Here is a 55,860-nt window from a genome sequence, read left to right as displayed (position 1 = left end):
ATGCGGTGCAGCCTGGTCGCGACCAGCAGGCGCTGCATCTGGGCCGGTACCCCGCGCAGCACGAGCCTGCGGCCCGCCCGCCCGGCGCGCCGGTGGGCGCCCATGATGACGCCCAGGCCGGTGGCGTCCCAGGAGTCCAGCTCGGTCAGGTCCAGCACCAGATCGCCGACTCCGTCGTCGACGGCCGAGTGCAGGGCCGTACGGGCGTCCGCCGCGCTGCGGACGTCGAGGCGGCCCCCGACGACCAGCTCGACGTGATCGCCCCTGATATGCATATGTGCTCCCCGGGAGTACGTCAGTTTCTCCGTGACTTGGTGTCCTGCTCTTCCTTGCACCCAACTGACTGCCGTACGGGTAAGGAAGTTGCCGTCCGTAAGCGAACCGATACCGAATTCACTCCTGGGAGTGACCCAGGAGCCGACATGACGTCAGTGCTTGTAGAAGCCCTGCCCGCTCTTGCGCCCGATGTCACCGGCATCAACCATCCGGCGCATCAGCTCCGGCGGCGCGAACTTCTCGTCCTGCGACTCCGTGTAGATGTTGCCGGTCGCGTGCAACAGGATGTCGACACCGGTCAGATCGGCGGTGGCGAGCGGTCCCATGGCGTGGCCGAAGCCCAGCTTGCAGGCGGTGTCGATGTCCTCGGCCGACGCGACACCCGACTCGTAGAGCTTGGCGGCCTCGACGACGAGGGCCGAGATGAGGCGGGTGGTGACAAATCCTGCCACATCGCGGTTGACGACGATGCAGGTCTTGCCGACGGACTCGGCGAACTCGCGTGTGCGGGCGAGTGTTTCGTCGCTGGTCTTGTAGCCCCGTACGAGTTCGCAGAGCTGCATCATCGGCACGGGCGAGAAGAAGTGCGCGCCGACGACCCGCTCCGGACGCTCCGTCACCGCCGCGATCTTGGTGATCGGAATGGCGGAGGTGTTGGAGGCGAGGACCGCGTCGTCGCGCACGAGCTTGTCGAGCGTACGGAAGATCTCGTGCTTGACCTCGAGCTTCTCGAAGACGGCTTCGACGACGATGTCGGCGTCGGCGACCGCGTCGAGGTCGGTGGTCGTGGTGATGCGGCCGAGCGCCACGTCGGCGTCCGCGGCCTCCAGCTTCCCCTTGGACACGAACTTGTCGTACGAGGCCCTGATGCCGTCACGGCCCCGGGTCAGCGCGGCGTCGGTGACATCGCGCAGGACGACGTCCCAGCCCGCCTGCGCCGAGACCTGCGCGATACCGGACCCCATGAGTCCGGCTCCGATGACGGCGAGCTTCCTGGCCACGGCACACCCCTTTGATTCCTTCGGCCTTAACACCTGTTCACTTCAGGCTCTCCGGCGGAGATTAGCGCCCGTGAGCGGCCGAGTGGCGGTGAAGAGATGCGCGTCACGTCCCACATGGCGGACATCACACCGGCACTCCTCACTCGGCGGCCCGTACCGCGTAGTTGAGCACCTTCTCGCCCGGCAGCTCCTCCCTCCCGTCGAGGAGGACGAGTGCCTCGCGGAAGACTGCGGCGGCCTCGGCGCCGGTCTCCTGCCCGAGGGCGCGCCCCAGGAAGAGCCCGGTCGCCGGCGCGGTGAGCATGCCGTCGTTGCCGCTCTCCGGCCTGACGCTGCCGACGGCCCTCGCGCCGGGCCTGCTGGACGCGGTGCGGGCGGCGTACGTGGGCGGCCACGCGGGTACGGCGGTGCTGTACGGCGCCTTGACGTCGGCCGCGCCGGTGCTGGTCTCCGTGACGGTGGGCACACGTGTCCTCCGGGGGGCGGGGGCGTGGCTAGGCTCGGCCCCATGGTCAATCTGACGCGCATCTACACCCGTACCGGCGACCAGGGCACCACCGCCCTGGGCGACATGAGCCGCACCGCCAAGACCGATCTGCGGATCTCGGCGTACGCCGACGCCAATGAGGCCAATGCCGCCATCGGGACGGCGATCGCCCTGGGGCAGCTCGGCGAAGAGGTCGTGAAGGTCCTGGTCCGGATCCAGAACGACCTCTTCGACGTGGGCGCGGACCTGTCGACTCCGGTGGTCGAGGACCCGAAGTACCCGCCGCTCCGTGTCGAGCAGGCGTACATCGACAAGCTGGAGGCGGACTGCGACCGCTTCCTGGAGGAGCTGGAGAAGCTGCGCAGCTTCATCCTGCCGGGCGGCACCCCGGGCGCGGCGCTGCTGCACCAGGCGTGCACGGTCGTACGGCGCGCGGAGCGGTCCACGTGGGCGGCGTTCGAGGTGCACGGCGAGGTCATGAACCCGCTGACCGCGACGTATCTCAACCGGCTCTCGGACCTCCTGTTCATCCTGGCCAGGGTGGCGAACAAGGAGGTCGGGGACGTGCTGTGGGTGCCGGGCGGCGAGCGCTAGCCGACGACCGCCCGCGACGGGGCTTTCCCCGGTCGTCAACGCGCCGGGGTCCGGGGGGGAGCGCCTCCCACCCCGGCTACCCGACCGGCTCCCGCTTCGGGAAGACCGTGTACCCCGCCGCGATGACCACGTTGATGCCGATCACGAAGAGCATCTTCTCCTGCCACATCCGCAGCGACCCGATGTCACCGTCGCCCCCGACGTACCAGATCGCCGCCTGGAGCAGCCCGATCGCGACCACCGCCGCCAGGATCCAGTGGGCCGCGGTCTTCCACTCGTACACGGCGCGAGCCGTCCCGTACCTCGGTGGCGGCACCGGCGCCGGTCCGCCCACGAAGCGGTGGGCGACCCGGGCGTCGACCCACTTGATGGTGCGATGGCCCAGCCCCACCGTAAAGCCGATGTAGACGGCGGCGAGTCCGTGCTTCCAGTCCGGCTCGGCGCCGTTCTTCAGGTCGACGGCCGTGACGGTCAGCAGCACGACCTCCAGCAGCGGCTCCATGAGCAGCACGGCCGCCCCGGCGCGCGGCATCCTCGCCAGGTAGCGCAGGGCGAGGCCCCCGGCCAGCAGCACCCAGAAGCCGACCTCGCAGATGATGATCAACGTGACGATCACGGAACTCTCCTCTCCGTTGCGCTCCCACCCTCCCGTCCGCGGAGCCGTGAATCGTCGTCGCCAGTGACGAACCCCCACTGCATCCTTCGATGTAGCCGCGGCTCACCCCGCGCGGGGAGGACGAGCCGGTCCGTACCGTGTTGGATGGTGGCGTGACCCGGTTCCCCCGCCCTCACCGCGACGACGTCCTCATCGCGGTGACCGGCCTGCTCGGCGGGGTCCTGCTGTGGGGCCTCGGGCTGCACATCACGCCCGGCCGCGACGTCCTGCCGTCCTGGGTGACACTCGTGCCGCTCGCCGTGACGGCCTTCCAGGAGTTGCTGCGCAGGACGTGCCCCCGTGCGGCCCTGCTCGTCGGCACGCTCGCGGTGATCGCGGACCAGTTCACCCACGGCAACCTGGCCACCGTCCTCATGTTCACCGACCTGATGTACGCCGCCGTGGTGTACGGGACCCCCGCGTCCGCCCGCCGGATCCCGGTCGTCAGCGGGCTGGTCACCGTCGCCGTCACGATCGGCGCCCTGGCCTGGTACCGCCGGCCGGAAGCGCTGCTCCTCGGTGTCGTCACCGGTCTGGTCTCCTTCGCGCCCGCCGCCACCGGCGCCACCCTGCGCAACCACCGCCAGGCGGCCGAGGCGGCGCGGCTGCGCGCCGAACAGACCGCGCTGCTGGCCGAGATCGACCGCGGTCAGGCCATCGTGGCCGAGCGGTCCCGGATGGCGCGCGAGCTGCACGACATGGTCGCCAACCACCTCTCCGCCATCGCGATCCACTCCACGGCCGCGCTGTCCATAGGAGAGCCGAAGGCGTCGGCGGACGCGCTGGCCGTCATCCGTGAGAACAGTGTCCAGGGCCTGGCCGAGATGCGCCGGCTCATCGGACTGCTCCGGGACACCGGCGGAGCGGGCCGGGAGCCCGCCGTCGCCCCCTCGCTCGACGGACTCGACGCCCTCCTCGGCCAGGTGCGTACGGTCGGCGCCGACAGCGGTCTCGCCTTCGTCCTCGACGACGGACGCGAGGCGGGCGGCCGGCTCCCGGCGCCGGTCGAGATGGCCGCGTACCGGATCGTCCAGGAGTCCCTGACCAATGCCCTCAAGCACGCCTCCCCCGGCACGGTCAGCGTCTCGCTCGCCCACACCGGCCGGCGGCTGACAGTGCGGGTGACCAGCCCGTACGGAGAGCGGCCCGGCCCGCGCGCGCCCGGTTCCGGAGCCGGCCTGGTGGGGATGCACGAGCGGGTGACGCTGCTCGACGGGACGCTGGAGGCGGGCCCGGTCACCGCGGCGGACGGCACGAAGATCTGGCAGGTACGGGCGCAGCTGCCCGCAGAGGACGATACGGAGCTCTCCGCATGACGATTCGGGTGCTGGTCGCGGAAGACCAGTCGGCGGTACGGGCGGGCCTGGTGCTCATCCTGAACAGCGCTCCGGACATCGAGGTGGCCGGGGAGGCCGGGGACGGCGAGGCGGCGGTCAGGATGGCCCGCGAGCTGCGCCCGGACCTGGTGCTGATGGACGTGCAGATGCCACGCCTGGACGGGGTGTCGGCGACCCGGCAGGTGGTGGCGGAGCGGCTCGCCGACGTCCTGGTGCTGACCACCTTCGATCTGGACGAATACGTCTTCGGGGCGCTGCGCGCGGGGGCCTCGGGCTTCCTGCTGAAGAACACCGACGCGAAGGACCTGATCGAGGCGGTACGCACGGTGGCGCGCGGCGAGGGTCTGATCGCGCCCGCCGTCACCCGCCGGCTGATCGCGGAGTTCGCGTCGCCCGGGCCCGTACGGTCCGCGGACGCACCGGATCCGGCGGTGCTCGATTCGCTCACCCGGCGTGAGCGCGAGGTGCTGTCGTGCCTGGGCGAAGGGATGTCGAACGCGGAGGTCGCCCTGCGCCTGGCCATGGCCGAGGCGACGGTGAAGACGCACGTGAGCCGCCTGCTGGGGAAGCTGGAGCTGCGCAGCCGGGTGCAAGCCGCGGTACTCGCTCAGGAGTTGGGCATCTGACCGCCCGGTGACCCCGGGGTGGCCCCCGACTGGATTCCGGTGGTCCAGACCTCTTGACGATTGGTCCAGACCTTCCTACGCTCGCCGCACCGCAGTGGTGAGCGTGTCATGTCAATCGGTGTGCTCGCCGAGCGGCGCAGGTCCCATCCCCGTTCACCACCGGACCTCTCTCTCGGGAGCACCCTTGAGTACATCGACCCCCCTACGCACCCGCTTCAGAACCCGGGCGGCAGCCGGTCTGACCGCGCTGATCGTGCCCCTCGCCGCCATGGTCGGCCTCGCCTCCCCCGCACAGGCCGCCGAGTCGGCGACCGCCTCGTACACCAAGAGCTCCGACTGGGGCACCGGCTTCGAGGGGAAGTGGACGGTGAAGAACACCGGCACCTCCGCCCTCAGCGGGTGGACCGTCGAGTGGGACTTCCCGGCCGGTACGTCCGTCACCTCCGCCTGGGACGCCGACGTCACCAACTCGGGCAACCACTGGACCGCCAAGAACAAGAGCTGGGCCGGCAGCCTGGCCCCCGGCGCCAGCGTGTCCTTCGGCTTCAACGGAACCGGCACCGGCTCCCCCAGCGGCTGCAAGCTCAACGGCGGCTCCTGCGACGGCGGCTCCGTGCCCGGCGACACCCCGCCGACCGCGCCCGGCACCCCCTCGGCGAGCACCATCACCGACACGTCGGTGAAGCTCTCCTGGACCGCGTCCACCGACGACAAGGGCGTCAAGAACTACGACGTGCTGCGCGACGGCGCCAAGGTCGCGACGGTCACCACCCCGTCGTACACGGACAGCGGCCTCACCGCGGGCACCGACTACTCGTACTCCGTCCAGGCCCGTGACACCGCCGACCAGACGGGCCCGGTCAGCGGCGCCCGCGCGGTCAGGACCACCGGCGGCTCCACCGACCCGGGCCCCGGCCCCGGTGACCAGGTCAAGCTGGGCTACTTCACCGAGTGGGGCATCTACGGACGCAACTACCACGTGAAGAACCTGGACACCTCCGGCTCCGCCGGCAAGATCACGCACATCAACTACTCGTTCGGCAACGTCCAGGGTGGCAAGTGCACCATGGGCGACAGCTTCGCGGCGACCGACAAGGCGTACACCGCCGACCAGAGCGTCGACGGCAAGGCCGACACCTGGGACCAGCCGCTGCGCGGCAACTTCAACCAGCTGCGCAAGCTCAAGGCGAAGCACCCGAACCTCAAGGTGCTGTGGTCCTTCGGCGGCTGGACCTGGTCCGGCGGCTTCACCGACGCCGTCAAGAACCCGGCCGCGTTCGCCGACTCCTGTTACAAGCTGGTGGAGGACCCGCGCTGGGCCGACGTCTTCGACGGCATCGACCTGGACTGGGAGTACCCGAACGCCTGCGGTCTGTCCTGCGACACCAGCGGCCCGGCCGCGTTCAAGAACATGATGCAGGCCATGCGCGCCAAGTTCGGCACGAACAACCTGGTCACCGCCGCCATCACGGCGGACGCCACGGCCGGCGGCAAGATCGACGCCGCCGACTACGCCGGAGCGGCCGCGTACTCCGACTGGTACAACGTGATGACGTACGACTTCTTCGGCGCCTGGGCGAAGAACGGCCCGACCGCCCCGCACTCCCCGCTGACCTCGTACACCGGCATCCCGCAGGCCGGCTACACCTCGGCCGACGCCATCGCCAAGCTCAAGGCGAAGGGTGTACCGGCGAAGAAGCTGCTGCTCGGCATCGGCTTCTACGGGCGCGGCTGGACCGGCGTCACGCAGAAGGAGCCGGGCGGCACGGCGACCGGCCCCGCCGCCGGCACGTACGAGTCGGGCATCGAGGACTACAAGGTCCTCAAGACCAAGTGCCCGGCGAACGGCACCGTCGCGGGCACGGCGTACGCCCACTGCGGCACCGACTGGTGGAGCTACGACACCCCCGCGACCATCGCCTCGAAGATGAGCTGGGCGAAGGGGCAGGGCCTGGGAGGCGCGTTCTTCTGGGAGTTCAGCGGCGACACCGCGAATGGCGAGCTGGTGACCGCGATCAACAACGGTCTGAAGTAGTAAAGATCCGCAGCACAAAGGCTTGAAACAGTCGGGGGGACGGGTCAGTGACCCGTCCCCCCGACTGCTTTCTGTGCCGTCTGTGCCCTCTGTGCCGTCTGAACCGTCTACGCCACGTTGACGCGCTGGCCGGGAGGCGCGGCCTCCAGCCAGGCGAGGAAACCGGTGAGAGCATCCTCGCTCATCGCCAGCTCCAGCCGCGTACCGCGGTGCGCGCAGCCGAGGATGCAGGCGTCGGACAGCAGCGCCAGCTCTTCCTCGCCCTCGGGGGCGCGGCGCGAGAGCACCTCGATCGCCGAGCGCTCCAGGACGCGGCGCGGGCGGGGGGCGTACGAGAAGACGCGGAACCAGTCGATGCGGTCGCCGCTGTAGCGGGCGACGCCGTAGACCCATCCCTTGCCGGAGCGGTCGGGCTCCTCGGGGACGTTCCAGCGCAGACTGCAGTCGAAGGTACCGCCGGAGCGCTGGATCAGCCGCCGGCGCAGCCCGAAGACGAACAGTCCCACCAGTACCAGCGCGACTACCGAGCCGCTCACGAGCAGAGCGAGGAACATCTCCACCGACCTCCTCGCATCATCTCAGTACCAGTAAGAGAACAGAATTACCAGCTGTATCGCCTCAGCCGCGACCCGCTCTGGAGTATCCAGTACGGGCCGCGGCTGAAGTCAGAACGTGTCGGTGCGGGACTCAGTGTCCCGCGACCGCGCGCAGTCGGACGTCGGCGCGGCGCTCGGCGGCGGCGTCGGCCTCCGTCTTCGCCCGCTCCAGCGCCCGCTCGGCGCGCGCGGGGTCGATCTCGTCCGCCAGCTCGGCGATCTCCGCGAGCAGAGACAGCTTGTTGTCGGCGAAGGAGATGAACCCGCCGTGCACAGCGGCGACGACGGTGCCGCCGTCACTCGTACGGATCGTCACCGGGCCCGACTCCAGCACACCCAGCAGCGGCTGGTGACCGGGCATGACGCCGATGTCGCCGGACGTGGTGCGCGCGACGACCAGGGAGGCCTCGCCGGACCAGACGTTACGGTCCGCCGCGACCAGCTCGACGTGCAGCTCAGCAGCCAAGGTGGCTCCTCGGGTCACCACCCGGCGGTTGTGCCGGGTGTTGGGTCAATTCTAGGGGGCGTACGGAGAGGGGCGGGACGGACCCGCCCCTCTCCCATGAGTCGCGTGAGTCACGCGGCTCGGGTAATTCAGGAGACGCCGAGCTCCTTGGCGTTGGCCTTGAGGTCCTCAATGCCACCGCACATGAAGAACGCCTGCTCGGGGAAGTGGTCGTAGTCGCCGTCGCAGATCGCGTTGAACGCGGTGATCGACTCGTCGAGCGGTACGTCCGAACCGTCCACGCCGGTGAACTGCTTGGCGACGTGGGTGTTCTGCGACAGGAAGCGCTCGACGCGACGGGCGCGGTGGACGACGAGCTTGTCCTCTTCGCCCAGCTCGTCGATACCGAGGATCGCGATGATGTCCTGGAGGTCCTTGTACTTCTGGAGGATCCCCTTGACGCGCATGGCAGCCGCGTAGTGGTCCGCCGCGATGTAGCGCGGGTCCAGGATGCGGGACGTCGAGTCCAGCGGGTCGACCGCCGGGTAGATGCCCTTCTCCGAGATCGGACGCGACAGAACGGTCGTCGCGTCCAGGTGGGCGAAGGTGGTCGCCGGCGCCGGGTCGGTCAGGTCGTCCGCGGGGACGTAGATCGCCTGCATCGAGGTGATCGAGTGACCGCGGGTCGACGTGATGCGCTCCTGCAGCAGACCCATCTCGTCAGCCAGGTTCGGCTGGTAACCCACCGCGGACGGCATGCGGCCGAGCAGCGTGGAGACCTCGGAGCCGGCCTGGGTGTAACGGAAGATGTTGTCGATGAAGAAGAGCACGTCCTGCTTCTGCACATCGCGGAAGTACTCCGCCATGGTCAGACCGGCGAGGGCGACGCGCAGACGGGTGCCCGGGGGCTCGTCCATCTGGCCGAAGACAAGCGCCGTCTTGTCGATGACGCCGGACTCGGCCATCTCCTCGATGAGGTCGTTGCCCTCACGGGTACGCTCACCGACGCCCGCGAACACCGACACACCGTCGTGGTTGTTGGCGACGCGGTAGATCATTTCCTGGATCAGAACGGTCTTGCCGACACCGGCACCACCGAACAGACCGATCTTTCCACCCTTGACGTACGGGGTGAGAAGGTCGATGACCTTGACGCCGGTCTCGAACATCTCGGTCTTCGACTCGAGCTGGTCGAACGAGGGGGCCTTGCGGTGGATGGGCCACCGCTCGGTCACCTCGGCGTTGGCCTCCGGCTTGTTCAGGATCTCGCCAAGGGTGTTGAACACCTTGCCCTTGGTCATCTCGCCGACGGGGACGGTGATGCCCTCGCCCGTGTTGGTCACCGGGGCCTGGCGGACCAGACCGTCGGTGGGCTGCATCGAGATGGTGCGGACCACGCCTTCGCCCAGGTGCTGGGCGACTTCGAGGGTCAGCGTCTTGATCTTGCCGTCCTCGGCCGGGTCTGCGACCTGGACCTTGAGGGCGTTGTAGATCTCCGGCATCGCGTCGACGGGGAACTCCACGTCGACGACCGGGCCGATGACCCGGGCGACGCGGCCCGTGGCGGCGGCCGTCTCAACAGTGGTCGTCATTACTTGTCACTCCCCGCGGTCGCGTCGGCCAGGGCGCTGGCGCCACCGACGATCTCGCTGATTTCCTGGGTGATTTCGGCCTGGCGGGCCGCGTTGGCAAGCCGGGAAAGACTCTTGATGAGGTCCCCGGCGTTGTCGGTCGCCGACTTCATCGCGCGGCGGCGGGCAGCGTGCTCGGAAGCGGCGGCCTGCAGCAGTGCGTTGTAGATACGGCTCTCGACGTAGCGCGGCAGCAGAGCGTCGAGGACGTCCTCCGCCGACGGCTCGAAGTCGAACAGCGGAAGGATTTCGCCCTGCGCAGCGGACTCCTCCGCGCCCTGGTCGAGGCTGAGCGGCAGCATCCGGTTCTCCACCGGGTTCTGCGTCATCATCGACACGAACTCGGTGAAGATGATGTGGAGTTCGTCCACACCGCCCTCGGCCGTTTCCGTCTCGATGGCCTCGATCAGCGGCGCGGCGACGCTCTTGGCGTCCGCGTACGTCGGGCTGTCGGTGAAGCCCGTCCACGACTCCGCGACCTTGCGCTCGCGGAAGTTGTAGTAGGCGACACCCTTGCGGCCGACGATGTACGTGTCGACGTCCTTGCCCTCACCGCGAAGCCGCTCCGTCAGCCGCTCCGCCGCCTTGATGGCGTTCGAGGAGTAGCCGCCGGCCAGACCGCGGTCGCTCGTGATGAGCAGGACAGCGGCCCGGGTCGGCGTCTCGACCTCGGTGGTCAGGGCGTGCTTGGTGGTGGAGCCGGTGGCCACCGCGGTCACCGCACGGGTGAGCTCGGTCGCGTACGGCATCGATGCCGCCACCTTGCGCTGCGCCTTGACGATGCGCGAGGCGGCGATCATCTCCATCGCCTTGGTGATCTTCTTGGTCGCGGTGACGGATCGGATGCGACGCTTGTAGACCCGGAGCTGGGCTCCCATGAGTCAGGTCCCTTCCGTCGTCACTTGGAGACGTTGACGGCCGGCGCGTCCTCGCCCAGGAGCCTGCCGTCCGAGGTCTCGAACTGCCGCTTGAAGGCGGCGATGGCGTCCGCGACCGACGTCAGGGTGTCGTCCGACATCTTGCCGCCCTCGGCGATGCTGGTCAGCAGCTCCTTGCGCTCGCGGCGCAGGTGCTCCAGCAGCTCGCTCTCGAAGCGGCGGATGTCCTCGACCGGGACGTCGTCCATCTTGCCGGTGGTGCCGGCCCAGACGGAGACGACCTGCTCCTCGACGGGGTACGGGTTGTACTGCGGCTGCTTCAGCAGCTCGACCATGCGCTTGCCACGCTCCAGCGACGCCTTCGAGGCCGCGTCCAGGTCGGAACCGAAGGCGGCGAACGCCTCCAGCTCGCGGTACTGGGCGAGGTCCACGCGCAGTCGGCCGGAAACCTGCTTCATGGCCTTGTGCTGGGCGGAGCCACCGACGCGGGAGACCGAGATACCGACGTTCAGCGCCGGGCGCTGGCCCGCGTTGAACAGGTCGGACTCCAGGAAGCACTGGCCGTCGGTGATGGAGATGACGTTGGTCGGGATGAACGCCGACACGTCGTTCGCCTTGGTCTCGACGATCGGCAGACCCGTCATCGAACCGGCGCCCATGTCGTCGGAGAGCTTGGCGCAGCGCTCCAGCAGACGCGAGTGCAGGTAGAAGACGTCGCCCGGGTAGGCCTCGCGGCCCGGCGGACGGCGCAGCAGCAGCGACACGGCGCGGTAGGCGTCGGCCTGCTTCGACAGGTCGTCGAAGATGATCAGGACGTGCTTGCCCTGGTACATCCAGTGCTGCCCGATGGCAGAACCGGTGTACGGCGCCAGGTACTTGAAGCCGGCCGGGTCGGAGGCCGGGGCGGCGACGATCGTCGTGTACTCGAGCGCGCCCGCCTCCTCCAGCGCACCGCGAACGGACGCGATGGTGGAGCCCTTCTGGCCGATGGCGACGTAGATGCAGCGCACCTGCTTGTTCACGTCGCCCGAGCGCCAGTTGTCGCGCTGGTTGATGATCGTGTCGACGGCCAGAGCGGTCTTGCCGGTCTGACGGTCACCAATGATCAGCTGACGCTGGCCACGGCCGATCGGCACCATCGCGTCGACGGCCTTGTAGCCGGTCTGCATCGGCTCGTGGACCGACTTGCGGACCATGACACCGGGGGCCTGCAGCTCGAGGGCGCGGCGGCTGTCGGTCGCGATCTCGCCGAGACCGTCGATCGGGTTGCCGAGCGGGTCGACGACGCGGCCGAGGTAACCCTCGCCGACGCCGACGGAGAGCACCTCACCGGTGCGCTGCACCGGCTGGCCCTCCTCGATGCCGCTGAACTCGCCGAGGACGATCGCACCGATCTCCCGCTCCTCGAGGTTGAGGGCGAGACCGAGGGTGCCGTCCTCGAACTTCAGCAGCTCGTTCGCCATGGCCGAGGGAAGTCCCTCGACCTTCGCGATGCCGTCGCCGGCAACGCTTACCGTTCCGACCTCCTCGCGCGAGGCCGCGTCCGGCTGGTACGACTGGACAAAGTTCTCCAGCGCGTCCCGGATCTCCTCCGGCCGGATCGTGAGCTCCGCCATCTGGGTTCCCTGCTCTCCTTGTTGGGCCCGAAGTTCTTGGGGGTCTGGGGGCCGACCCCCAGGAATCTTCTGCAATCTCTGCACGGCCCAACCGGGCCGCTAGCGATACGTGTTCAGTTGGTGCTGGTCAGCCGGCCATGCGGCGGGTCGCCTCTTCGAGACGGTCCGCGATGGTGCCGTTGATGACCTCGTCGCCGACCTGTACCTGGATGCCGCCGAGGACCTCGGGGTCCACGTCGAGATTCAGGTGCATCTGTCGTCCGTACAGCTTCGCCAGTGCGGCGCCGAGGCGCTGCCTCTGCTGGTCGGTGAGCGGCACCGCCGAGGTGACGACGGCGACCGTGCGGTCCCGGCGCGCCGCGGCGAGCTTGGACAGGGATTCGAGTCCCGCCTCCAGGCTACGTCCACGCGGCTGAACCACGAGACGTACCACAAGACGCTCGGTGACCGGGTTGGCCTTGCCGCCGAGCAGGCTGCGCAGCAGCTGGCTCTTGGCGGAGGCCGTCGCCGACCTGTCGGTCAGCGCGGACCGCAGCCCGGTGTCGGACGCGACGATCCGGCCGAACCGGAACACCTCGTCCTCCACGTCGTCGAGCGCGCCGGCCTGCTGCGCCGCGGTGAGGTCGGCGGTGGCCGCCAGCTCCTCGATCGCGTCGACCAGGTCACGCGACCGCGACCAGCGGGAGCGGACCATGCCGGAGACCAGGTCGGCGGCGTCGCCGCCCACCTGACCGCTGAGCAGTCGCGCGGCCAGCTGGGCCTTGGCCTCGCCGGCCTGCGCCGGGTCGGTCAGGACCCGACGCAGCGACACCTCGCGGTCGAGCAGCGCGGTGACGGCGGACAGCTCACCGGCGAGCCTCGCCGCGTCGACCGACGTGTTGTCGGTCAGCGCGTCGAGACGCTCGCGGGCGGCAGCCAGTGCCTCGCGGCTCGCTCCGTTCATCGGGCGGCCTCGGCCTTCTCCTCGAGCTCGCTGAGGAAACGGTCGATCGTGCGGCTCTGCCGGGCGTGGTCCTCGAGGGACTCGCCGACGAGCTTGCCGGCCAGGTCGGTGGCGAGCTTGCCCACGTCCTGGCGCAGCGACAGTGCGGCCTGCTTGCGGTCCGCCTCGATCTGGGCGTGGCCGGCGGCGATGATCTCCTCGCGCTGGCGCTGACCCTCTGCGCGAAGTTCTTCCTTCAGCACAGTGCCCTGTTCCAGCGCCTCCTGGCGCAGGCGGGCAGCCTCGTGGCGGGCCTCGGCGAGCTGGGCCTTGTACTGCTCCAGCACGCTCTGGGCCTCGGTCTGGGCCTCGTCCGCCTTCTCCATACCGCCCTCGATCGCCTCGCGGCGCTCCTCCAGAACCTTGTTGATGTTCGGGAGGAGCTTCTTGGCGAGGAAGCCGAAGACGATGACGAAGGCGATCAGACCGATGACCAGCTCGTCGAGATGCGGGACGAGAGGATTTTGAGGCTCCTCCGCCGCAAGGAACAGAGCGTTCACATCAGTGCCTTCCGTGAAAGGGGTTGGGCTGTCGGTCCGGCTTACTGGTAGACGAAGCCCATGACGATGCCGATAAGGGCGAGTGCCTCACAGAAGGCGAAACCCATGATCTGGTTGGTGCGGATCAGGCCGGCAGCCTCGGGCTGACGAGCAAGGGCCTGGGTGCCGTTACCGAAGATGATGCCGACGCCGACGCCGGGACCGATCGCCGCGAGGCCGTAGCCGATCGCGGAGACGTTGCCGGAGACAGTGTCCTTGGCGGCGAGGTTGACCATTTCGAGAGCAGCGGACATGCCGTTACTTCCTTCTCTTTCACGGACCGATGGGGGTTGGCCACCGGACGTCTGTTGGTTCTGGGGTGAGGTACTGGCTCAGTGGCCCTTGGCGAGCGCGCCCTGGATGTAGCTGGAGGCCAGGAGCACGAAGACGTACGCCTGCACGGCCTGGATGAACAACTCGAAGATGGTCATCACGACGACCATGAGGAACGAGACGCTGCCGTAGGCGATGCCGATGCCGTTCATCAGGTACCAGGCGGCCAGCGAGAACATCACGATCAGCAGGTGTCCGGCGAACATGTTCGCGAACAGTCGGACCGCGTGGGTGAAGGGCCGGATCAGCAGGTTCGAGAAGAACTCGATCACCACGACCAGCGGCATCACCCAGCCGAGCGACTTGTCGTAGCCGGTGATGTTCTTCCAGCCGCCGACGAACCCGTGCTTCTTGAAGGTCAGGCTGACCCACAGGACGTACACGATCAGTGCCAGACCGGCCGGGAAGGCGATCAGTGAAGTGACCGGGAACTGGGCGAGCGGAATGATCGACCAGAGATTGAGAATCCACACGAAGAAGAACAGCGACACCATCAGCGGGACGTACTTCTCGCCGTCCTTCTTGCCGATGATCTCGTACACGATGCCCCGGCGTACGAAGTCGTAGCCGGCTTCGCCGATCATCTGGACCTTGCCCGGGACCAGCTTCGGCTTGTTGAAGGCCGCCCAGAAGAAGGCGACGATCAGGACCGAGCCCAGCAGCGCGAGCAGCATCGGCTTCGTGAACTCAAAACCCGCCACCGTGAAGATGGGCTTGTACACGAAGGTGTGGAGACCCGGAGCCGGGAACCCGCATCCGGTGAAAATGTGGCAGCTCGCATCAAAGGCAAGCGTTGTGTCAGCACTCACCGCGGGCTCCTTCAGCGTGGCGCATAGGTACGGCAACCTCGTTGTGTCGGCGCGGCACGGAGCCGCGGGTCGGCACTGGACTGGTGGTCTTACGGACGTGGGCGGGGCGGTTCGGCAACGAGCCTCGCGCTGGGACAGGCGTCAGCTCGAATGCCCGCGCCCGCAGTGCCGCAGTTGGCACCGGACGATAGCAGCATCTCGAACGGCCATTTATCCCGGCCCTACCCTTCACGACGAACGCCCCGTCTTGCCGGACTTCTCAGCCTCGGACGAACTGGGGTCTACGTAAAGGATCTTGGCCTTCATGTAGGAGCGCGCCTGCGCCGCGATCCAGACGACAGTTGTCGCGAGAAGCGTGAAGGCGAACGCCTTGAAGTCGAACAGGTCGGATTCCTTGAACAGCGCCAGGAAACCGAAAAGCAGCAGCAACTGAGTCACATAGAGCAACAGACCCATGGCCTGGAACAGGTGCGGCAGCCGCTTCGCCGTCCGCTGGAGCGCCAACAGCCCGATCCCCATGAAAGCGATGACCACTGCCGTGCCGACGACCGCTCCGAGCGCTCCCCTGCCACCGACGACCACTGCGCAGACAACGACGGCAACAGCGCCGACGACAGCGGTGGGTACGGCGGTTTGAAGGAACATGCGGGCGTCGTTGGACGGCATGGCGGCAGCTCCGCTTGCTGGTGGGGGCAGTAGGTGTCGTCATGGACGAGCGTAAGCCGGACCGAGGGGGTCACCTCTGTCCGAAGGACCGTCGCACTACGGCCCCTCGGCATGTCGCCGGGTCTCGTGAACGGTATCACAAACTATTTGATGAGGTCTTTACCAAGATGGTGTGCTGGCTGTCACACATGAGAGTGACAGCGCCCGTCTGCGCAGGGCACCCTCACCCTTTGTCTGGTAATGAGACCTGATGCGCCAAATCGTCAGCGGGACGTTCCGGCTTTCCGCCGCTCGGGGAGGCGCGAACGGGGCCCGATGGCGGTCGCCCCGTTGACGCCCGTGGGAAGCGGCGTGCGTTCTTCGGGCTCGTCGGTCCCGGGACCCCCGGCTGTCTCGTCCGGCTCGGCCGCCTCTCCTCCCTCGTGCGCCGCGTCCGCGAACGCCGCCGCGCGGCTCCTGCGGTAGCGGGGCGGAATGAAGGACTCCGCCCAGCGCGGAGCGCGCGGTGTGAAGCGCGGGAGGAGCAGGAGTCCCAGGCCGACCGCGCTGAGCGCGACGATGCCGAGCACGATCCACATGCTGGCCGAGTGCACCGAGTACGCGACGGCGCCGAAGGCGATCAGGGCCGACCAGAAGTACATGATCAGCACCGCCCTGCTGTGCGAGTGGCCGATCTCCAGCAACCGGTGGTGCAGGTGCCCGCGGTCCGCCGCGAACGGCGACTTGCCCTGCCAGGTACGCCGCACGATCGCCAGCAGCAGGTCCGCGACCGGGATCGCGATGATCGTCAGCGGCAGCAGCAGCGGGATGAAGACCGGCAGCATGGCGTGGGTGACCTCGCGCGTGCTGCCGCCCGGGAGGAAGAGCTTCATCGCGTCCGGGTCGACCTGTCCCGTGACCGAGATCGCTCCGGCCGCCAGGACCAGGCCGATCAGCATCGATCCCGAGTCGCCCATGAAGATCCTGGCCGGATGCATGTTGTGGGGCAGGAAGCCCATGCACATGCCCATCAGGATCGCGGCGAAGAGGGTGGCGGGCGCGGCCTCCTCGATGCCGTAGCCGTACCAGATCCGGTACGCGTACATGAAGAACGCCGTGGAGGCGATGCAGACCATGCCGGCGGCGAGGCCGTCGAGGCCGTCCACGAAGTTCACCGCGTTGATGGTGATCACGACGAGCGCGACGGTGAGCAGGTTGCCCTGCCAGGCGGTCACCGAGACCGGGCCGACGCCGGGCACCGGGAGCCACAGGATCGTCAGACCCTGCATGACCATCACACCGGCGGCGATGAACTGGCCGCCCAGCTTGATGAGGGCGTCGATCTCGAACTTGTCGTCCAGTACGCCGATGAGCCAGATGACCGCGGCGCCCGACAGCAGCGCGCGCGGCTCGTTCGACAGCTCGAAGACGCTGTTGAGGTTCTGCAGATGGTCCGCGACCAGCAGACCGGCGCACAGACCGCCGAACATCGCGATGCCGCCGAGCCGGGGAGTCGGCTCCCGGTGTACGTCGCGGGCACGGATCTCCGGCATCGCGCCGGTCGCGATGGCGAACTTCCGCACCGGTCCGGTCAGCAGGTATGTCACCGCCGCCGTAACGCAGAGCGTCAGCAGGTATTCACGCACGGGCAGCCCCACAGGTATCGCCGGCCATCTCAGCCCCACACCCTAGCTTTGTGACCACATGCTCCAGGACATACGGGTACCTGTTGATGGTTGCACGGCTCATTTCCGGACCGGATACGGAGGGAAGTTCCCGGCCAGATCGCGTACCCGGGCCGCGGTCTTCGGGCCCTCGCCCCGCAGCGCCGCCGAGAAGAGCGCCGCGATGCGCGCCATCTCGGCCTCGCCCATCCCCTGGGTGGTGACGGCCGCGGTGCCCAGCCGGAGGCCGCGCTCGTCGCCGTACGGCAGGGCGCAGCAGTCGACCACCAGGCCGGCCGCCGACAGCCGGCCGCGGGCCGTGCGGCCCTCCACGCCCAGCGGGGCCGGGTCCGCGGTGATCAGGTGCGTGTCCGTGCCGCCGGTGGTGACGGCGAAGCCCTCCGCCGCCAGGGCCTCGGCCAGTGTGCGCGCGTTGACGACGACCCGATGGGCGTACGCCGCGAAGGCGGGGGTCGCCGCCTCGCCGAAAGCGACCGCCTTGGCGGCCACCGAGTGCATCTGGGCGCCGCCCTGGGTGAAGGGGAAGACGGCGCGGTCGATGCGCTCGGCCAGCTCGGCGCCGCACAGCAGCATGCCGCCGCGCGGGCCGCGCAGCACCTTGTGCGTGGTGGCGCAGACGACGTCGGCGTACGGGACCGGGCTCGGCGCCGCTCCCCCGGCGATCAGGCCGATGGGGTGCGCGGCGTCCGCGACCAGGTAGGCGCCGACCTCGTCGGCGATGTCGCGGAAGTGCGCGTAGTCGGGGTGCCTCGGGTAGGCGATGGAGCCGACGACGATGGCTCTGGGGCGGTGCGTACGGGCGAGGAGGCGTACCTGGTCGTAGTCGATCAGACCGGATTCGTGGTCGACGCCGTAGCCGACGAAGTCGAACCAGCGGCCGGAGAAATTGGCCGGGGAGCCGTGGGTGAGGTGTCCCCCGTACGGGAGGCCCATGGCCAGGACCGTGTCGCCGGGGCGCAGCAGCGCGGCGTACGCGGCGAGGACGGCGGCGGAGCCGGAGTGCGGCTGGACGTTGGCGTGCTCGGCGCCGAAGAGGGCCCGCGCGCGGTCGACGGCGATGCGCTCGGCGACGTCGACCAGCTCGCAGCCGCCGTGGTGGCGGGCGCCGGGGTACCCCTCGGCGTACTTGTTGGCGAGCGGGGAGCCGAGGGCGGCGAGGACCGCGGGGGAGGTGAAGTTCTCGGCCGCGATGAGCTGGAGGCCGGTGGCTTCGCGGTGCAGTTCGCCGAGGACGACGTCGGCGATCTCCGGGTCCTGGCGGCGGAGCTCGTCGAAGCCCGCGCCGAGGACGGTGTGCTCCTGCTGAACGGGTGCTGCGGTGACCGGCATGGCTGGCTCCGGGCCTGGCGAAGGGGTGCGGCCCCTCCAATGTAGGACGGGCCCGGCCGCCCTGCTCGCCGTACGACGCGTTGTTCCTTCCCCGCCCCGCCCCCTCCCGAACCGGGGCAGGCCCCCGGCCCAGGACGCCCTTCGGGCTTCCCCTCGAACGCCGGAGGGGCCGGATTTCCCCCTCGGCGGGCGCATTCGGCCTCTTGGGGTCCCCGGGCGGAGTCCGGGGGAGGGTTCGAGGAGCACGGTCCGGGGCGGAGCCCGGCACACGGCGGAGCCGCGGAAGGTCACAGCGGGAAGGGGCGGGCGGGAAGAGGAAGCCCGTCAGGGGGTGCGGGCCGGTGTTCCCGTGAGCGCCGTGACGACCGGGTCCAGTGCCGTGTTGATCTCGTCTCCGACGGAGCGGAAGAAGGTGATGGGGGCGCCGTACGGGTCGTACACCTCGTCGGCCTCCACGCTCGGGGCCAGCAGCCAGCCGCGCAGGGCCGCCGCGGCCCGTACGAGGGAGCGTGCGCGCTCCACCACGCCGTCCTGGAGGGGATCGGGCAGGGTGGCCGGGTCGATGGCCCGTACGAGCCGGGTGAACTCCTTGAGCGTGAACGTGCGCAGGCCCGCCGAGTGGCCCATGGAGATGACCTGGGCGCGGTGGTCGCGGGTCGCGGTCAGGACCAGGTCGGCGCGGATGACGTGCTCGTCGAGCAGCTCGCGCCCGGTGAAGCCCGCCGCGTCGGCGCCGAAGTCGGCGAGGACGGCGGCGGCGTTGGCCTCCATGGGGGCGCCTTCGTGCCCCCAGGTGCCCGCGCTCTCCACGAGGAGCCCGCGGGTGAGCGGGTCGCCCAGGCGGTCGGTGAGGGCATGGCGGGTCAGCCGCTCGGTGATCGGCGAGCGGCAGACGTTGCCGGTGGAGACGTGGAGGATACGGAAGGTGTCGCTGGTGCTGCCTCCGGCTATGCCACGCCCGTCAAGGGCGGTCAACTGGCCACCTCGAGGTCGGGTACGACCTTGCGCAGTTCCTCGGCGTCGAGGGCGCCGGCCCGCAGCAGGACCGGGACCTTGCCCGTGACGTCGACGATCGACGACGGGACGATGCCGGGGGTCGGGCCGCCGTCGAGGTACACCGAGACGGAGTCGCCGAGCATCGCCTGGGCGGCGTCGCAGTCCTCCGGAGCGGGGTGTCCCGTGAGGTTGGCGCTGGAGACGGCCATCGGGCCGAACTCGGTGAGCAGTTCGATGGCGACGGGGTGCAGCGGCATGCGGACGGCGACGGTGCCGTGCGTCTCGCCCAGGTCCCACTGGAGGGACGGCTGGTGGCGGGCGACCAGGGTCAGGGCGCCGGGCCAGAAGGCGTCGACGAGCTCCCACGCCTGCTCGGAGAAGTCGGTGACCAGGCCGTGCAGGGTGTTCGGGGAGCCGATGAGGACGGGCGTGGGCATGTTGCGGCCGCGGCCCTTGGCCTCCAGGAGGTCGCCGACGGCCTCGGCGCTGAAGGCGTCGGCCCCGATGCCGTAGACGGTGTCGGTCGGCAGGACGACCAGCTCGCCACGGCGGACGGCGGCCGCGGCTTCGCGCAGACCGGTCTTGCGGTCGGTCGCGTCGTTGCAGTCGTATCGCCGTGCCATTTAAGGGGCCTCCTCGTGCGGGAACTGGTTGCTGCGGCCGGCGGTCACGGCATGGCCTTGCGGGCGGTCGCGAAGCGGGGCCGGTTGTTGAGGTCGGGGTGGTCGGCCGCGTCGGCCCAGCCACGCTCCTCGGTGAAGATCCACGGCACCTGGCCGCCCTGGGTGTCGGCGTGCTCGATGACGACGACGCCGCCGGGCCGCAGCAGGCGGTGGGCGGTGCGCTCGATGTGGCGGATCAGGTCGAGGCCGTCCTCGCCGGAGAAGAGGGCCATCTCCGGGTCGTGGTCGCGGGCCTCGGGGGCGACGTACTCCCACTCGGTGAGCGGGATGTACGGCGGGTTGGAGACGACCAGGTCGACCTGGCCGTCGAGCTCGGGGAGCGCGTCCCGGGCATCGCCCCGGTGGACGGTGACGCGCGAGCCCTCGGCGTTCTTGCGGGTCCACTTGATGGCGTCGTCGGACAGCTCCACGCCGTGCACGCGCGAGCGCGGGACCTCCTGCGCCATGGCGAGCGCGATGGCGCCGGAGCCGGTGCACAGGTCGACGATGAGCGGCTCGACGACGTCCATGGCCCGTACGGCGTCTATCGCCCAGCCGACGACCGATTCGGTCTCGGGGCGCGGTACGAAGACGCCGGGGCCCACCTGGAGCTCCAGGAAGCGGAAGAAGGCGCGTCCGGTGATGTGCTGCAGCGGTTCGCGGGCCTCGCGGCGCGCGATCGTCTCCCAGTAGCGGGCGTCGAAGTCGGCGTCCTTGACGTTGTGCAGCTCACCCCGCTTGACACCGTGCACGAACGCGGCGAGCTCCTCCGCGTCGAACCGCGGTGAGGGCACGCCGGCGTCGGCCAGCCGCTGGGTGGCCTGGGCCACCTCGGCGAGCAGCAGATTCATCCCGGTCCTCCGACTTGCAGGGGGCTTTGCTGGCTTACGGACGGGCTTACTGGCTTTCCTGGGCCGCCGCGAGCTTGGCGGCGGAGTCGGCGTCGACGCAGGCCTGGATCACGGCGTCCAGCTCCCCGTCGAGCACCTGGTCCAAGTTGTACGCCTTGAAGCCGACGCGGTGGTCCGAGATCCGGTTTTCCGGGAAGTTGTACGTACGGATCTTCTCCGAGCGGTCAACCGTGCGGACCTGGCTGCGCCGTACGTCGGAGGCTTCCTGCTCGGCGGCCTCCTGGGCGGCGGCGAGCAGCCGCGAGCGCAGGATGCGCATGGCCTGCTCCTTGTTCTGGAGCTGGCTCTTCTCGTTCTGGCAGGAGGCGACGACGCCGGTCGGCAGGTGCGTGATGCGCACGGCCGAGTCGGTGGTGTTGACGGACTGGCCGCCGGGGCCCGACGAGCGGTAGACGTCGATACGGAGATCGTTGGCGTGGATCTCGACGTCGACCTCTTCGGCCTCGGGGGTGACCAGCACACCGGCCGCGGAGGTGTGGATGCGGCCCTGGGACTCGGTGGAGGGCACGCGCTGCACGCGGTGCACGCCGCCCTCATACTTCAGCCGCGCCCAGACGCCCTGGCCGGGCTCGGTCGCGCCGTTGCCGCCCTTGGTCTTCACCGCGACCTGGACGTCCTTGTAGCCGCCCAGCTCGGACTCGGTGGCGTCGATGATCTCGGTCTTCCAGCCGACGCGCTCCGCGTACCGCAGGTACATGCGCAGCAGGTCGCCGGCGAACAGGGCCGACTCGTCGCCGCCCGCGCCCGCCTTGACCTCGAGGATGACGTCCTTGTCGTCGCTGGGGTCGCGCGGGACGAGGAGCAGCCGGAGCTTCTCGGTCAGCTCGCTCTGCTGCTTCTCCAGCAGCTTGAGCTCGGCTGCGAAGTCCGGGTCGTCGTGGGCGTACTCGCGCGCCGTGACGATGTCCTCGCCGGTCTGCTTCCAGGCCCGGTACGTCCCGATGATCGGGGTCAGTTCGGCGTAGCGCTTGTTCAGCTTGCGCGCGTTCGCCTGGTCGGCGTGGACCGAGGGATCGGCCAGCTTCTTCTCGAGATCGGCGTGCTCGCCGATCAGATCCTCGACCGCCTCGAACATCTTCGGGCTCCTGGGTTGCAAAAAACGAAAGGGGACTGCGACCTGTGCGTCACGACAAAGCGCCGGTCCTCCCCGCCCCTGTCCGGAGCGGCCGAGGACCGGCGCAGTGGCTCGCTACTTCGCGGCGGCAGCCTTGCCGAAGCGGGCCTCGAAGCGGGCCACGCGGCCACCGGTGTCGAGGATCTTCTGCTTGCCCGTGTAGAACGGGTGGCACTCGGAGCAGACCTCGGCGCGGACATTGCCGCTGGAGATCGTGGAACGGGTGGTGAACGTCGCGCCACAGGTGCAGCTGACCTGGGTCTCGACGTACTCGGGGTGGATTTCGCGCTTCAAGGTGTCTCCTAGTTTCGGGAGGGCGCCGGGTCGCTCACGCGGATTGCGTGGACGTGAACCGGGGCCGACGTACCAGTCTGCCAGCACTGGCCGCATCTCCCAAAACCGGGGACGGGCCGGAACTATTCCCCGGCTTCCGCTCGTCCGCGGCGGCTACCCGCCCGCGACGATCTCGCCCGCGTCACCCTTGTCGCCCGCCGAGTCCTTGGTCGCGGCGGCCGGTACGGGCCGGTCCTGGCGCAGCGCCTCCCAGACCTGCCGGGACTGGCGCTGGAGCGGGAGGACGCGGTTGAGGTCGGCCGGGTCGTACCGCACGGGCAGCGTCACCATCTTCATGTCGTCCGCGCCGATGCCCTTGAGGCCGCTCGCGAAGCCCGCCAGCTCCTTGACCGAGGCGAGGTCGGAATCGGTGGTGACGGTCCTGGTGGCGCTGTCGGCGAGGTCGTACAGCTTCTTGGGGCTGGTCAGGACGCCGACGTCCTTGACCTGGTCGATCAGCGCCTTCATGAAGGCCTGCTGGAGCTGGATGCGGCCGAGGTCGCTGCCGTCGCCGACGCTCTTGCGGGTCCGTACGAGGCCGAGCGACTTCTCGCCGTCGAGGGTGTGCGCGCCGGGCTTCAGGTGGAGGCGGCTCTTGTCGTCGTCGATGGGCCGGCTGGTGGTGATCTCCACGCCGCCCAGATCGTCGATGAGCTTCTTGAAGCCGGTGAAGTCGACCTCGATGTAGTGGTCCATGCGGATGCCGGACATCTTCTCGACGGTCTTGACCGCGCAGGCCGGGCCGCCCACCTCGTACGCCGTGTTGAACATCTGGTGCCGGCCGCCGGGGACGGCCGGGCCGCCGCTGTCCGAGGCGCACGCGGGGCGCTCGATCAGGGTGTCGCGCGGGATCGAGACGACACTGGCCTTCCTGTGGCCCTCGTACACGTGCAGGACCATCGCGGTGTCGGAGCGGGCACCGCCCTCGTCCTCGCCGTACCCGGCGTTGTCGCCCGAGCGGGAGTCGGAGCCGAGGACGAGGACGTCCATCGAGCCGTTGTCGACGTCGGCGGGGCGGTCGGTGCCGAGCCGGGTGTTGATGTCGACGCCCTTGAGGTTGCCGTCGAGCTTGAAGTAGACGTAACCGAGCCCGGTGCCGCCCAGCAGCACCACGCCCGCCGCGGCCCACGCGGTGACGGTCAGCGCCTTGGCGCGGCCGCTCGGCTCCTTCCGTCGTCTGCCGGTCCCCCGTATGCGGCTGCTCCTGCTCTGCTCGGCCATGTCTCTCCCCAGCCCTCGTTGCTTGCGGTACCCCCTGCCGCAGTGATCAAGCACGGTATGTCAGCACTTGTCAGACGACGGAACACCGTGAAGGGTCGCACAACGCCCTGTGGCCCCTGCTGGGAGCAGGGGCCACAGGGCGCGGGCGGAAGGACCGGGCGAGGAGGATCGGAAACCCTCCTCACCAGGGGTTTTCAGCCGAAGATGTTGTACTGCTGCCAGCCGGTTCCGATCTTGACCCGTGTGGCGAAGATCTCCGACGACGCCTTGCCGGTGCCCGGGTAGAGGTAGAGCGTGCCGCCGGGCGTACGGGCCAGGTAGTCGGCCCTGCCGTCGCCGGTGACGTCACCGGCCGCGTCGAAGGCGTTGTAACCGGTCCAGGTACGGACCTTCAGCTTGGCGCCGAAGGCGGCGGTGCCGGACTTGCCCGTTCCCCTGTAGAGGAACATCTCCGAGGTGCTGGACTTGCGCGCGATCAGGTCGGCCTTGCCGTCGCCGGTGAAGTCGCCGTTGCCGCGCAGCGAGCTGAACTGGCTCCAGCCCGTGCCGACCTTGACGCGGGTCGAGAAGGTGCCGTCGCCCTTGCCCGGGTAGATCCACAGCGCACCGCCGGAGTCCACGGACAGCAGGTCGGGCAGGGCGTCGCCGGTGACGTCGCCGGGGACGACGATCTGCTTCCTGGTGCTCCAGCCGGAGGCGATCTTCGTGTCGGCCCACTGCTCGGTGGACGGCACGTAGTGCCACCACCAGACATCGCCGGACTTGGTCCGGATGATCATGTCCTCGTAGTCGTCCCTGTTCAGGTCCGTCTGGAGGATCACGTTGGCGTCGCTGTAGTCGCCGACCGGGACGCGCGTGGCGAACGAGGTGCCCTTGGACGCGTAGGAGTAGAGCGTGCCGTCGGACGCGCTGCGGCGGGCCAGGACGTCGGACCGGTGGTCGTTGGTGATGTTGGCGTCGTCGACACGCGGGACGACGGAGCCGACGTACGTACTGACCTTGGCGTAGACGCTGTACGCGCCCTTCTCCACGCAGTTCTCGATGCCCCACGAGACCACGCCGACGATCCTGCCGCCGACGACCAGGGGGCCGCCCGAGTCGCCGTTGCAGGCCGTGACCGTACCGGTGTCCTGGCCGCTGGCGGGCTTGCCCGCGCAGACCATGTGGCCCTTGACGAACTCGTCGCCGAGCTCCCAGTCGGCGCACGTGGTGTCGGAGTTGATGGGCAGGCTCGCCCTGCGCAGCGTCGGCGAGATGTCGTTGCTGGTGGAGGAGGTTCGGCCCCAGCCGTAGACCGTGGCGGTGGTCCCCGGCTTGTACGACGTGGTGTCGTCCGACTTCGTGATGTTGATCGGCTTGACCTTGACCGGGGTGGCCAGGGTCAGCACCGCGATGTCGTTGTCGAGCGTGTAGTCGCTGTACTTCGGGTGGTTCCACTGGCGCCAGACACCGGTGACGGCGCCGCCGTGGTCCGCGTCGGTCGCCAGCTTCTCGGTGCCGGTGACGACGACGCCCTTGTCCTTCCAGTCGGCGCCCTTGACACAGTGCGCCGCCGTGAGGATCTTCGTCGGCGCGATGACGGCGCCGCCGCAGAAGAACGAGTTGTCGCCGTCCTCGTAGAAGAGCTGCGCCATCCACGGGGCCGACGCGATGGTGGTCGTCGTACCACCGATGACCTTCGGGTCGATCGCCCCGCCCGAGGAGAACCTCGCCGCCTCGGACGGCTGCTCGGCCGTCTTGGCCGCGGCCGCGAGGCGCGCTTCCAGCTCCGCCGGGGAGGGCGAGCTGACGACCGGCTTGATCGTGGGCGTGGGCGGCGGCACAGCGGCGTTGGCCGGGGCCGTCAGCATCACACCGGCGACGGCGGCCGCGATCGCGGTGGCCGCGGCCGGCACGGTTATGCGCATCCGGCGGCGGTGCTTCCCGCCCTGCTTGCCAGAGATCACTCGGGACTCCTGATTCAGAGATCGATGAGGACGCCCCAAATGGATCCCCCCACCTGCGGCCGGATGATCGTACGGCCGACTCCCGTACACCCATAGCCACTTGTGGCCAACCGGTGAACACAACTTGGCAACATCTGTGCACGGGAAACCCCTGTGGAGGGACGTGCGGCCGGGCACAGCGAAGCCGCCCCGCCACTTTCGTGACGGGGCGGCCGGTGCGGCGCTGCGGCGGTCAGTCGCTGCCGTTGCCCGAAGGGGTCGTCTTCGCGATCTGCATCAGGAACTCGGCGTTCGACTTGGTCTGCTTCATCTTGTCCAGCAGGAGCTCGATCGCCTGCTGCGAGTCGAGTGCGTGCAGCACCCGGCGCAGCTTCCAGACGATGGCGAGCTCTTCCGCGTTGAGGAGGATCTCCTCCTTGCGGGTGCCGGACGGGTCGACGTCCACAGCCGGGAAGATGCGCTTGTCGGCGAGCTTCCGGTCGAGCTTGAGCTCCATGTTGCCGGTGCCCTTGAACTCCTCGAAGATCACCTCGTCCATGCGCGAGCCGGTCTCGACCAGCGCGGTGGCCAGGATGGTCAGCGAGCCGCCGTCCTCGATGTTGCGCGCCGCACCGAAGAAGCGCTTCGGCGGGTAGAGCGCGGTCGAGTCGACACCACCGGACAGGATGCGTCCGGAGGCGGGGGCCGCGAGGTTGTACGCACGGCCCAGGCGGGTGATCGAGTCCAGCAGGACGACCACGTCGTGACCCAGCTCGACGAGACGCTTCGCGCGCTCGATGGCCAGCTCGGCGACGGTGGTGTGGTCCTCGGCCGGGCGGTCGAAGGTCGAGGAGATGACCTCGCCCTTCACCGACCGCTGCATGTCGGTGACCTCTTCGGGACGCTCGTCGACGAGGACGACCATCAGGTGGCACTCGGGGTTGTTGACCGTGATCGCGTTGGCGATCGCCTGCATGATCATGGTCTTGCCGGTCTTCGGCGGGGCCACGATCAGGCCGCGCTGGCCCTTGCCGATCGGCGCGACGAGGTCGATGATCCGGGTCGTCAGGACGCCCGGGTCGGTCTCCAGGCGCAGGCGGTCCTGCGGGTACAGCGGCGTCAGCTTCTGGAACTCCGGGCGGCCGCGGCCGGATTCGGCCGCCATGCCGTTCGCCGAGTCGAGACGGACGAGCGCGTTGAACTTCTCGCGGCGCTCGCCGTCCTTGGGCTGGCGGACGGCGCCGGTGACGTGGTCGCCCTTGCGCAGGCCGTTCTTGCGGACCTGGGCCAGCGATACGTACACGTCGTTCGGACCCGGCAGGTAGCCGGAGGTCCGGATGAACGCGTAGTTGTCGAGGATGTCCAGGATGCCCGCGACCGGGATCAGGACGTCGTCGTCGGAGACCGGCGGCGCGTCGCTGCCGAACTCCTCGCGGCCACGACGGCCGCGACGGTCGCGGTAGCGGCCGCGGCGGCCGCGGCGGCCGCCCTCGAAGTCGTCGTCGTCCTGCGGGCCGCTGTGCTGACCGCCACCCTGGCTGCCCTGGCTGCCCTGGCTGCTGCCCTGGCGCTGCTGGCGCTGGCCGCCCTGGTCGTCGCCCTTGCCGCGGTCACGACGCTCGCCGCGGTCCTGGCGGTCGCCACGCTCGCCGCGGTCCTGGCGGTCGCCACGGTCACCGCGCTCCTGGCGGTCACCGCGGTCACGCTGGTTGCCGCGCTCGCGACGGTCGCCACGCTGACCGCGCTCCTGGCGGTCCCCCCGGCGGCCCTCGGCGGTGTCGACGGCGGTCTCGGACTTGGCCTCGGCAGACTGCGTGTCCGTCCTGGCTTCCGTCCTGTCGGCCCTGACCTCGGCCTTTTCGGTCCTGGGCTCGGCCTTCACCTCGGTGGCGACAGCCGACTCGGGGCTGCCCGCCTGGGCGGTGGCGCGGCGCCGGCGGCGCTCGCCGACCGGCTGGTCGTCTCCCCCGAGCTCTCGGCTTCGCTCGAGCTGGGGGGCGTCCCCGGCCGGCTGACCGGGGATCTCGATCTGCTGCTGGGCCACGGCCTTTTCGGCGGCGGGCGCGGCGACCGTGGCCACAGCGGCCTCGTCTCCCGTACGCGCCTTGGAGGTGGCGCGGCGCTTCGGCTTGGTCTCGGCAGCGGAGCCGGCCTTCTCGGCGCTCTTCGCCGGGGACGAGCCCCCTGCCTGCGCTTCCTTGATGACCTCGATCAGCTGGCTCTTGCGCATACGCGCGGTGCCCCTGATCCCGAGGCCGGACGCGACCTGCTGCAGCTCGGCCAGGACCATGCCCTCGAGGCCGGTGCCGGAGCGGCGGCGCCGTACGGCACTACCAGTGGCAGCACCTGCGGCGGGCGCGGCGTTGTCGACATTCTTGTCGGCAGTCACGCCCATCAGATCGGTGGTGTCGCTCACGAAGGGTCCTTCCCTGGAGCGGACGTCGGCCTGTCTGGCTCGGCGACCGGTTGTGCTGTCCGACTGCGGTCTTGGTGAACCGTGCCGGGGCGGTGGTCCGCCGGATACGGCGGAAGAGATAAACGTGCTGGGGCCCGGCTCTGTGCATTGCCGGTTCCGGAGCGTGCTCGAAACTGCTCAGGCAGGCTGCTCAGGCAGTGGAGGAGGCTCCCGGAAGAATGGTGGTCCCGAACGGGGACACGATGCACCGCGCCACAAGGACGCCGGGTGCAGACTTGAGATTAACACTACCGGATCCAACAAATATTCCCCCTCTCGTTCACCGGCAATCGCGTGTCACTGGGAACCGAGCGGCAGAACGCTCGCTCCCGTGGCGTCGAGAGCCAGCCGGTTGGCCGCCCACCCCTCGCCCGCCAGCCGCGCGACCTTGTCCGCCGCACTGTCCTCGGCCAACGCGAGCACCGTAGGGCCCGCGCCGGAGATGACCGCCGGGATGCCGTCCGCGCGCAGTCGGTTGACCAGGGCCAGGCTCTCCGGCATCGCCGGGGCGCGGTAATCCTGGTGGAGCCGGTCCTCGGTCGCCGCGAGCAGCAGTTCGGGACGCCTGGTCAGCGCCTCCACGAGGAGGGCGGCGCGGCCCGCGTTGGCGGCCGCGTCCACATGGGGGACGGTGCGCGGCAACAGGCCTCGGGCGGTCTCGGTCAGCACCGGCTTTCCGGGGACGAAGACCACCGGAACGATGGAGTCCGCAGGGTCCATCCTGATCGCCCTGGCCGCTCCCCCGTCGGTCCAGGCGAGCGTGAAGCCGCCGAGCAGGCAGGCGGCGACGTTGTCGGGGTGGCCCTCGATCTCGGTCGCCAGCTCCAGCAGCGCGGCGTCGTCGAGCCGCGCGTCGCCGCCTATGGTCACCGCGCGCGCGGCGACGATGCCGGCGCAGATGGCGGCGGAGGAGGAGCCCAGGCCACGGCCGTGCGGGATGCGGTTGGCGCAGACGACCTCGAGGCCGCGCGGCTGTCCGCCGAGCAGGTCGAAGGCGGTACGGAGCGACCGGACGAGCAGGTGGCTCTCGTCGCGGGGCAGCGTCTCTCCGCCCTCACCTGCGATGTCGACGTGCAGCCCGGAGTCGGCGACCCGGACGACGACATCGTCGTACAGCCCCAGCGACAGGCCCAGGGCGTCGAAGCCGGGACCGAGGTTTGCGCTGGTGGCGGGGACGCGCACCCTTACGGCGGCGGCGCGGAACGCGGGACCGGCCATCGCTCGACGACTCTCCTTGTGGGACTGCGAGATGGGGGAAGACTGCGACATTGCGAAGGATGTACGAACACCCGACGGCCATGACGGCAACAGCACCGCGGCATATGCGGCGGGGCGGGTGGAGTACAGCCTATCGAAGGAAGGTTCTGTGACGACATAGGGCGCACAGGAGGCGCACGATGCGTGTCGCGGGCCGTCCTGTGCGCCTATGTCTGGCCTTACGGGATTTTACGCCCGCCGGGCCGGTGTACCTCCACGGCCTACACGAGGCCGAGGCGTTCCGCGGCGGTGGCGGCGTCCACGGGCACCGTGACCGGCTGCGGCGCTCCGGCCACCGCCCAGTCCGGGTCCTTGAGGCCGTTTCCGGTCACCGTGCACACGATCTTCTGCCCCGGGTCGACCTTGCCCTCGTCGACGGCCTTGAGCAGACCGGCGACACTGGCCGCCGAGGCGGGCTCGACGAAGACGCCCTCCTGGGAGGCCAACAGGCGGTACGCGGACAGGATCTGGCGGTCCGTCACCTCGTCGATGAAGCCGCCCGACTCGTCGCGCGCCGCGAGGGCGTACTGCCAGGAGGCCGGGTTGCCGATGCGAATCGCGGTGGCGACGGTGTGCGGGTCCTTGACGACCTCGCCGCGCACGATGGGCGCGGACCCGGAGGCCTGGAAGCCCCACATGCGCGGGGTGTGCGAGGAGATGTTGTCGGCGGCGTACTCGCGGTAGCCCTTCCAGTACGCCGTGATGTTGCCGGCGTTGCCCACGGGAAGCACGTGAATGTCCGGGGCGTCACCGAGCGCGTCGACGATCTCGAAGGCTGCGGTCTTCTGGCCCTCGATGCGGACCGGGTTGACCGAATTGACCAGCGCCACCGGGTAGTTGTCCGACAGGCTGCGGGCCAGCGTCAGGCAGTCGTCGAAGTTTCCGTCGACCTGGAGGATCTTGGCGCCGTGCACGAGGGCCTGGCCCATCTTGCCGAGCGCGATCTTGCCCTGCGGCACGAGGACGGCGCAGACCATTCCGGCGCGTACCGCGTAGGCGGCGGCCGAGGCCGAGGTGTTGCCGGTGGAGGCGCAGATGACGGCCTTCGCGCCCTCCTCCTTGGCGCGGGTGATCGCCATGGTCATGCCGCGGTCCTTGAAGGACCCGGTGGGGTTGGCGCCCTCGACCTTGAGGTGCACCTCGCAGCCCGTGCGCTCGGAGAGGACCTGCGCCGGTACGAGCGGCGTGCCACCCTCACGGAGTGTGACGACCGGCGTCGTGGCCGTGACCGGCAGACGGTCCCGGTACTCCTCGATGATGCCGCGCCACTGGTGGGCGCCGTTGGTGGTCATGGGTCCTTACTCCCCTTCAACACGCATGATGCTGGCGACACCGCGCACGGTGTCGAGCTTGCGCAGCGCCTCGACGGTCCCCGAAAGGGCGGCGTCGGGCGCGCGGTGGGTGACGACGACGAGGGATGCCTCGCCGCCTCCGTCCTGTCGGCTCTGCTGGCGCACCGTGTCGATGGACACGCCGTGCTCGGCGAAGACCGTCGCGACCTGGGCGAGAACACCCGGTTTGTCGGCCACATCGAGGCTGATGTGGTACCGCGTGACGACCTCCCCCATGGGGCTGACAGGAAGCTGGGTGTACGCGGACTCGCCCGGTCCGGTGGTCTCGGCGACCAGGTTCCGGCAGACGGCGACGAGGTCGCCGAGGACCGCGGAGGCGGTCGGAGCGCCGCCGGCGCCCGGACCGTAGAACATCAGCTGCCCGGCCGCCTCGGCCTCGATGAAGACCGCGTTGTACGCCTCGCGGACCGAGGCCAGCGGGTGGGTGAGCGGGATCATCGCCGGGTGGACGCGCGCGGTGACGGACTTGCCGTCGGCGGCGCGCTCGCAGATGGCGAGGAGCTTGACGGTGCAGCCCATGCGCTTGGCGGAGGCGATGTCCGCGGCGGTGACCTCGGTCAGGCCCTCGCGGTGCACGTCGCCGATCCTGACCCGGGTGTGGAAGGCGATCCCGGCCAGGATGGCGGCCTTGGCGGCGGCGTCGAAGCCCTCGACGTCGGCGGTGGGGTCGGCTTCGGCGTACCCGAGGGCGGTGGCCTCGTCGAGCGCCTCGGAGTAACCGGCTCCGCTCGTGTCCATCTTGTCGAGGATGAAGTTCGTCGTCCCGTTGACGATGCCGAGGACGCGGTTGACCTTGTCACCGGCGAGGGACTCGCGCAGCGGCCGTACGAGCGGGATGGCGCCGGCGACGGCGGCCTCGTAGTACAGGTCCCGCCCGTGCTTCTCGGCGGCGGCGTGCAGGGCCGCGCCGTCCTCCGCGAGCAGTGCCTTGTTCGCGGAGACGACGGAGGCGCCGTGCTCGAAGGCGGTGGTGATGAGGGTGCGGGCCGGCTCGATGCCGCCGATGACCTCGATGACGACGTCGATGTCGCCCCGTTTGACCAGGGCGGTCGCGTCGGTGGTGACCAGTGCGGGGTCGATGCCCTCACGGACCTTGGAGGGGCGCCGCACCGCGACCCCGGCCAGCTCGACCGGGGCCCCGATGCGGGCGGCGAGGTCACCGGCGTGCGTCGTCATGATGCGCGCCACCTCTGAGCCGACCACACCACAGCCCAGCAGCGCCACCTTCAGCGGACGCGTACGCATCATCCGACCTACGCCTTTCATCAGCACAGCCTTCTCTTGCTCGAGTGTGAACCAGTCTCACTCACCGGACGGGAGTTTCTGCCCCCGGTCCAGATTGCGAGACATTTATTTCATCACCCGACGTCGAGACGCAGGAGATCTTCCTCGGTCTCGCGCCGGACGATCACGCGCGCCCCGTCCTCGTTGACGGCTACGACGGGCGGGCGCAGCGCGTGGTTGTAGTTGCTCGCCATGGACCGGCAGTAGGCGCCGGTGGCGGGCACGGCGATGAGGTCACCGGGCGCGAGGTCGGCGGGCAGGAAGGCGTCCCGTACGACGATGTCGCCGCTCTCGCAGTGCTTGCCGACGACGCGGGTGAGCATCGGCTCGGCGTCGGAGGTCCGCGACACGAGCGCCACGCTGTACTCGGCGTCGTAGAGCGCGGTGCGGATGTTGTCCGACATGCCGCCGTCGACGCTGACGTACGTACGGAGCCCTTCCAGCGGCTTGATGGTCCCGACCTCGTAGAGCGTGAAGGCGGTCGGCCCGACGATGGCGCGCCCCGGCTCGACGGAGATGCGGGGGGTGGCCAGCCCGGCGGACTCGCACTCGCGGGTGACGATCTCGGTGAGCGCCTTGGCGATCTCGTGCGGCTCGCGGGGGTCGTCCTCGGAGGTGTACGCGATGCCGAGGCCGCCGCCGAGGTCGATCTCGGGCAGCTCGACGCCGTGCTCGTCGCGCACCTCCGCGAGCAGTTGCACGACGCGGCGCGCGGACACCTCGAAACCGGCCATGTCGAAGATCTGCGACCCGATGTGCGAGTGGATGCCGATGAGCTCCAGCCCGTCGAGGCGCAGGGCGCGGCGGACCGCTTCCGCGGCCTGCCCGTCCGCGAGCGCGATCCCGAACTTCTGGTCCTCGTGGGCGGTGGCGATGAACTCGTGCGTGTGGGCCTCGACGCCGACCGTCACACGGATCTGGACGCGCTGGCGCTTGCCCTGGCTCTGGGCGATGTGCGCGACGCGGACGATCTCCTGGAAGGAGTCGAGGACGATCCGCCCGACGCCGAGGCGTACGGCCCTCTCGATCTCCTCGGTGGACTTGTTGTTGCCGTGGAAGGCGATGCGCTCGGCGGGCATGCCCGCGTCGAGGGCGGTGGTGAGCTCCCCGCCCGAGCAGACGTCCAGGTTGAGCCCCTCCTCCTGGAGCCAGCGGACGACGGCGCGGGAGAGGAACGCCTTGCCGGCGTAGAACACGTCGGCGTCCCGCCCGAAGGCGTCGGCCCAGGCCCGGCACCGGGCGCGGAAGTCGGTCTCGTCGAGGAAGTAGGCGGGCGTGCCGAACTCCTCGGCGAGACGGCTCACCTCGATGCCGCCGACGGTGACGACACCGTCGTCGTTGCGGCGGACGGTACGCGCCCAGACCTTCTCGTCGAGGGCGTTGAGGTCCGTGGGCGGGGCGGAGTAGTGGCCCTCGGTGAGGACGTCGGCGTGGCGGGGCCCGGCGGGGTGTGCGGAACGGCTCATGGTCCTTCTGTCTCTCTCACAGATGTTCGGGTGCGCTGATGCCGAGCAAGGACAGGCCGCCGGCGAGCACCGTCCCGGTGGCCTCGGCGAGGGCCAGCCGGGAGCGGTGGGCGACCGAGGGTTTCTCGTCGCCGCGGGGCAGGACGGAGTGCGTGTCGTGGAAGCGGAAGAAGGCCTCCGCCACCATGTCCAGGTGCCGTGCGAGCCGGTCGGGCGCGCGGTGGCGGGCGGCGGCTTCGAGGGCGGCGGGGTAGTCGGCGAGGAGGCGGAGCAGCGCGGCGCCGCTCTCGGTTTCCGCTGTTTCCCCCGCGTCTTCCACTGCGTCCCCTTCTCCTCCCGCCCGGAAGCCGAGGGCGGTGGCGTTGCGGGTCAGGGCGCGGGTGCGGGCGTGGGCGTACCGCACCCGGAAGAGGGGGTTGGTCTCGCGCTGCACGAGGAGGTCTTCGGGGGCGGGGGCGGCCGTGGGCCAGATGAGGCTCCAGGCGGCGGCGTCACGCCCGAGCCGGGCGGCGAGGGCTGCGCTTCCGTCTCCTTCGGCGCCTTCTGGGCCTTCTGGGCCTTCGGTGCCTTCGGTGCCTTCTGTTTCCGTATCCGTACGCGCATCCGTCGCACTCGCGCTGCGGGTGACGGTGGCGCTGCGGATGACGCTCGCGCCCGCCGCACGGGCCAGCCGGGCCACGGCGTCGGCGCGGGGGCCGGACCCGACCGGGACGGCTTCTCCGGCGAGGGCGGCCCCGTGCCCGTACGTACGGCCCCGCGTCAGGACCGTACGTACGACAGAGGTGTGCACGCCGTGAGCGAGCGTGAAGTTCAGGAACCCGGGCCCGGTGACCTCGACCCCGGCGATGGAGGCGTCAGCGGCAAGGAGGCCGCGGAGGATTTCGGCAACCTCGCGGGCGGGGCGGCCGGTGGGGCCGGCGAGCTTGAGGGCGACGTTGGTGGCGTAATCCCCGCTTCCGCCGGGCCGCGGCCGCTCGACGACGGCCCGCTCCGGCACCGGCGCCCGCAGCACGTCCTCGTCGACGGCGCGACGCACGGCGCGCAGCACGGTACGGGAGAGCTCTGCGGGGGTCACGGGACAAGCGTATGGGAGGAGGGGGGTCGCTAGGCGAACCGGTTTCGCCATCCGGTCACCGCCGGGTCGATCGCCGCATCGACCATCACATCGGCCACCGCGTCAACCGACCGTACGCCCCGCCTGCCCGGCTTGGACCTCGGCTTCAGTTCCGGTTCCGGTTCCGGTTCCGTGCCGGTCGTCGGCGGACGGCGGAGTCTCGCGGTACATCAACTGCCGCACGACTCTGACCAGCTCGGCGGGCTCGAAGGGTTTGGAGAGGAAGGCATCGATTCCGGCAGCGAGACCGCTCTCCACCTCGTACTGCGTACACGCACTGATGATCGCGACGGGCAGACGGCTGGTCCGCGGGTCCTCCCGGAGCCGGGCGGCCGTACGCATGCCGTCGAGGCGGGGCATCACCACATCCAGCGTGACCACGTCGGGGCGGACACGGTGGACGACGTCCAGACATTCGGCACCATCGGCCGCGGTCACCACCTCGAAGCCCTCCAGCTCGAGATTGACCCTGATCAGCTGCCGGATGACCTTGTTGTCGTCCACAACAAGCACGCGGCCGGACACGCCTGGCACAACTCGAGAGTAGGTTGCGCCGCGGCGCCGCGTCCGGCTTTTCCCCACTTCCACTCGCACGGGGAAACCGGGGGCGGGACGAGGGCGGGGCGGGCTCGCGCGGGGGCCTGACGGGGGCTCCGAAATACCTGTTCCCGGGCACCCGGCAGGAGCTGGTAGTGTTCAACCCGTCGCCGCTCACCGCGGCGGTACGCCCCCGTAGCTCAGGGGATAGAGCAACGGCCTCCGGAGCCGTGTGCGCAGGTTCGAATCCTGCCGGGGGCACAGAAGCCGGACCAGCGTGATCAAGCTGCTGACCAGCGGAAGTGCCAGACATCAAGAGCCGGACCCAGTCCCACTGGGTCCGGCTCTTTGTCGTTGTCTATCACTGGTCCCGTGTGAGTAGCGTGTGAGCTCGCGCGGCCCTCACTGGGCGTCCGGCGCCCACCCCATGGCCTTTTCGATCTTCTTGTTGTTCAGCTCCTCATGGCCGTCGATGCAGCCCTCGTAGCGGCGGTGGATTACTTCCGGTGAGTTGCCCGCGCGGCGGGCAACTTCGGCTACTGGCACACCCGCGTTCAGCCAGTTCGTGATGCACGTGTGCCGCAGGTCGTACGGCCGGTGGGCGAGCGGGGAATCCACCTTCTCCGGCGGGAGGGCGATCGGCCGGGCCTCCTGCCAGACCCTCCAGTAACTGGACGTCCCGAGCACGGAGCCGCGCTCGTTGGCGAAGAGCCGGCCATCCTTCGCCGTGCCGAACTCCGCTATGTGCGCGCGAAGCATGGCGACCAACGTCGGAGGAATCGGGACCGGCCGGTCTGCCTTGGGCTCCCTGGACTTGAGCCCGCGCTTGTCGTGGCGCTGACCGGAGTCCGTCCACCTCTTGCCGGACACCGGCCGGGTCTCTTTGAGGGTGAGCGTTCCCCACCCTTTCACGGGGAGGTAGCAGTCTTTCTCCCGCAGTCCCACCGCCTCGGCCGGCCGCATCGCCGCGTACAGCTGACAGGCGAAGAAGGCGACGAGTCTGCGCCCGCGGTGCCGGTGGATGGACCCCACGTACGAGACGGCCGTGAGGAGCTGCTCGCCCTGGACTGCGTTGACCAGGACCCGGGGGTCCACCACATCGCCCTTGGTGGACCCCGTGCGCTTCACTCCCAAGAGCGGGTTCTCCTCCAGGTACCCGCACTCGATGGCGTACTCCATGGCCGTGTTGAAGCCACGGCGCCGGCGCTTGTACGTCTCCCCCGCTGCCGGGGTGTCGTCCAGCTTGAATGAGAGCCGGTACTGGACATCCCGCACCACTTTGGGATCAGCGAGGGATGACAGGGGCAGCGAGCGGTTCTGGAGCCACGTGCAGGCAGCCGCCAGCTCCTCCGGAGGGTCCTCGCTGTTATGTGCGGGTACGACCGCCCAGCGCATCGCCAGTCGCGTCTCCTCCGGCGTCGGCGCCTTCTTCCTCTCCTCCACCATGGCGAGCGCCACCGTGGCCAGGCTGTCGGCCAGACCCTCCCGGGTCTTGGCCGCTGCCGCGCGCCACCGGAGCGCCATGTACTCCCGGCTGAACTCCCACCACGACGGATCAGGGCGGGTGTTCTCCTTCGCCGCAGCCGCTCGGAGTTCGGACTCCGGCAGGCCGGACTCCACGTCGAATGCCTCTCCCTTCTGCATGGCCTGCCACAGCTGAGAACGGCGGCTCTCCGCCAAGGTCACCGTGGCGAAGGTTGCGTGACAGACCTTGCCGGCCACCACCCAACGAAGTTGGTAAGGAGCCCTCTTGCTGGAGATCTTGCTGATCTTCCAGATGCGTACCTGTGTGGAGAAGCTCGGTTCCTCGGACGCTGGCGGGCGCCCGCTGTGGCCAGGGCCCGGGGACTCGCTGGTCTTGCGGTAGGTCACGCGGCTTCCTCTCGGGTTGCGATCCAGCGGTCCAGTTCCGAGCGCCGGATGCGCACCGCGCCGTTCGGGAGTTTGATGGCCTTCGGGCCCTTCCTGAGCTGCCGCCAGCGGTAGAACGTCGCTCGCGGTACTCCGATCTCTTCGATGACTTGAGGGATGGACAACATCTCGTCGCGCGGCTTGGCCACGACTCCTCCTTGGGCGAGAGAGCAAGGCAGGTAGGGAGCTGAGCGCCTGATGGCCGCCACAGAAACCACGAAATACGCAGAAAGCCGGGACAGGTGCTCTGACCTGCGGGAACCCCGGTGGGGGTGGGCTGCCACAGAAATCACGGGAAGTCCCACAGAAATAAGGGGCCCGGGGTGGGCGGGTATTTGTGTGGGACTTCCGTGGGTTTCTGTGGCGGCGGCCTGCCTGCCGCCCCTGACATTGTTTGCGCAGGTCAGGGGCGGAGCGCGGTTATTTCTGTGATTCTGTGGTTTCTGTGGCGGGGGTCAGATAACTGGGTCGCTCAGCTGGGGGTGGATGAGGTAGCGCGGGGACGGTGGCCGACCCCGGCCTCCGGTGCGCAGCGCGGGCTGGCAGCGGACGTATCCGTGGTCCTCCAACAGGTCCAACGCGGGATCCAGGTCCGCCACCGTGGGGAACTCCGAGCGGGACAGCTTGACCATGAGGTCGCGCTTGCTGACCTCGCTCCACTGCTGGGCGCGCAGCACCTCCAGCACGGCATGAGCACGGTTGGCGGTGTGGTCGGCGCCCATGAGGTCGAAGACCACCAGGGCGTGGCCGGTGAAGTAGTCGATCAGCTTCACCGCCGCACGCATCGTGTCCGCGCTGACGGGCTCCGTGTGCCCGTTCGTGGGGTGCGCTGCCAGGTGCAGGAGACCTGCCAGGCGGCAGGTGGAGCCGCCCAACTTGTTGGCCCAGTTCCCCACATGGGCGAGATCACCGCCGCGCGGACGCAGCCGCGGCTCCTGCCTCTCCTCGAATGCGACGAGCACGTCGCCTGCCTCGGGGGAGAGCTGGAGTACCGCCGGGTCCGTCCAGTCCGCCAGGGACATGGTCAGGGCGGAGACGTTCTCCTCGTAAGTGGTGGCCACCGCCTCGGGGATCGGCTCGGGCAGGATCTTGCGGTGCCCGACCAGGGAGGTGGGCAGCGAGTAGAAGAACCTGGCCAGCAGGCCCCGGTCGTTGGCGCCCTTGATGCGGCCGATGTCCTCCAGGACGGACGGCTGCACCGTCAGGCCCATGGTCAGGGCGGGGGATTCGATGAACTCCTCCCGGCCCCGGCGGTCCACCCGCAGCCGGTCGCCTGCCTGCCCGCGCAGGAAGACGTCCAGGTTGGGGGTGCCGGAGTAGCGCCCGGCGATGATGTCGAAGATGCCGCCCTCTGCCGACATCACGGAGAGCCTGCCGCCCTGCTCGGCCAGCAGCGAGGCGATGACCTCGGGGGTGGCGTCATCGGCCAGCAGCCGGGGTTTGGCGGGCACCGTGACCGCCTCAGCGGCCTGGGCCAGACCGATGGCCTCGGCCACGAGCTGGTCACGCTTGTCCGCGTCCGCGCGGGCCGCCTTGACCGCCGCGTTGTCCGCGACCTCCTTGGCGAGCCTGGCGGTGATCTCCGCCTCCACGATCCGCCCTGCCGACTGGGTGACCAGCAGCGCCTCACAGCGGTAGAGCGGGTCGGCCATCAGGTTGAACACGGCCGACTTCCGGTTGCCCGGCGGCAGCGCGACCACCACGAACACGTTCACCGGCTCACGCCACCGGCCCCGGACGTGGACCACGGCGCGGCCCCCGGCAGCGGTGCCCAGCACCGCGAGCGCGAGACAGGCGGCCATGTCCACCGGCGTCTGCGTCTCCTCCGCGACCGCGCGCACGTAGTCACCCAGCCAGGCCGGGAAGACCTCAGTGGGAAAGGCCGGCAGTTCGCGGCGGGCGGTGATCGGGATCGGGTCTTCCCACGGCGCGGTGGCTGCCTGCTGTGCGTCCAGGGCCTCGAACCCGGCCCACAACTCCGAGCTGTCCACAGGCTGTGTGCTCATGCCGCACTCGCCTCCCCGGCGCCGCCCCGGAACAGGCCGGAGCGGATCGCGGTGCGGCACTCGGAGGCAGGCAGGCCGATCGACTGCCCGGCGCTCATCAGCTCGCCGATGACGGCGGCCTCGGTGAGGTCGCCGGTGCGAACCAGCCGGGCGAGGGCGTATGCCGCGCCGTACACCGCACGGTTACGACCGCCCTCGCGGGCGGACAGCACCTTTTCCAGCTCCCCCCGCATGGCGGTGGTGCTGTAGGCGTTGGCGTTGCGCATCCGGGCTGACAGCTCTGACAGCGGCATGGGGGCCGGTGCGGGCTTGGGGGTCAACAGGTCACTGAGCCACGCAGGGAGAGGGGCGGCAGGGGCCTCGTGAATGATCTCGTACGGCGCGCCGCCCACCACGCTGCCGGCCGCAACCACGTACCCGCCCCAAGCGCGGGTGTCGACCTTCCACCCCAGGCTGCCGCCCGTACTGCGTAGCGTCTTTCCCTCAGGAGCGGTGAAGTACAGGTGCTGTCCGCCACGGCGAGTACGCACCGTGTACGTCTCGGTCGGCAGCCGCTCCCCCGCGCGCTCGCACAGCACGGCGAACACGTCCAGGCCGTCCGCCATCCCCGCCCACTCCGGCGGCGCGGTGTCCGTCTCGTCCTTGGGGATGTCGAGGTCCACGACGACGAGCTGGGCGGGGCCGGTGGCGATGCCGACGTTGTACGAGGCTGCCTGCCAGCACGCGGTAATGTGCGCGGCGTCGAGGGTGGCGCGCTGCTCGGGGGTGCGGTGCCCCTCAGTGCACCGGCCGGAGCGGGGACAGTCACGCTCGGGGTGCCCGGCGGGCCGCTTGTCACCGGGCCGCAAGGGGAAGACGGGCCAACCGCGCTCAGCGGCGGCCAGTGCGGCGCACAGCAGCGCCGGGGCAAGGGTTGATGTCATGCTGGGGGTTCTCCTGTTTCTGCGAAGGGACGGAGAACCGGGGCGGTCGCGGTCTTTGGAGAGAGAGCGACCGCCCCGGGCGGATCTACTGGTTCTTGGTCTTGGCCCACTGGGCGTACTGCTGACGGACGTACTGACGCGGGTCGCCGTTCAGACGGTCGGGGGTGACTCCGTCGGCTTCCATCACGTGGCGGGCGGCGCGGGTTGCGAGGTCTGCCGCATCGTTGGTGTCGCCATCGTGGCCGAGTGCGATGCGGTCCAGGACGGCCGCTTTACGGAGCCAGAACTCCCGCCCGATGTCCTGGCCGAACGGCTTGTCGGTGGCGGCCTGGGCGGTCCGGCCGATCTCGCTGATGATGCTCGGGGCGGTCGCGTACGCCTCTTGCGCTGTCGGCCATGAATCCGAGTGCGGCCGGTGGTCGGCGGTGACGTACAGGCGGTCCTTCTCCGTGCCGCGTGAGGGGTAGCGGCGTACGGGGCCGGTGTCGAACAGGTCGTTCAGGGTGGTCGTGATGCGCTCGCTGTCGGCGGGGTCGCAGATGACGCGGATCTCGAACATGGATCAGATCTCCTTGGAGTTCTTGATGGCGGGCAGTTCGGGCAGCCCGGCCCGGGTGAGCTGGGCGGGGTCGAAGCCGGGCAGCGCCTCGCGGTGGATGAGCGCCTGGGCGAACTGCTCGGCGTAGGCAGCACCTGAGCGAGCGACTTCGATCTGTGCTCCGGCGCGCAGGGCTTCCACGCGCTCGACGTGGCCGTGTTCCTCGCGCCGTTCGACGGTGTGCCGCTGGTGTGCGAGGTGTTCGCGGCGATCGGTGCGCCAGTAGCGGGCCGCGATCCCGTACGCCGCGGCGGTGGCCACCGCCCACAGCAGCAGCGGCAGCGGCAGGCCGTCGGCGTATCCGGCGACCCCGGCCAGGGCGAGCGCGCCGGAGCTGGCGAACGCGGTCCCGGCGATCACCGGATCACCGGCCCGCCCCGCCGACGCGAAAGCGCCGGCCGCAGCAGCCCCAGCAACGAGCACGACCATCAAGGCCGCGTTGCCGACGCTGTGTTCAGCGCCGTTGGCGTTCCAGATCCGCCCCAGGATCAGCACCGTGGACGTGGCCACGGCGGGGGCCGCTTTCGGGGCGGCCAGGGCCAGCCAGTGGCGGGCGACGATCGGTTCGTTCATGGCATGCCCTCCTACAGATCGGGGAGTGCGTCAACGACGGCGCCCATGAGGCTGTTGACGGTGTCGGCGGCTCCGGTGGAGGCGAGGTAGAAGCCGAACATCATGGCGACGAACGCGCCGCCGTAGCCGACGACCTTGAAGCGGAGCATCACCGCCAGGGCGATGCCGAAGAACACGACGAGGGAGATGGTCAGACCCACGGGGGGGCCTCCTTCGCGGGTTGGGGTTAGCGGGTGCCGTCGCGGTGGATGCGGGCGGCGACGTTGAACAGGTGGCGGCCGATACGGATGCGCTTGCGGTCGCCGTGGCAGCGGCGGCAGGTCTTGCCGGGGCGGAGCTTGCCGCGCCGGTCTGTCTTGAGCGCGTATCCGAAGCCCTTGCACTTGCGGCAGTTGCCGAACGGGCTGGACGCACACAGCCCGATGTAACAGAGTGTGAATAGCAGGGTCAGCAGGCTAGCGGCGGCTGTGAGGGTCACGAGGGGTCTCCCAGGGCGGTTTCAGGGGTCGCCAGGGGCAGCCCGCTAGGTACTAGCAGGCTGATCAGGGCATATATGGGTTGCTAGCGGGGGTGCTAGACCTAGCGGGGTTGCCCGCTAGGTCTAGCGGCGGGGTGCGGCTAGCTCGCGTCCCGCTTTCCGTCACGCTCCGCAATCGCGGTGGTGAGCTTGGCGCGTTCGAAGCCGCGCCGGTTGGCGCCCTTGCCGTCCTCGGTCTTGCCCCACACCTGACCCGTGGGGACGCCGTACGGCTTGAGGGCGGAGGTGAGCTGTTCGGCTTCCCAGCCGCCGTAGACCTCCGGCCGCAGCTCCGCCAGCCGCGCGACGGCGACCTCGTTCCACACCTTCGGTTCCTCCGGTGCGACGACCGCCAGCAGGTCGCGCAGCAGGTCGTAGTTCGCCGCCGCGTCCGTCTCCGGGGCCTCCCCTGCCGCGTGACCGGTCAGGGTTCCGGCGTCCTCGCGGAGCTTGCGGGCCCGGGAGGCGATCGTCTCCGCGATGACCGCGTCCACGTACACCGAGCGGACGATGCGGGCGTCACTGCCTTCGCCGACGAAGTAGTGGATGCCCTTGTCTCCCCAGGCGAACATCGTGGCCCGCACCCCGCGCTTGTACGAGCCGGTGCCGAGGACCATGTCGTTCTCGATCTGGCCCATGACCTTCATGCAGAACCGGGTGGAGGCGTTCGCGCTGATCCCGGTCGGCAGGGACTTGGAGTCCGGCCGCTGGGTGGCCAGCAGCAGCGTGATCCCGGTGGCCGGCCCCCGCTTGACCAGGTCGGTGCAGATCTCCTCGAACTCCGCCCCGTACTTGGGGTGCTCGAACCACACCTGGCACTCATCCACCCCGATCACGATCGGGTGCAGACCCAGCTTCGGCTTGCTCGCCAGCTCGGAGGTGACCTTGGACTCCGGGCAGATGTCGCGGGGCAGTGAGCGGATCATCTTCGCCCGGCGGCGCAGTTCCTCCCGCAGGGCCCGCAGGTCCGCAATCGCGTACTCGATGTCCTCCTCGTCTTCCCCGGCGCGGTGGCGGTGGGAGCACTTCTCCCCCACCGGGTCCAGGTCGCCGGTGCCCTTGAGGTCGTAGGTGTGCAGCTCAGCGCGGGGGTCCAGGGCCGCGATGAGCAGCAGCAGACGCAGCAGGAACGTCTTGCCCATGCGGGGGATGGCCCCGACGATGCCCGCGATGTACATCAGCGAGAGGTTCACCCAGCGTCCGCGCTGGTCTGTGCCGAACGCGGTTGGCTTGAACAGGTCCACGGACCCGGACTTGGCCAGCGGCCAAACCGGCTGCTTGGCCTTGGACATGTCCTGATCCCCCACCCACAGCACGAGGCGTCCGGTGTGCTCGTCCGGCACCGCCTCCGGCCACACGCACCCAAGAGGCCGGCGCAGGCCGGAGGCCAGGCGGTCGCGGCGGTCCATCACGTCCGAGACGGTCACGCCGTAGGGCAGGTCTCCTTCCGCGCGCCAGCCGGGGCCGTCGCGGGTGATCGGCGCGGTGAACACGAACCCTTCCCGCCCCTTGGCCACAGCCTGGTTGATCTGCGAAATCGACAGGGCCGCCAGGGCGCGCAGCACGATGTCCGACGTGAGCTTCTGCGCCTTGGGCAGCTCCACCGCCCGGTTGATCACTGGTGCGTCCGGCGACTCACCCGCGTAGCCGAGTGCCATCAGCACCGCGCCAACCGAGACCGCCATCAGCCAGGTGGGGGCCAGCACGTACAGGGCAAGCGCCGCCCCCAGGCCGATGACCGAAGCCAGGACGACGACCAGCGTCCGCAGCCGTACCCGGCCGTCGCGCTGACGAGAGAGCTTGAGGTAGGTGGCCGCGTCCTCCTTCTGGACCATGGCCAGACGTACCGGCTCGCCCTCCTTGTCAGCCACCCATCGCATGGTGCCGCCGACGAACTTCGCCGCACCGCGCGGCGACTGGAGGGCGAGGCGGGCGGCGTAGGCCGGGGAACGGAAGGCGTGATACCCGGCCATGTGGCCGTAGTGCCGGGCCACCCAACCGGCAGCCGTCTTCAGCTCGTCGGTGGACTTCAGCCACTCGGGAACGACCTGGCGGCGCTTGGCCCCGGCCAGCCGCCCCAGGTAGCCGGGGCCCTTCTGCGTAGGGCCGTCCACCATGATGCGGGCGGTCGGATCACCCGACTCGGTGACGCTCTCGGGTGTCGGGTCGGGGGCGGTGGGGTCGGCCGACTCGCGGGCGGAGCGGGCCTTGTCCAGGTCCACCACTTCCGCGCCCGGGCTGGGCTCGGAGTCGGCGGCCATGTCGGCTTCGAGCCGGTTGAATAGTTCGCTTTCGTCGTCGTGATTCACTGCTGATTCCTTCCGGAAACGGGAGGGATTGAGAGGGGCCCGGGCGGCGCTTTGGTAGGCCGACCGTCCGGGCCCCGCTGGGCGAAGCTGCGCGTTCAGGCAGCGATTTGGGGTGCGCCGGCGCAGGCCACGCACATGCCGAGCGAGGTCGGGATGCGGTATCCGGCATCCCGCCGGCACTCCGGGCAGGTCTGTTGGGCGGCGTTCGCCTTGGCCAGCGCCGCCCACTTCGCGGGCGTCATCGGCCGGACCGGTTTGGCGTGGTCGATGCGGTACAGGTAGGCGACGCGGATCGGGCTGGTGCCCTTGCGCCAGTAGCGGCGGGAGTACCAGAGGACTTGGGCGGCCACGTCCTGGCCGCCTGGGCGCAAGCCGCGGTCGCGGAGTTGGCGGCGGGTGGCCAGACCGTCCGGGGCCATCCGCCATGGATAGGTCGGGAGGCCGTACCGCTCGCCGGTCGGGTCGTACAGGCGGTGGCGGGCGGCCATCACGTGATGCGGTGGTAGGCCGCGCGGCACGATGCGGCGTGCTCGTTCGCGTCGCGCCGGGTGAATGCCAGGATGTCGCCCCCGGGGTAGTCGGAGCGTTCCGCGCAGCCGTGGCACTTCCAGTGCGACGCCCTGCCGTAGGTCCTGCCGGTGATGTCCACGGCGGCGCCCACCTGGTTATGCAGCCGGATCAGCAGATCGGTCGGTTCAACCGGAGCCGTGTTCGGTGAGAGCTTCACAGCGTCGCTCCTTCCAAAGCACGGGCTGCAGGCCCGGCCACGCGTCCGGCGTCGCGCAGGTCCTGGTAGCGGGTGGAGACCCAGCCGGTCGACCAGCCGCACAGCTCGGCAGCCGCCCGCACCGGAAGCCCGCTATCAAACGCGGCCTGGACGATCTGCCGCGCCCGCTCCTCGGGCAGCTTCTCGGCAGCGGGTCCGGCGGCCAGCAGCGCGGCGCGTTCACGCTGCGTCCGCTCCTCGCGCTCCCGAAGCTCCCTCTCGTGTCGCTCAGCCGCCTCGCGTTCACGGCGTTCACGATCACGGATCTGCTGTTCACGCTCGCGTTCACGGCGTTCACGCGCCTCACGCTCCGCCCGCTCACTGGCCTCGATACGCTCCCTTTCCTCGCGCCGTGCCCGCTCCTCGCGTTCAGACTGCTCACGGGCGAGATGGGCCTCGTGCTCACGCTGTTCACGCGCCAGCATCGCGGCGTGCTCGCGCTCCTCCCGCGCTCGTCGGTCAGCCGCCTCACGGCGCTCGGCAGCCGCCCTCTCCCGCGCCTCGGCATCAGCCCGCTTGCGGGCGTCCAGCGCGGTTACAGCGGCGGCGATGGCCCGCCGGTAGGCAAGCCCCGTCTCCGCCGTGACGATCAACAGCAGCGGCGCCACCGCATGCACGGCCACACCGACCAGGTCTTTCCGCAGGGCTGAGTCCGCGACGTTCAAGGCCAGGGTCATGCCGCCGGTCATCCACCGCAGCGCGATGGGCCACCGGCCACCATGACCACCCAGCCCCGCAAGGACCGAGTCCAGGCGGACCACGATCACCACGGCGGCATCCACCACCAACGGCAGAATCGGCGCTGTCCAGTCCCACCTATCCGGCGTGTGCGCGGCCATCAGCGGCGTGACCGTCAGGATCGAGTAGAGCATCGCTCCACCGACGATCAGCCACGTACCGACCGATAGCGCCTTCTCGGCTGAACGGATCTGAACACTGTTCATCCCGCCACCCCCCAGCCTGTCCCCGAACGCCCGGCGCGGCGGCCGTTGACCGTGGCGCGTACCGGGACCAGGCCCTCGACGACGTACCAGCCGCCCCCGGATTCCTTGGCCACGTACATGGCCTCATCCGCCCGGCGCATGAGCGCGGGCAGAGTGCCGGTCAAGTCACCGTTGTTGCGGATGGCGCCGATGGAAGCGCCCAGCTCCACCCGCGCCCCGTCGAAGGTGAACGGCTCGCACAGCGTCTCGTGCAGGTCCTCAAGGGCCGATTGCAGATCCACGTGGTGCGCGGCCGTGACCACGGCGGCGAACTCATCCCCGCCCAGCCGTGCCGCGCATCCGCCCATACGGATCGCCCAGTCGTTCAGGCGCGCGGCGACGATGACCAGCCCGACATCCCCAGCCGCGTGACCGTGGGTGTCGTTCAGGGCCTTGAAGCCATCGAGGTCGATGACCACCACGGACGTGAGGCCCTTGCGCAGGTCGCCCCCGGCGCGGGTCTCGAAAGCCTCACGCCGCATCAGGCTCGTCAAAGGGTCGCGGCGTGCCTGTTCGATCCGGCGACGCAGCCGCAGGCTGTGCACGGACCATCCGGCCGCGAGCGGCAGGGCGGCGGCCAGGGCTGTCAGGGTCTGGCTCATGCCGCCGCCTCCCCGGCCTGGGCGGTGCGGCCGGCGGCGCGGGCGGCGCGCAGGAACGGCACCGTGCGGGTCAACGCGTCGGCGTACAGCGCGTCCCACGCGGCGACCTCGTCCCCGGCCTCCCCCTGCGCGGCCAGTTCCGCGATGACCTCGCGGGCCACCGCCTCACGGGCCGCCCGCTCCTCAGCGGACTCCAGGGTGAGCGGGCCACGGAACAAGTCGCGGTCCAGGCCCAGCGGCAGCTCGTCGAAGCCCAGCGCCAGTTCCGTGAACTCGATGTCGTTCAGCACGTGATGGTTGCCGATGTAGCTACGCATGTGGATCTCTCCTGAAGCGAAGGGACGGAGGGAACCGGGCGCGATCGCGGTCTTTGGAGAGAGACGACCAGCCCGGCGTGGAGCCCTGTGATTCCGGCTCCCCTCAACCCCGCCCGCACGAGACGGGCGGGGGAGGCAACCGGCCGCAGAACAAGCGCTGCGGACGCTGGCTAAGCCACGCGAGAAGCACCGGAGGCACTCCGGGACCCCCTCGCGCGGGTCATGCGGTGACGCTGTGGGCATGGCTGCCGGTGCCGGTCCAGCACGGGCAGCGCCTGCGTATGTAAGCGGGCCATGGCGGTCTCCGATCACGGAGAAGGGAACGCGAGAGCTTCGCCGGTGCCATGGCCATGGCATTCCGGTCCCGAGCCTCGCTGTATCGGGGCGCCCTATTCGCACTGCTCGGCGCCAGCAGAACGACCGCAAGCGGACCGGACCCCTCATGGGGACCAGCTCCGGCATCAACCACGGTCGTCGACGGTCATCACCCGGCCGTCGCGGGGACGGGGAGCCACCCCCGTCGAGTCTTTCGTCCACTGTTCAGTTCTCAACCAACGAACGCTTCCTTCGAACCCGTTTCACGGGGCCCTCCGGGCGCAGGTCCAGCGGTTTCGCGCGGCTCCGCCGGTACAGGCGGGCATAAAGCGAGAGACAGAAGCACTCAGCAAGAGGTCCTGTCCTCAACTCCTCTTGAGGAGTTGCCATGACTATGGCGGACTCGGGAGCGCTCGTCAACTCCTCTTGAGGACTTATGCTGAGATGGTCAACAACCAGGGATGGTGTGCTCCACATGGCGAAGCAGTACGAGCGGATCGCAGACGCCCTTCGGGCGCGCATCCGCGCAGGTGAACTGAAGCCGGGGCAGCGTCTGCCCGCAGAGACCTCGCTCGCGAAGGAGTACAAGACGAGCCTGCCGACCATGCGCGATGCGCTTAAGTTGCTGCTGGCCGAGGGTCTGATTGACAAGAAGCACGGGGTGGGGAACTTCGTGCGGAAGCCGCGCCAGCTCGTGCAGCGGGACAATGGCCGGCATCAGTGGGAGAAGGATCGCGCGCGGCTCACGGAGCACGAGCGGATGGAGACGGGAGCCACGGAGCATGACACGGGGCTGACCATCTCGGATCTCGTGTTTCGTGCTGACTACCGCGAGGTAGAGGCCAGCGAGGATCTGGCGAAGCACTTCGGCGTGCCAGTCGGCACTCGTCTACTGGCACGCGTCTACCGCACACACCACCGAGACGAGGACGCGCCCTTCAACGTTGCGCGCTCGTACCTCGTCTACGACATGATCGCGAGCAACCCAGATCTCCTCGACCCCTCGAAGGAGCCGTGGCCCGGCGGGACGCAGAATCAGTTGCACACCATCGGCATCGAGCTGGATCGCATCGTGGAGCACGTCACGGCACGCCCGCCCACCTTCGAAGAGACCGAAGAACTCGGGCTGCAAGGCGGTATCGCCGTAGTGGTACTGCGCAAGACTTCAATCGATACGGATGATCGCGTAGTGGAGGTATCGGAAGTGACGTTGCCCGGCGACCGCACAGAGCTGATCTTCACCACCCCGCTGGAAAGGTGGTGACCATGCCCAAGCTCATCACCGTCATCACGGCAGTCCACGGCCCAGGAGCGCACTACCTTCCTGACGCTTACAAATCCCTGCTCGCCCAAGACCTCCCAGACGGGTGGGGCTGGGAGTGGGTGATCCAGCAGGACGGCGAGACCGAGGACGTCGCGCCGTACGTCCCCGATGATCCGCGCGTGCACTTCGACCAGGGGCGCGCCGGCCGCGCTGCCATGGCGCGCACCATCGGGCTTTCACGGGCGCAAGGCGACTACGTCAAGGTTCTCGACGCTGACGACATGCTGACGCCAGGTTCTCTCGCGAGAGACCTGACTGCACTGCTGGATAATCCGGGCGTGAGTTGGGCAACGTCGCGTGTTCTCGACTACCTGCCGGACGGGTCCACCCTCGGGTTCGACCAGGACCCGCCGGAAGGAGTCATCGATAGGGGCGCGGTGCTGGACCACTGGAAGGCTCATGACTACCGCGCGCAGGTCCACCCGGCGACGCTGTTCATGCGGAGAGATCTTCTCCTGGCGCTGGGAGGGTGGATGGCTCTCCCTGCCTCGGAAGACACCGGGCTACTGCTTGCCCTGAATGCCGTGAGCCGCGGATGGTTCACTGCGGAGACCGGCTTGCTCTACCGGAAGTGGCCCGGCCAGGTGACGAACCAGGCCGCGCACGTGAGCCAAGGGGAGCGGGACGCGAGAATGGCCGTCATCGAAGCGCGCGCGTCAGTTCTCGCGAGCCTCGAAGGCTGGCGCTTCAACATGGACTGATCAGGACTCGGTCTCATGTCGAGTGCGCGGGAGGATGAGATCCCGCGCACCGTGGGCCTCGCCGTGGAAGTTTCCACTTACTCCAAGGTCTTGCCGCGCTGCCTCATGGAAGCTGTTGATCGCCTGAAACGCGGTTTTGTGCAGCTCGCGCCACTCATCCAACGTTCCCTCGGTCGTCCCCCTGGCGCGCCAGTCGATGGCGTGAGCCGCAGTGTTCAGCCGGTGGGCCGCTTCAATGACCCCATCCTCCGCGAGCAGCATGACCCGCTCGAAGGCGCGCCCGCGGCTGCCTTCGGCGTCGGCCAGCTCCATAGTCAGGTCTCGTTCGCTCCGCTCGATGCTGCGCATGTCCTTCCTGACCTCATAGAGGAGGACTGAAGAGTAGATGCAGGTCCGCACGCGGTCTATGTACTCCGCGTAGGCATCCAGCTTTCGCTCATCCCACCTGGTCAGCATGGTGTACTGCGTGCGCTGACGTTCCATCCGATGGTTGGTGAAGTGGGTCGCTAGCCCACCCAGCAACACAGCAGCGATGGTGACGAGCTGCCCCACGATGTCCATCGATCCCCCAACTACGGCCCCAGACCCAGCAGGGATCATAGATGGAACATGAAGAGCGATCAGAAAAACGACAGACAGGTTCATCCGAGGCGCGACTGTGGGGGGTTGAGCCTCGCGTCCTCCTCCGGCTCGCTTGCAGCACGACAAAGGACCCGGACGAAGTGTCCGGGTCCCTGCTCGACCAAGAACTGAGCCAGTGGACAGGCCATACCTCTACGGACCTCCCTCTACACGTTTCCGGCTTTCAATTGCGATCGCTTCGAGCCCTGGAGGGAGCAACTGAATAAAGTGAGATGCCTTACCCCAGCTGCGGAAAGAGACGAGACCTCGAATCACTCTAGAGGAGAGTTCCTCATCACCAGCCGAAGCTGCAATTGTTACGAATTCCGCCACCTCACGCTCAGTGACTACCTCGACCAACGACTGAATCAATCCCTCCCGAACATCCCACATCTCTTTTTTCCCCAGTAACTGATAGAGATCCCATCGATACTTACTGGAGTGACCACTTCCGTAACGAGCAACAAGCATGGGAACTCCCTCTGGACAACCTAGCGAGAGGAATTCTCGAATTAACAGCAGAACAGCATTCGAAGAATCAGGCCAAACATCGTCAGAATTCCAAGTGTTTCCCACTTTCCAGTCATGGCCTCCTTTATGTAGCGAGACGAAGAGCTCGGCTATTTCCGCTAGGGGCCTTTCATCTCGAACGACCCTGACCAAGGTAGCTGCATAACCAGTGGCACCAGCCCGCATCATCAAGTCAGCAAGTTGACATACGTCGAAGATGGGTCGCACTCTGGCGAACGCACCCACGAAAAACTTCCCCTCTGCCGGAAACCATCCATCGTCCGATAAGGGCGGAAGCAGGGAAGCCAAAGCTGGAACACGAGAGGGGGGCAACCGTTCAGCCAACCCCTCCAGCAGTCCTTTGGCGAAGTTAACCCAATTGCGCTCCTTTAGCTTGCTTAAAATTTCAATGATGGTTTCCGGTGGCCGATTTTCAGCCAGCTCAACAACGGGAGTTACATCACCCGAAGCGCTAGCTTCCTCAAGGGCTCGAAGTATGGGATCTTTAGAGTAAGTTTCAGTGACCGCTTCCACAAATGGTTCCTCTGCCGCAACCCAGAGAGCAATAAACCGTGAACTTTCGGCATCCTCTCCGGGACTACTAATAGCCTGACTGGCCAAAACGCGAACGAGGCTGTCCAATTGCTTGACCGTAGGCCAGCGCCGCCCAGAGAGGATTTGTGAGACCAGATCTCTGTTCATAGTCGCACTGAGATCGTCTCGCTTTAGTACCTCGGTGCTTATGCTGCGAACACCCGGGATGTCAGCTAGGCGATAGAGCCTGTGTAGCTCAATGAGCACGTCACGTCTTGGACCTGGAGGTATCTGGTCCGTTCCGGGTAGGGAGACCCCCCGAGCACCTCTAGTGGGCATGCGTCTTACCCCGTCTGTAAGTGTCAGCAAGTGTCATCAGGTGTCCAACACACTAGATGAACCAAAGGCTCTGAGCTGCGCGAACGACCAGTCTCGTCTTGAAGCTGTCACCGGGCTGCCAGCTACTCCCCGCGTCGCCAGTCAATGGAGATGCAGTCGCGGGCCCTCCACAGAGCGGGCTCCCCCACGCCGCGCGCTGCGAGCCGACCAACTGGAGGACAGGTGACAGAACAGCGCCCGAGTGAGCGCCACGAGATGGGACGTCGGACGATAGGGATGCAACTGCTTCTCGCAACCCTTGGCGGGGTTTGCTCTGCGGCCGGCAAGCGAGCCTTGGAATGGTGGCTAGGTTGGTGGGGCGGAGACTGAGTCTGCCGCTCGGCGCAGCTGACACCCCAGGCAATGGAAGCCTCTTCGTGTGAGGGGCGTGTGAATCAGAGAAGCGCACGCCCCTTGCACGGCTTCTTCGCAGGTCGGAGCCATTGGCAGGGTCTCAGTGAGCGTGCCCTCCGGAGCCGTGTGCGCAGGTTCGAATCCTGCCGGGGGCACTTCGCAGGAAGTGCCCAAAGACCCCGCCATCAGCGGTTTCGCTGAGAACGGGGTCTTCGCGTATGCGCAGCCGTACGCCGCCCGGAGCCGGTGCATGAAGACCGTGCGGCCCAGGTGCGGGACGGGTCGGGAGCGGTTCCCCAGTCGGTCGCCAAAAACTGCGAGACCGCTGCGGGGTTGGTCGGGCCGACGGTCGGACCGTCGTGGGGCGGCATCGCGGCCGCAGCGGCCGTGATCAGCGCCCGCAAGCTGGTCCCGGCCGGTTCAGACCGTCTTGATCGCGCCTCCGTCGATGATGTGGTCCGCGCCGGTGACACTGCCCGCGAGGGGGGAGGCGAGGTAGGTGACGAGGGTGGCGACCTCGTCGGGGCGGACCAGCCTGCCGGTCACCATTCCCATGGCGGCCGGGAGTTGCGCCAGGAGCTCGTCCTGCTTCACGCCCATCGACTTGGCCAGCTCGGCTCCGTAACCGTCGGGGCTTTCCCACAGGTCGGTGCGGACGGGGCCGGGCGAGACCGTGTTGACGCGTATGCCGCGGGGGCCGAACTCCTCCGCCAGCGCCTTGCCGAACGCGGTCAGTGCCGCCTTCGCGGTGGTGTAGGTGATGGGGCCGGCGTGCGGTGTCCGGGCTCCGTTGGAGGAGATGTTGACGATGGAGCCGCCGGTGTCCGCGAGGTGGGGCAGTGCCGCCCGGGTGGTACGGACCGCGGCGAGGAAGTTCAGGTCGAACGCGTCGTGCCACTGCTGGTCGGTGAAGGTGAGGAAGCCGCCCGTCTGGCCCTCGCCGGCATCACCGCCCCCCACGTTGTTGACCAGGAGGTCCAGCCTGCCGAGTTCGGCCCGGGCCTCGGCGATGAGGCGGGCGGGACCGTCGGGGGTGGAGAGGTCCACGGGTACGCCGATCGCGCCGGTGGCCTTGAGCTCCGGTGTGATCACCCGCGCTGCGGCCACCACCCGCACGCCCTCGCCGACCAGTGCGGAGACGGTGGCGAGGCCGATGCCCCGGCTCGCGCCGGTCACGACAGCCGCCTTGCCGGTCAGTTGCAGGTCCATGGGCACTCCTCTTCGGAAATGAAACATTGAAGATGCTGGAAGCATAGAAGTTGCTACACCCTTGTTGCAAGTAATAGGTGAGTGGCTACTTTGACGTAGTCTTGCGGGGTGGAAGAGGGAAGGAGCTCCGTGGAACGCAAGAGTCAGCAGCGGCCGCTGCGCGCGGACGCCGAGCGGACCGTCAGGGTGATCCTGGAGGCTGCCGAACGCGTCCTCGGCGCCAATCCGGCGGCGACCATGGAACAGATCGCGGAGGCCGCGGGTGTCGCGCGGACGACTGTGCACCGCCGGTTCACCAGCCGCGAGGCTCTGGTGGATGCCCTGGCGGCATGGGCGACGCGGCAGTTCCACGAAGCCGTGACGAGCGCCCACCCCGACAGCGCCCCGCCGCTGGTGGCCCTCTACCAGGCGACGGCCAACGTCCTCCGGGTCAAGATCGGCTGGGGGTTCGCGATGAGCAGGACGGCCCCGGAGGACCCGGAGGTGGCACGGGCGCACGCCGATGTGCTCGACCAGTGCGACCGTCTGTTCCGGCGGGTGCGCGAAGCCGGCGTCCTACGGCCCGATACGGACCTGGTGTGGGCCCGCCGCGTCTACTACGCCCTCATTCACGAAGCCGCTCTCGATCGGTCCGAGAAAGCCGGTGACGACACCGGCGATGTCGACGCGTTGGCGACCCGCGTGGTCGACACGCTGTTGCGTGGCATCGGGCGGCAGGGCGAGGGCGGCTTCCTCGGTCCTTGACGGTCCTTACGACTCCTAACAAAAAGAGGTTTCTGGACCTCCAGGAATGACGGTGTGTCAGTTCTCGTTGATGCTGGCCGAAGGGGGTGCGAGCCAGTCGAGACGAGGAAGACCGCTGCCAGACCGTGGGAGATGGACGACGAGTTGTGGGCGCGCATCGAGCCGCTGCTGCCGGTCGTCCCGCGTAATCCGCGGCGTCCAGGTCGTAAGCGTCTGGATAGTCGCAAGGTGCTGTGCCGGATCCTGTTCGTGCTGTACACCGGGATCCGCCGGGAGTTTCTGCCCCAGGAGCTGGGCTTCGGCTCGGGGATGACCTGCTGGCGACGGCTGCGGGACTGGAACGAGGCCGGGGTCTGGCAGCACCTGCACGAGCTGCTGCTGTCCGAGCTGCGCGCCGCAGACCTACTCGACTTCTCCCGCCCAGCGGTCGACTCCAGCCATATCCGCGCGATGAAGGGCGGGCCGGCCACCGGTCCGTCCCCGGTGGACCGGGGCAAGGCCGGCAGCAAGCACCACCTGATCGTCGAGGCGCACGGCATCCCGCTCGCGGCAATCACCACTGGCGGCAACCGCAACGACGTCACCCGACTGATCCCGCTGATCCGGGCCGTCCCGCCGAGCCGCGGCAAGCGCGGCCAGCCACTGCGCCGCCCCAAACACCTGTACGCCGACCGCGGCTATGACCACGAGGTCTACCGGGACAAGGTCCGCCGGTTCCAGATCACCCCGCACCTCGCCCGGCGCGGCACCGGGCACGGCTCCGGCCTGGGCGTGTACCGCTGGGTCGTGGAAGGAACAATCGCGCTGCTGCACTGGTTCCGCCGCCTGCGCATTCGCTGGGAGATCCGCGACGACATCCACCACGCGTTCGTCACCCTCGGCTGCGCCGTCATCTGCTGGCGACCACTGCGCACCGCACTCTGTGGAGCGCAAGGGCGAGCGATCGCCCCAGGGGGGTCTGCTCGATGCGTCAGAACGCATTCGTAGCAGTCGGGCCTGCGCAGCCTCACATCCGGGATCTCAGTACGTCGACCTCGCAGCCCGGCGCGAACGGGTCGAAGCCGTGCTCGATCAGCCAGCGAACCGCCAGCAGGCTTCGCAACGACCACCACGCGTGGATCACATCAAGGTCAATGTCGGTGCCATAGCCGGCGATGACGTCGTCGAGGTGCTCCTCGTGTCCGAGCGTGAAGGTGGCGAGGTCGTACAGGGCATCACCCTGACCCGCCTCGGACCAGTCGATGACGCCCGTGACCTCGTCGCCGTCGACGAAGACGTGCGCGATCTGCAGGTCGCCGTGCGTGAACGCCGGAGTCCACGGCCGGAGCGCGGCCTCGGCGACCTGGCGGTTTCGGGTGACCAGGTCAGCGGGCAGGAAGCCGTTCGTCACGAGCAGCTCGCACTCGTCGTCGAGTTCCGCCGCCAGCGCGACGATGCTCCGGCCGGCCCGGCCCGGTCGGGCCGGCAGCGGCGCATCGTGCAGCTTCCGGATGGCGGCGCCCGCCGCGGCCCACGCCGCCGGCGACCCGGTCGACGGCCCGCCCAGGCGCCCAAGCGTCGTCCCCGGGAGTGCGGCGATCGCGAGCACGGACGGCTTGCGCCACAGGACCTCCGGGGTCGGGACCGGCGCGAGGGACATCGCCTCGACCTCGGCATCGATGCGCGCCTGATCGGCGTCCACCTTCAGGAACACGTCGCCGACGCGCAGGGTCGCGCGCTCGGAATGGGCGACAACGACTTTGACCTCATCCATGGGCGACCAGTATTCCGGGGATGATCGCCGACGTCGCCGGGTTTATCCCGTGCGATTACGCGACTGACCGCATCCCGATACCCAGCGGCCTCGTGCGCGACACCGGCCCCTGACCAGGTCAAGTCCACCACTTTTGTTAGGAGTCCTTAGTCGTTCTTGGCCGTTCTTGGCCGTTCTTGACGGTCCTCAGGCGGTGGCGGTGGCCGGGTCGCTCACCCCCGGGGCTCCGGTCTCCACGTGGCCGGCGAAGCGGCGCAGGAAGACGGCGTCCGTGTCGGAGACCACCGACACGTCGTACCAGCGCTTGGTGGCGCGCAGGTCCACCGTGTGCGCCACCGCGGCGCCCGCGCGCACCGTGAAGGTCTGCGGCTGCCCGCCGTAGGCGTTGGTGACGGAGAGGTGGGCGGTCGTGGCGCCCGCCGGGTTGGTCAGGGTCAGGTCGAGGTTCCCGGTCGTCGCGTTGTGGCGGGCCGTCACCTCGGGGCAGGCGGTCTTGGCGGGGCTCTTGAAGGTGCGCAGGAAGCCGTTCGGGCCGTGGACCGTGAGGTGGTGCACGCCCTTGGAGTACGCCGAGTTCCAGGTGTCGGAGACCTTCTTGCCGGCTTCCGCGGTGTACGTCCAGGGGGCGTCGGTGCGGTTCGCCGACGTCACGTAGAACTGCGCTCCGGCCGCGGCGCCCGGACCGAAGGTCAGGGCGATCCGGCCGTCGGCCGTGTTCACCGCGGCGTCCACGTACGGGGCGTACGGCAGCGGGCGGGCCGGGCGCGTGCCCGGCTCCTGCTTGGG

The 55,860-nt window shown here is 69.1% G+C and carries 57 protein-coding genes and 1 tRNA gene (2 of these 58 only partly in view); 9 read left to right on the top strand and 49 right to left on the bottom strand.

The window, feature by feature from the left end; translation table 11 throughout:
* The 3 genes from ACWDZ4_RS02635 to ACWDZ4_RS02625 form a co-directional block, all read right to left on the bottom strand.
* On the bottom strand, positions 1–275 hold the 5' portion of the coding sequence (locus tag ACWDZ4_RS02635) for an STAS domain-containing protein (RefSeq protein ID WP_093799010.1). 49 nt of this gene lie to the left of the window's left edge; 275 of the gene's 324 nt are visible here — the first part of the coding sequence; the start codon lies at positions 273–275; its stop codon lies off the left edge, out of view.
* Between the two features lie 153 nt (positions 276–428).
* Positions 429–1,277 (bottom strand): 3-hydroxyacyl-CoA dehydrogenase family protein, encoded by an 849-nt coding sequence (locus ACWDZ4_RS02630; RefSeq protein WP_451506628.1) that lies wholly within the window; start codon positions 1,275–1,277, stop codon positions 429–431.
* Positions 1,278–1,416: 139 nt separating this feature from the next.
* Positions 1,417–1,743 carry a hypothetical protein gene (locus ACWDZ4_RS02625; protein ID WP_451506627.1) on the bottom strand — a complete coding sequence of 109 codons (327 nt, stop codon included), beginning with the start codon at positions 1,741–1,743 and terminating at the stop codon, positions 1,417–1,419.
* 42 nt (positions 1,744–1,785) lie between these two features.
* Here ACWDZ4_RS02625 and ACWDZ4_RS02620 point away from each other — a divergent pair, with 42 nt between their 5' ends.
* Entirely contained in the window at positions 1,786–2,358 is a 573-nt protein-coding gene (locus ACWDZ4_RS02620; protein ID WP_451506626.1) for a cob(I)yrinic acid a,c-diamide adenosyltransferase, read from the top strand.
* 76 nt (positions 2,359–2,434) lie between these two features.
* On the opposite strand, the gene ACWDZ4_RS02615 is transcribed toward ACWDZ4_RS02620, so the two are convergent.
* A complete protein-coding gene (locus tag ACWDZ4_RS02615) occupies positions 2,435–2,974 on the bottom strand; it encodes a hypothetical protein (protein ID WP_451506625.1) in 540 nt (179 codons plus the stop codon).
* Between the two features lie 152 nt (positions 2,975–3,126).
* Between ACWDZ4_RS02615 and ACWDZ4_RS02610 the strand changes: the two genes are divergently transcribed.
* The 3 genes from ACWDZ4_RS02610 to ACWDZ4_RS02600 all read left to right on the top strand — a co-directional run bounded on the left by ACWDZ4_RS02610 (position 3,127) and on the right by ACWDZ4_RS02600 (position 7,011).
* On the top strand, positions 3,127–4,329 hold the full coding sequence (locus tag ACWDZ4_RS02610; RefSeq protein WP_451506624.1) for a sensor histidine kinase: 1,203 nt from the start codon (positions 3,127–3,129) through the stop codon (positions 4,327–4,329).
* Positions 4,326–4,976, top strand: coding sequence for a response regulator (locus ACWDZ4_RS02605; protein ID WP_451506623.1), 651 nt, complete (start codon positions 4,326–4,328; stop codon positions 4,974–4,976). The genes ACWDZ4_RS02610 and ACWDZ4_RS02605 overlap by 4 nt, the downstream gene beginning before the upstream one ends.
* A 184-nt stretch (positions 4,977–5,160) precedes the next feature.
* Positions 5,161–7,011, top strand: a complete 1,851-nt coding sequence (locus tag ACWDZ4_RS02600; RefSeq protein WP_451506622.1) for a glycosyl hydrolase family 18 protein — start codon at positions 5,161–5,163, stop codon at positions 7,009–7,011.
* A 107-nt stretch (positions 7,012–7,118) separates the two neighbouring features.
* On the opposite strand, the gene ACWDZ4_RS02595 is transcribed toward ACWDZ4_RS02600, so the two are convergent.
* The 26 genes from ACWDZ4_RS02595 to ACWDZ4_RS02470 all read right to left on the bottom strand — a co-directional run bounded on the left by ACWDZ4_RS02595 (position 7,119) and on the right by ACWDZ4_RS02470 (position 35,177).
* Complete coding sequence (locus ACWDZ4_RS02595; RefSeq protein WP_451506621.1) at positions 7,119–7,565, bottom strand: DUF2550 domain-containing protein; 447 nt, start codon at positions 7,563–7,565, stop codon at positions 7,119–7,121.
* A 133-nt stretch (positions 7,566–7,698) separates the two neighbouring features.
* The gene (locus ACWDZ4_RS02590) at positions 7,699–8,073 is read right to left on the bottom strand and encodes a F0F1 ATP synthase subunit epsilon (protein WP_451506620.1); all 375 of its coding nucleotides are present in this window, start codon (positions 8,071–8,073) and stop codon (positions 7,699–7,701) included.
* 128 nt (positions 8,074–8,201) lie between these two features.
* Positions 8,202–9,644: a F0F1 ATP synthase subunit beta gene (gene atpD / locus ACWDZ4_RS02585; RefSeq protein WP_451506619.1), complete on the bottom strand. Its 1,443-nt coding sequence runs from the start codon at positions 9,642–9,644 to the stop codon at positions 8,202–8,204.
* Positions 9,644–10,561 carry a F0F1 ATP synthase subunit gamma gene (locus tag ACWDZ4_RS02580; RefSeq protein ID WP_451506618.1) on the bottom strand — a complete coding sequence of 306 codons (918 nt, stop codon included), beginning with the start codon at positions 10,559–10,561 and terminating at the stop codon, positions 9,644–9,646. The genes atpD and ACWDZ4_RS02580 overlap by 1 nt, the downstream gene beginning before the upstream one ends.
* Positions 10,562–10,581: 20 nt before the next feature.
* Positions 10,582–12,177: a F0F1 ATP synthase subunit alpha gene (atpA, locus tag ACWDZ4_RS02575; RefSeq protein WP_451506617.1), complete on the bottom strand. Its 1,596-nt coding sequence runs from the start codon at positions 12,175–12,177 to the stop codon at positions 10,582–10,584.
* A gap of 127 nt (positions 12,178–12,304) precedes the next feature.
* Positions 12,305–13,120, bottom strand: coding sequence for a F0F1 ATP synthase subunit delta (locus ACWDZ4_RS02570; RefSeq protein ID WP_451506616.1), 816 nt, complete (start codon positions 13,118–13,120; stop codon positions 12,305–12,307).
* A complete protein-coding gene (locus ACWDZ4_RS02565) occupies positions 13,117–13,659 on the bottom strand; it encodes a F0F1 ATP synthase subunit B (RefSeq protein WP_093799023.1) in 543 nt (180 codons plus the stop codon). Before ACWDZ4_RS02565 ends, ACWDZ4_RS02570 begins: the two co-directional genes overlap by 4 nt.
* A 41-nt stretch (positions 13,660–13,700) precedes the next feature.
* Entirely contained in the window at positions 13,701–13,952 is a 252-nt protein-coding gene (gene atpE, locus ACWDZ4_RS02560; RefSeq protein ID WP_176710009.1) for an ATP synthase F0 subunit C, read from the bottom strand.
* A gap of 78 nt (positions 13,953–14,030) precedes the next feature.
* A complete protein-coding gene (atpB, locus tag ACWDZ4_RS02555) occupies positions 14,031–14,840 on the bottom strand; it encodes a F0F1 ATP synthase subunit A (protein WP_093799025.1) in 810 nt (269 codons plus the stop codon).
* 228 nt (positions 14,841–15,068) lie between these two features.
* Positions 15,069–15,506, bottom strand: a complete 438-nt coding sequence (locus ACWDZ4_RS02550; protein WP_451506615.1) for a hypothetical protein — start codon at positions 15,504–15,506, stop codon at positions 15,069–15,071.
* Positions 15,507–15,769: 263 nt separating this feature from the next.
* Complete coding sequence (locus tag ACWDZ4_RS02545; RefSeq protein ID WP_451506614.1) at positions 15,770–17,131, bottom strand: MraY family glycosyltransferase; 1,362 nt, start codon at positions 17,129–17,131, stop codon at positions 15,770–15,772.
* 99 nt (positions 17,132–17,230) lie between these two features.
* Positions 17,231–18,499 (bottom strand): serine hydroxymethyltransferase, encoded by a 1,269-nt coding sequence (locus ACWDZ4_RS02540; RefSeq protein WP_451506613.1) that lies wholly within the window; start codon positions 18,497–18,499, stop codon positions 17,231–17,233.
* Positions 18,500–18,823: 324 nt separating this feature from the next.
* Positions 18,824–19,474: an arsenate reductase/protein-tyrosine-phosphatase family protein gene (locus tag ACWDZ4_RS02535; protein WP_344492878.1), complete on the bottom strand. Its 651-nt coding sequence runs from the start codon at positions 19,472–19,474 to the stop codon at positions 18,824–18,826.
* Complete coding sequence (locus ACWDZ4_RS02530) at positions 19,471–20,118, bottom strand: L-threonylcarbamoyladenylate synthase (protein WP_344492880.1); 648 nt, start codon at positions 20,116–20,118, stop codon at positions 19,471–19,473. The genes ACWDZ4_RS02535 and ACWDZ4_RS02530 overlap by 4 nt, the downstream gene beginning before the upstream one ends.
* Positions 20,119–20,162: 44 nt before the next feature.
* Positions 20,163–21,008 carry a peptide chain release factor N(5)-glutamine methyltransferase gene (gene prmC / locus ACWDZ4_RS02525; RefSeq protein WP_451506612.1) on the bottom strand — a complete coding sequence of 282 codons (846 nt, stop codon included), beginning with the start codon at positions 21,006–21,008 and terminating at the stop codon, positions 20,163–20,165.
* Between the two features lie 46 nt (positions 21,009–21,054).
* A complete protein-coding gene (gene prfA / locus ACWDZ4_RS02520; protein ID WP_451506611.1) occupies positions 21,055–22,143 on the bottom strand; it encodes a peptide chain release factor 1 in 1,089 nt (362 codons plus the stop codon).
* Between the two features lie 114 nt (positions 22,144–22,257).
* Positions 22,258–22,476, bottom strand: coding sequence for a 50S ribosomal protein L31 (gene rpmE / locus ACWDZ4_RS02515; protein ID WP_215133564.1), 219 nt, complete (start codon positions 22,474–22,476; stop codon positions 22,258–22,260).
* Between the two features lie 153 nt (positions 22,477–22,629).
* Entirely contained in the window at positions 22,630–23,736 is a 1,107-nt protein-coding gene (locus ACWDZ4_RS02510) for an LCP family protein (RefSeq protein WP_451506610.1), read from the bottom strand.
* A gap of 194 nt (positions 23,737–23,930) precedes the next feature.
* Positions 23,931–25,643, bottom strand: a complete 1,713-nt coding sequence (locus tag ACWDZ4_RS02505) for a trypsin-like serine protease (RefSeq protein ID WP_451506672.1) — start codon at positions 25,641–25,643, stop codon at positions 23,931–23,933.
* A gap of 271 nt (positions 25,644–25,914) precedes the next feature.
* A complete protein-coding gene (rho, locus tag ACWDZ4_RS02500; RefSeq protein WP_451506609.1) occupies positions 25,915–28,077 on the bottom strand; it encodes a transcription termination factor Rho in 2,163 nt (720 codons plus the stop codon).
* A gap of 336 nt (positions 28,078–28,413) precedes the next feature.
* Positions 28,414–29,334 (bottom strand): homoserine kinase, encoded by a 921-nt coding sequence (thrB, locus tag ACWDZ4_RS02495; RefSeq protein ID WP_451506608.1) that lies wholly within the window; start codon positions 29,332–29,334, stop codon positions 28,414–28,416.
* Positions 29,335–29,594: 260 nt separating this feature from the next.
* On the bottom strand, positions 29,595–30,665 hold the full coding sequence (gene thrC, locus ACWDZ4_RS02490; RefSeq protein ID WP_451506607.1) for a threonine synthase: 1,071 nt from the start codon (positions 30,663–30,665) through the stop codon (positions 29,595–29,597).
* 6 nt (positions 30,666–30,671) lie between these two features.
* A complete protein-coding gene (locus tag ACWDZ4_RS02485) occupies positions 30,672–31,973 on the bottom strand; it encodes a homoserine dehydrogenase (RefSeq protein ID WP_451506606.1) in 1,302 nt (433 codons plus the stop codon).
* 110 nt (positions 31,974–32,083) lie between these two features.
* Positions 32,084–33,475: a diaminopimelate decarboxylase gene (gene lysA / locus ACWDZ4_RS02480; protein ID WP_451506605.1), complete on the bottom strand. Its 1,392-nt coding sequence runs from the start codon at positions 33,473–33,475 to the stop codon at positions 32,084–32,086.
* Between the two features lie 16 nt (positions 33,476–33,491).
* Positions 33,492–34,550, bottom strand: a complete 1,059-nt coding sequence (gene nrtL, locus ACWDZ4_RS02475; protein ID WP_451506604.1) for an ArgS-related anticodon-binding protein NrtL — start codon at positions 34,548–34,550, stop codon at positions 33,492–33,494.
* A gap of 102 nt (positions 34,551–34,652) precedes the next feature.
* Positions 34,653–35,177: a response regulator gene (locus ACWDZ4_RS02470; RefSeq protein WP_451506671.1), complete on the bottom strand. Its 525-nt coding sequence runs from the start codon at positions 35,175–35,177 to the stop codon at positions 34,653–34,655.
* 138 nt (positions 35,178–35,315) lie between these two features.
* Between ACWDZ4_RS02470 and ACWDZ4_RS02465 the strand changes: the two genes are divergently transcribed.
* Positions 35,316–35,387: transfer RNA gene (locus tag ACWDZ4_RS02465), tRNA-Arg, on the top strand.
* A 141-nt stretch (positions 35,388–35,528) separates the two neighbouring features.
* Here ACWDZ4_RS02465 and ACWDZ4_RS02460 read toward each other — a convergent pair.
* The 14 genes from ACWDZ4_RS02460 to ACWDZ4_RS02395 all read right to left on the bottom strand — a co-directional run bounded on the left by ACWDZ4_RS02460 (position 35,529) and on the right by ACWDZ4_RS02395 (position 46,631).
* The gene (locus ACWDZ4_RS02460) at positions 35,529–36,998 is read right to left on the bottom strand and encodes a tyrosine-type recombinase/integrase (protein WP_451506603.1); all 1,470 of its coding nucleotides are present in this window, start codon (positions 36,996–36,998) and stop codon (positions 35,529–35,531) included.
* Positions 36,995–37,186 (bottom strand): helix-turn-helix transcriptional regulator, encoded by a 192-nt coding sequence (locus tag ACWDZ4_RS02455; protein WP_266383203.1) that lies wholly within the window; start codon positions 37,184–37,186, stop codon positions 36,995–36,997. The genes ACWDZ4_RS02460 and ACWDZ4_RS02455 overlap by 4 nt, the downstream gene beginning before the upstream one ends.
* A 306-nt stretch (positions 37,187–37,492) precedes the next feature.
* Positions 37,493–39,043, bottom strand: a complete 1,551-nt coding sequence (locus ACWDZ4_RS02450; RefSeq protein WP_451506602.1) for a YfjI family protein — start codon at positions 39,041–39,043, stop codon at positions 37,493–37,495.
* Complete coding sequence (locus ACWDZ4_RS02445) at positions 39,040–39,966, bottom strand: bifunctional DNA primase/polymerase (protein WP_451506601.1); 927 nt, start codon at positions 39,964–39,966, stop codon at positions 39,040–39,042. The genes ACWDZ4_RS02450 and ACWDZ4_RS02445 overlap by 4 nt, the downstream gene beginning before the upstream one ends.
* 85 nt (positions 39,967–40,051) lie before the next feature.
* Positions 40,052–40,525, bottom strand: coding sequence for a hypothetical protein (locus ACWDZ4_RS02440; RefSeq protein WP_451506600.1), 474 nt, complete (start codon positions 40,523–40,525; stop codon positions 40,052–40,054).
* Between the two features lie 3 nt (positions 40,526–40,528).
* Entirely contained in the window at positions 40,529–41,137 is a 609-nt protein-coding gene (locus ACWDZ4_RS02435) for a hypothetical protein (RefSeq protein WP_451506599.1), read from the bottom strand.
* Positions 41,138–41,148: 11 nt separating this feature from the next.
* The gene (locus tag ACWDZ4_RS02430) at positions 41,149–41,337 is read right to left on the bottom strand and encodes a hypothetical protein (protein ID WP_451506598.1); all 189 of its coding nucleotides are present in this window, start codon (positions 41,335–41,337) and stop codon (positions 41,149–41,151) included.
* 26 nt (positions 41,338–41,363) lie between these two features.
* Entirely contained in the window at positions 41,364–41,615 is a 252-nt protein-coding gene (locus ACWDZ4_RS02425; RefSeq protein ID WP_451506597.1) for a hypothetical protein, read from the bottom strand.
* Positions 41,616–41,755: 140 nt separating this feature from the next.
* Positions 41,756–43,963, bottom strand: a complete 2,208-nt coding sequence (locus ACWDZ4_RS02420) for a cell division protein FtsK (RefSeq protein WP_451506596.1) — start codon at positions 43,961–43,963, stop codon at positions 41,756–41,758.
* Positions 43,964–44,058: 95 nt separating this feature from the next.
* On the bottom strand, positions 44,059–44,451 hold the full coding sequence (locus ACWDZ4_RS02415; protein WP_451506595.1) for an RRQRL motif-containing zinc-binding protein: 393 nt from the start codon (positions 44,449–44,451) through the stop codon (positions 44,059–44,061).
* Positions 44,451–44,690 (bottom strand): hypothetical protein, encoded by a 240-nt coding sequence (locus tag ACWDZ4_RS02410; protein ID WP_451506594.1) that lies wholly within the window; start codon positions 44,688–44,690, stop codon positions 44,451–44,453. The genes ACWDZ4_RS02415 and ACWDZ4_RS02410 overlap by 1 nt, the downstream gene beginning before the upstream one ends.
* Positions 44,687–45,673 (bottom strand): DUF2637 domain-containing protein, encoded by a 987-nt coding sequence (locus ACWDZ4_RS02405; protein WP_451506593.1) that lies wholly within the window; start codon positions 45,671–45,673, stop codon positions 44,687–44,689. Before ACWDZ4_RS02405 ends, ACWDZ4_RS02410 begins: the two co-directional genes overlap by 4 nt.
* Positions 45,670–46,314 (bottom strand): GGDEF domain-containing protein, encoded by a 645-nt coding sequence (locus tag ACWDZ4_RS02400; protein ID WP_451506592.1) that lies wholly within the window; start codon positions 46,312–46,314, stop codon positions 45,670–45,672. Before ACWDZ4_RS02400 ends, ACWDZ4_RS02405 begins: the two co-directional genes overlap by 4 nt.
* Positions 46,311–46,631 (bottom strand): hypothetical protein, encoded by a 321-nt coding sequence (locus ACWDZ4_RS02395; RefSeq protein ID WP_451506591.1) that lies wholly within the window; start codon positions 46,629–46,631, stop codon positions 46,311–46,313. The genes ACWDZ4_RS02400 and ACWDZ4_RS02395 overlap by 4 nt, the downstream gene beginning before the upstream one ends.
* Before the next feature lie 790 nt (positions 46,632–47,421).
* On the opposite strand from ACWDZ4_RS02395, the gene ACWDZ4_RS02390 reads away from it, so the two are divergent.
* Positions 47,422–48,210, top strand: coding sequence for a GntR family transcriptional regulator (locus ACWDZ4_RS02390; protein ID WP_451506590.1), 789 nt, complete (start codon positions 47,422–47,424; stop codon positions 48,208–48,210).
* A gap of 2 nt (positions 48,211–48,212) precedes the next feature.
* On the top strand, positions 48,213–48,971 hold the full coding sequence (locus tag ACWDZ4_RS02385) for a glycosyltransferase family 2 protein (RefSeq protein WP_451506589.1): 759 nt from the start codon (positions 48,213–48,215) through the stop codon (positions 48,969–48,971).
* Here ACWDZ4_RS02385 and ACWDZ4_RS02380 read toward each other — a convergent pair whose 3' ends face one another.
* From ACWDZ4_RS02380 to ACWDZ4_RS02370, 3 genes are all read right to left on the bottom strand, one after another.
* On the bottom strand, positions 48,972–49,532 hold the full coding sequence (locus ACWDZ4_RS02380; protein ID WP_451506588.1) for a hypothetical protein: 561 nt from the start codon (positions 49,530–49,532) through the stop codon (positions 48,972–48,974).
* Between the two features lie 213 nt (positions 49,533–49,745).
* Positions 49,746–50,744, bottom strand: a complete 999-nt coding sequence (locus tag ACWDZ4_RS02375) for a hypothetical protein (RefSeq protein WP_451506587.1) — start codon at positions 50,742–50,744, stop codon at positions 49,746–49,748.
* A 1,044-nt stretch (positions 50,745–51,788) separates the two neighbouring features.
* Positions 51,789–52,577 carry an SDR family oxidoreductase gene (locus tag ACWDZ4_RS02370; protein WP_451506586.1) on the bottom strand — a complete coding sequence of 263 codons (789 nt, stop codon included), beginning with the start codon at positions 52,575–52,577 and terminating at the stop codon, positions 51,789–51,791.
* A gap of 129 nt (positions 52,578–52,706) precedes the next feature.
* Between ACWDZ4_RS02370 and ACWDZ4_RS02365 the strand changes: the two genes are divergently transcribed.
* Together ACWDZ4_RS02365 and ACWDZ4_RS02360 are read left to right on the top strand one after the other, a co-directional pair.
* A complete protein-coding gene (locus ACWDZ4_RS02365; protein ID WP_451506585.1) occupies positions 52,707–53,321 on the top strand; it encodes a TetR/AcrR family transcriptional regulator in 615 nt (204 codons plus the stop codon).
* Between the two features lie 132 nt (positions 53,322–53,453).
* Positions 53,454–54,308, top strand: coding sequence for an IS5 family transposase (locus tag ACWDZ4_RS02360; protein ID WP_451506584.1), 855 nt, complete (start codon positions 53,454–53,456; stop codon positions 54,306–54,308).
* Between the two features lie 19 nt (positions 54,309–54,327).
* Here the strand turns inward: ACWDZ4_RS02360 and ACWDZ4_RS02355 are convergent, their stop codons facing one another.
* Both ACWDZ4_RS02355 and ACWDZ4_RS02350 read right to left on the bottom strand, forming a co-directional pair.
* The gene (locus ACWDZ4_RS02355) at positions 54,328–55,074 is read right to left on the bottom strand and encodes a phosphotransferase family protein (RefSeq protein ID WP_451506583.1); all 747 of its coding nucleotides are present in this window, start codon (positions 55,072–55,074) and stop codon (positions 54,328–54,330) included.
* A gap of 186 nt (positions 55,075–55,260) precedes the next feature.
* Positions 55,261–55,860, bottom strand: the final stretch of a protein-coding gene (locus tag ACWDZ4_RS02350) for a phosphocholine-specific phospholipase C (RefSeq protein ID WP_451506582.1). It continues 1,464 nt past the right edge of the window; the window shows 600 of its 2,064 coding nt (coding positions 1,465–2,064); the start codon falls outside the window, past its right edge — the gene reads right to left on this strand; it ends in the stop codon at positions 55,261–55,263.

It is taken from the genome of Streptomyces sp. NPDC003016 (assembly GCF_053591455.1).
This window is presented reverse-complemented; position numbering and strand designations above follow the sequence as displayed.

Excerpts from the sequence above, each read along its gene's own strand:
- ACWDZ4_RS02390 (WP_451506590.1), top strand. The coding sequence starts at position 47,422 with ATGGCGAAGCAGTACGAGCGGATCGCAGACGCCCTTCGGGCGCGCATC.
- thrC (WP_451506607.1), bottom strand. The coding sequence starts at position 30,665 with ATGACCACCAACGGCGCCCACCAGTGGCGCGGCATCATCGAGGAGTAC.
- ACWDZ4_RS02380 (WP_451506588.1), bottom strand. The coding sequence starts at position 49,532 with ATGGACATCGTGGGGCAGCTCGTCACCATCGCTGCTGTGTTGCTGGGT.
- prmC (WP_451506612.1), bottom strand. The coding sequence starts at position 21,008 with ATGAATCTGCTGCTCGCCGAGGTGGCCCAGGCCACCCAGCGGCTGGCC.
- ACWDZ4_RS02435 (WP_451506599.1), bottom strand. The coding sequence starts at position 41,137 with ATGAACGAACCGATCGTCGCCCGCCACTGGCTGGCCCTGGCCGCCCCG.
- ACWDZ4_RS02485 (WP_451506606.1), bottom strand. The coding sequence starts at position 31,973 with ATGATGCGTACGCGTCCGCTGAAGGTGGCGCTGCTGGGCTGTGGTGTG.
- prfA (WP_451506611.1), bottom strand. The coding sequence starts at position 22,143 with ATGTTCGAGGCGGTCGAGGATCTGATCGGCGAGCACGCCGATCTCGAG.
- ACWDZ4_RS02450 (WP_451506602.1), bottom strand. The coding sequence starts at position 39,043 with ATGAGCACACAGCCTGTGGACAGCTCGGAGTTGTGGGCCGGGTTCGAG.
- ACWDZ4_RS02395 (WP_451506591.1), bottom strand. The coding sequence starts at position 46,631 with ATGCGTAGCTACATCGGCAACCATCACGTGCTGAACGACATCGAGTTC.
- lysA (WP_451506605.1), bottom strand. The coding sequence starts at position 33,475 with ATGAGCCGTTCCGCACACCCCGCCGGGCCCCGCCACGCCGACGTCCTC.
- ACWDZ4_RS02605 (WP_451506623.1), top strand. The coding sequence starts at position 4,326 with ATGACGATTCGGGTGCTGGTCGCGGAAGACCAGTCGGCGGTACGGGCG.
- atpE (WP_176710009.1), bottom strand. The coding sequence starts at position 13,952 with ATGTCCGCTGCTCTCGAAATGGTCAACCTCGCCGCCAAGGACACTGTC.
- atpA (WP_451506617.1), bottom strand. The coding sequence starts at position 12,177 with ATGGCGGAGCTCACGATCCGGCCGGAGGAGATCCGGGACGCGCTGGAG.
- ACWDZ4_RS02355 (WP_451506583.1), bottom strand. The coding sequence starts at position 55,074 with ATGGATGAGGTCAAAGTCGTTGTCGCCCATTCCGAGCGCGCGACCCTG.
- ACWDZ4_RS02620 (WP_451506626.1), top strand. The coding sequence starts at position 1,786 with ATGGTCAATCTGACGCGCATCTACACCCGTACCGGCGACCAGGGCACC.
- ACWDZ4_RS02360 (WP_451506584.1), top strand. The coding sequence starts at position 53,454 with ATGGACGACGAGTTGTGGGCGCGCATCGAGCCGCTGCTGCCGGTCGTC.
- ACWDZ4_RS02445 (WP_451506601.1), bottom strand. The coding sequence starts at position 39,966 with ATGACATCAACCCTTGCCCCGGCGCTGCTGTGCGCCGCACTGGCCGCC.
- ACWDZ4_RS02540 (WP_451506613.1), bottom strand. The coding sequence starts at position 18,499 with ATGCCGGTCACCGCAGCACCCGTTCAGCAGGAGCACACCGTCCTCGGC.
- ACWDZ4_RS02505 (WP_451506672.1), bottom strand. The coding sequence starts at position 25,643 with ATGCGCATAACCGTGCCGGCCGCGGCCACCGCGATCGCGGCCGCCGTC.
- ACWDZ4_RS02400 (WP_451506592.1), bottom strand. The coding sequence starts at position 46,314 with ATGAGCCAGACCCTGACAGCCCTGGCCGCCGCCCTGCCGCTCGCGGCC.
- ACWDZ4_RS02595 (WP_451506621.1), bottom strand. The coding sequence starts at position 7,565 with ATGTTCCTCGCTCTGCTCGTGAGCGGCTCGGTAGTCGCGCTGGTACTG.
- ACWDZ4_RS02370 (WP_451506586.1), bottom strand. The coding sequence starts at position 52,577 with ATGGACCTGCAACTGACCGGCAAGGCGGCTGTCGTGACCGGCGCGAGC.
- atpD (WP_451506619.1), bottom strand. The coding sequence starts at position 9,644 with ATGACGACCACTGTTGAGACGGCCGCCGCCACGGGCCGCGTCGCCCGG.
- ACWDZ4_RS02405 (WP_451506593.1), bottom strand. The coding sequence starts at position 45,673 with ATGAACAGTGTTCAGATCCGTTCAGCCGAGAAGGCGCTATCGGTCGGT.
- ACWDZ4_RS02440 (WP_451506600.1), bottom strand. The coding sequence starts at position 40,525 with ATGTTCGAGATCCGCGTCATCTGCGACCCCGCCGACAGCGAGCGCATC.
- ACWDZ4_RS02510 (WP_451506610.1), bottom strand. The coding sequence starts at position 23,736 with ATGGCCGAGCAGAGCAGGAGCAGCCGCATACGGGGGACCGGCAGACGA.
- ACWDZ4_RS02385 (WP_451506589.1), top strand. The coding sequence starts at position 48,213 with ATGCCCAAGCTCATCACCGTCATCACGGCAGTCCACGGCCCAGGAGCG.
- ACWDZ4_RS02570 (WP_451506616.1), bottom strand. The coding sequence starts at position 13,120 with ATGAACGGAGCGAGCCGCGAGGCACTGGCTGCCGCCCGCGAGCGTCTC.
- thrB (WP_451506608.1), bottom strand. The coding sequence starts at position 29,334 with ATGGCCGGTCCCGCGTTCCGCGCCGCCGCCGTAAGGGTGCGCGTCCCC.
- ACWDZ4_RS02550 (WP_451506615.1), bottom strand. The coding sequence starts at position 15,506 with ATGCCGTCCAACGACGCCCGCATGTTCCTTCAAACCGCCGTACCCACC.
- ACWDZ4_RS02580 (WP_451506618.1), bottom strand. The coding sequence starts at position 10,561 with ATGGGAGCCCAGCTCCGGGTCTACAAGCGTCGCATCCGATCCGTCACC.
- ACWDZ4_RS02415 (WP_451506595.1), bottom strand. The coding sequence starts at position 44,451 with ATGGCCGCCCGCCACCGCCTGTACGACCCGACCGGCGAGCGGTACGGC.
- ACWDZ4_RS02530 (WP_344492880.1), bottom strand. The coding sequence starts at position 20,118 with ATGGCACGGCGATACGACTGCAACGACGCGACCGACCGCAAGACCGGT.